This window comes from Paracoccus sp. KR1-242 (assembly GCF_049446195.1).
Taxonomy (GTDB): domain Bacteria; phylum Pseudomonadota; class Alphaproteobacteria; order Rhodobacterales; family Rhodobacteraceae; genus Paracoccus; species Paracoccus broussonetiae.
The window spans coordinates 1-49,275 of record NZ_JBMSED010000019.1; the positions used below are offsets into that span (position 1 = coordinate 1).

Annotated in this window: 60 protein-coding genes and 1 tRNA gene; 41 read left to right on the forward strand and 20 right to left on the reverse strand. The window is 64.1% G+C overall.

Features of this window, described 5'->3' with window-relative positions:
* Positions 1-199 precede the first annotated feature (199 nt).
* From cobU to ACO2Q4_RS22410, 5 genes are all read left to right on the forward strand, one after another.
* Positions 200-733: a bifunctional adenosylcobinamide kinase/adenosylcobinamide-phosphate guanylyltransferase gene (cobU, locus tag ACO2Q4_RS22390; protein ID WP_395133503.1), complete on the forward strand. Its 534-nt coding sequence runs from the start codon at positions 200-202 to the stop codon at positions 731-733.
* Complete coding sequence (gene cobT / locus ACO2Q4_RS22395; RefSeq protein ID WP_423322003.1) at positions 730-1,686, forward strand: nicotinate-nucleotide--dimethylbenzimidazole phosphoribosyltransferase; 957 nt, start codon at positions 730-732, stop codon at positions 1,684-1,686. The genes cobU and cobT overlap by 4 nt, the downstream gene beginning before the upstream one ends.
* Positions 1,679-2,449: an adenosylcobinamide-GDP ribazoletransferase gene (gene cobS / locus ACO2Q4_RS22400; RefSeq protein WP_423322004.1), complete on the forward strand. Its 771-nt coding sequence runs from the start codon at positions 1,679-1,681 to the stop codon at positions 2,447-2,449. Before cobT ends, cobS begins: the two co-directional genes overlap by 8 nt.
* 118 nt (positions 2,450-2,567) lie before the next feature.
* On the forward strand, positions 2,568-3,197 hold the full coding sequence (locus ACO2Q4_RS22405; RefSeq protein WP_311760484.1) for a TRAP transporter small permease subunit: 630 nt from the start codon (positions 2,568-2,570) through the stop codon (positions 3,195-3,197).
* Entirely contained in the window at positions 3,194-5,062 is a 1,869-nt protein-coding gene (locus ACO2Q4_RS22410) for a TRAP transporter large permease (protein WP_311760483.1), read from the forward strand. The genes ACO2Q4_RS22405 and ACO2Q4_RS22410 overlap by 4 nt, the downstream gene beginning before the upstream one ends.
* 96 nt (positions 5,063-5,158) lie before the next feature.
* Here ACO2Q4_RS22410 and ACO2Q4_RS22415 read toward each other — a convergent pair whose 3' ends face one another.
* Complete coding sequence (locus ACO2Q4_RS22415; RefSeq protein WP_311760482.1) at positions 5,159-6,283, reverse strand: TRAP transporter substrate-binding protein; 1,125 nt, start codon at positions 6,281-6,283, stop codon at positions 5,159-5,161.
* A 240-nt stretch (positions 6,284-6,523) separates the two neighbouring features.
* On the opposite strand from ACO2Q4_RS22415, the gene nrdR reads away from it, so the two are divergent.
* Together nrdR and ribD are read left to right on the forward strand one after the other, a co-directional pair.
* Complete coding sequence (gene nrdR / locus ACO2Q4_RS22420; protein WP_311760481.1) at positions 6,524-6,988, forward strand: transcriptional regulator NrdR; 465 nt, start codon at positions 6,524-6,526, stop codon at positions 6,986-6,988.
* 14 nt (positions 6,989-7,002) lie between these two features.
* A complete protein-coding gene (gene ribD / locus ACO2Q4_RS22425; protein ID WP_423322046.1) occupies positions 7,003-7,980 on the forward strand; it encodes a bifunctional diaminohydroxyphosphoribosylaminopyrimidine deaminase/5-amino-6-(5-phosphoribosylamino)uracil reductase RibD in 978 nt (325 codons plus the stop codon).
* Here ribD and ACO2Q4_RS22430 read toward each other — a convergent pair.
* From ACO2Q4_RS22430 to ACO2Q4_RS22440, 3 genes are all read right to left on the reverse strand, one after another.
* A complete protein-coding gene (locus tag ACO2Q4_RS22430; RefSeq protein ID WP_423322005.1) occupies positions 7,977-9,971 on the reverse strand; it encodes a capsular polysaccharide biosynthesis protein in 1,995 nt (664 codons plus the stop codon). The two genes, ribD and ACO2Q4_RS22430, sit on opposite strands and share 4 nt — an antisense overlap.
* 4 nt (positions 9,972-9,975) lie before the next feature.
* Positions 9,976-11,043, reverse strand: coding sequence for a polysaccharide biosynthesis/export family protein (locus ACO2Q4_RS22435; protein ID WP_311760479.1), 1,068 nt, complete (start codon positions 11,041-11,043; stop codon positions 9,976-9,978).
* A gap of 209 nt (positions 11,044-11,252) precedes the next feature.
* Positions 11,253-12,512, reverse strand: coding sequence for a capsule biosynthesis protein (locus tag ACO2Q4_RS22440; protein ID WP_311760519.1), 1,260 nt, complete (start codon positions 12,510-12,512; stop codon positions 11,253-11,255).
* Positions 12,513-12,816: 304 nt separating this feature from the next.
* On the opposite strand from ACO2Q4_RS22440, the gene ACO2Q4_RS22445 reads away from it, so the two are divergent.
* From ACO2Q4_RS22445 to ACO2Q4_RS22475, 7 genes are all read left to right on the forward strand, one after another.
* A complete protein-coding gene (locus ACO2Q4_RS22445; protein ID WP_311760518.1) occupies positions 12,817-13,410 on the forward strand; it encodes a riboflavin synthase in 594 nt (197 codons plus the stop codon).
* Entirely contained in the window at positions 13,410-13,976 is a 567-nt protein-coding gene (locus tag ACO2Q4_RS22450; protein WP_311760478.1) for a hypothetical protein, read from the forward strand. The genes ACO2Q4_RS22445 and ACO2Q4_RS22450 overlap by 1 nt, the downstream gene beginning before the upstream one ends.
* A complete protein-coding gene (ribB, locus tag ACO2Q4_RS22455) occupies positions 13,966-15,084 on the forward strand; it encodes a 3,4-dihydroxy-2-butanone-4-phosphate synthase (RefSeq protein ID WP_311760477.1) in 1,119 nt (372 codons plus the stop codon). Before ACO2Q4_RS22450 ends, ribB begins: the two co-directional genes overlap by 11 nt.
* Positions 15,085-15,087: 3 nt before the next feature.
* On the forward strand, positions 15,088-15,645 hold the full coding sequence (locus ACO2Q4_RS22460; RefSeq protein ID WP_395133491.1) for a 6,7-dimethyl-8-ribityllumazine synthase: 558 nt from the start codon (positions 15,088-15,090) through the stop codon (positions 15,643-15,645).
* Positions 15,642-16,142, forward strand: coding sequence for a transcription antitermination factor NusB (nusB, locus tag ACO2Q4_RS22465; protein WP_311760475.1), 501 nt, complete (start codon positions 15,642-15,644; stop codon positions 16,140-16,142). The genes ACO2Q4_RS22460 and nusB overlap by 4 nt, the downstream gene beginning before the upstream one ends.
* Before the next feature lie 548 nt (positions 16,143-16,690).
* Entirely contained in the window at positions 16,691-17,611 is a 921-nt protein-coding gene (locus ACO2Q4_RS22470) for a DUF481 domain-containing protein (protein ID WP_311760473.1), read from the forward strand.
* 348 nt (positions 17,612-17,959) lie between these two features.
* Positions 17,960-18,439 (forward strand): MmcB family DNA repair protein, encoded by a 480-nt coding sequence (locus ACO2Q4_RS22475; RefSeq protein ID WP_311760472.1) that lies wholly within the window; start codon positions 17,960-17,962, stop codon positions 18,437-18,439.
* Here the strand turns inward: ACO2Q4_RS22475 and ACO2Q4_RS22480 are convergent.
* Entirely contained in the window at positions 18,420-18,650 is a 231-nt protein-coding gene (locus ACO2Q4_RS22480; protein ID WP_311760471.1) for a DUF6324 family protein, read from the reverse strand. The two genes, ACO2Q4_RS22475 and ACO2Q4_RS22480, sit on opposite strands and share 20 nt — an antisense overlap.
* A gap of 113 nt (positions 18,651-18,763) precedes the next feature.
* On the opposite strand from ACO2Q4_RS22480, the gene ACO2Q4_RS22485 reads away from it, so the two are divergent.
* Positions 18,764-18,840 (forward strand) — tRNA-His (locus ACO2Q4_RS22485).
* A gap of 65 nt (positions 18,841-18,905) precedes the next feature.
* Here ACO2Q4_RS22485 and ACO2Q4_RS22490 read toward each other — a convergent pair.
* From ACO2Q4_RS22490 to ACO2Q4_RS22545, 12 genes are all read right to left on the reverse strand, one after another.
* Positions 18,906-20,189, reverse strand: coding sequence for a recombinase (locus tag ACO2Q4_RS22490; RefSeq protein ID WP_423322006.1), 1,284 nt, complete (start codon positions 20,187-20,189; stop codon positions 18,906-18,908).
* Between the two features lie 213 nt (positions 20,190-20,402).
* Complete coding sequence (locus ACO2Q4_RS22495) at positions 20,403-21,098, reverse strand: hypothetical protein (RefSeq protein ID WP_423322007.1); 696 nt, start codon at positions 21,096-21,098, stop codon at positions 20,403-20,405.
* Positions 21,095-21,376, reverse strand: coding sequence for a hypothetical protein (locus tag ACO2Q4_RS22500; protein ID WP_423322008.1), 282 nt, complete (start codon positions 21,374-21,376; stop codon positions 21,095-21,097). The genes ACO2Q4_RS22495 and ACO2Q4_RS22500 overlap by 4 nt, the downstream gene beginning before the upstream one ends.
* A complete protein-coding gene (locus ACO2Q4_RS22505; RefSeq protein ID WP_423322009.1) occupies positions 21,373-21,927 on the reverse strand; it encodes a dATP/dGTP pyrophosphohydrolase domain-containing protein in 555 nt (184 codons plus the stop codon). Before ACO2Q4_RS22505 ends, ACO2Q4_RS22500 begins: the two co-directional genes overlap by 4 nt.
* 65 nt (positions 21,928-21,992) lie before the next feature.
* Entirely contained in the window at positions 21,993-22,847 is an 855-nt protein-coding gene (locus ACO2Q4_RS22510) for a DUF2303 family protein (RefSeq protein ID WP_423322010.1), read from the reverse strand.
* 27 nt (positions 22,848-22,874) lie between these two features.
* Positions 22,875-23,201, reverse strand: coding sequence for a hypothetical protein (locus ACO2Q4_RS22515; RefSeq protein ID WP_423322011.1), 327 nt, complete (start codon positions 23,199-23,201; stop codon positions 22,875-22,877).
* 3 nt (positions 23,202-23,204) lie between these two features.
* Positions 23,205-23,405, reverse strand: coding sequence for a hypothetical protein (locus ACO2Q4_RS22520; RefSeq protein WP_423322012.1), 201 nt, complete (start codon positions 23,403-23,405; stop codon positions 23,205-23,207).
* 165 nt (positions 23,406-23,570) lie between these two features.
* A complete protein-coding gene (locus ACO2Q4_RS22525) occupies positions 23,571-23,765 on the reverse strand; it encodes a hypothetical protein (protein WP_423322013.1) in 195 nt (64 codons plus the stop codon).
* Positions 23,765-24,046 carry a hypothetical protein gene (locus tag ACO2Q4_RS22530; protein ID WP_423322014.1) on the reverse strand — a complete coding sequence of 94 codons (282 nt, stop codon included), beginning with the start codon at positions 24,044-24,046 and terminating at the stop codon, positions 23,765-23,767. Before ACO2Q4_RS22530 ends, ACO2Q4_RS22525 begins: the two co-directional genes overlap by 1 nt.
* A gap of 180 nt (positions 24,047-24,226) precedes the next feature.
* Positions 24,227-24,442: a hypothetical protein gene (locus ACO2Q4_RS22535; protein WP_423322015.1), complete on the reverse strand. Its 216-nt coding sequence runs from the start codon at positions 24,440-24,442 to the stop codon at positions 24,227-24,229.
* Complete coding sequence (locus tag ACO2Q4_RS22540) at positions 24,442-24,756, reverse strand: hypothetical protein (protein ID WP_423322016.1); 315 nt, start codon at positions 24,754-24,756, stop codon at positions 24,442-24,444. Before ACO2Q4_RS22540 ends, ACO2Q4_RS22535 begins: the two co-directional genes overlap by 1 nt.
* 197 nt (positions 24,757-24,953) lie before the next feature.
* Entirely contained in the window at positions 24,954-25,709 is a 756-nt protein-coding gene (locus ACO2Q4_RS22545) for a hypothetical protein (RefSeq protein WP_423322017.1), read from the reverse strand.
* A 44-nt stretch (positions 25,710-25,753) separates the two neighbouring features.
* Between ACO2Q4_RS22545 and ACO2Q4_RS22550 the strand changes: the two genes are divergently transcribed.
* Both ACO2Q4_RS22550 and ACO2Q4_RS22555 read left to right on the forward strand, forming a co-directional pair.
* Positions 25,754-25,984, forward strand: coding sequence for a hypothetical protein (locus ACO2Q4_RS22550; RefSeq protein WP_311758977.1), 231 nt, complete (start codon positions 25,754-25,756; stop codon positions 25,982-25,984).
* Complete coding sequence (locus tag ACO2Q4_RS22555) at positions 25,984-26,136, forward strand: hypothetical protein (protein ID WP_423322018.1); 153 nt, start codon at positions 25,984-25,986, stop codon at positions 26,134-26,136. Before ACO2Q4_RS22550 ends, ACO2Q4_RS22555 begins: the two co-directional genes overlap by 1 nt.
* 48 nt (positions 26,137-26,184) lie before the next feature.
* Here ACO2Q4_RS22555 and ACO2Q4_RS22560 read toward each other — a convergent pair whose 3' ends face one another.
* On the reverse strand, positions 26,185-26,514 hold the full coding sequence (locus ACO2Q4_RS22560; RefSeq protein ID WP_423322019.1) for a hypothetical protein: 330 nt from the start codon (positions 26,512-26,514) through the stop codon (positions 26,185-26,187).
* Positions 26,515-26,682: 168 nt separating this feature from the next.
* Here ACO2Q4_RS22560 and ACO2Q4_RS22565 point away from each other — a divergent pair, with 168 nt between their 5' ends.
* The 18 genes from ACO2Q4_RS22565 (at position 26,683) to ACO2Q4_RS22650 (ending at position 41,268) form a co-directional block, all read left to right on the forward strand.
* A complete protein-coding gene (locus ACO2Q4_RS22565; RefSeq protein ID WP_423322020.1) occupies positions 26,683-27,183 on the forward strand; it encodes a hypothetical protein in 501 nt (166 codons plus the stop codon).
* The gene (locus ACO2Q4_RS22570; protein ID WP_423322021.1) at positions 27,180-27,845 is read left to right on the forward strand and encodes a hypothetical protein; all 666 of its coding nucleotides are present in this window, start codon (positions 27,180-27,182) and stop codon (positions 27,843-27,845) included. The genes ACO2Q4_RS22565 and ACO2Q4_RS22570 overlap by 4 nt, the downstream gene beginning before the upstream one ends.
* On the forward strand, positions 27,842-28,501 hold the full coding sequence (locus ACO2Q4_RS22575; protein WP_423322022.1) for a DUF1376 domain-containing protein: 660 nt from the start codon (positions 27,842-27,844) through the stop codon (positions 28,499-28,501). Before ACO2Q4_RS22570 ends, ACO2Q4_RS22575 begins: the two co-directional genes overlap by 4 nt.
* 235 nt (positions 28,502-28,736) lie before the next feature.
* Positions 28,737-29,300, forward strand: a complete 564-nt coding sequence (locus tag ACO2Q4_RS22580; protein ID WP_423322023.1) for a hypothetical protein — start codon at positions 28,737-28,739, stop codon at positions 29,298-29,300.
* Positions 29,297-29,935 (forward strand): hypothetical protein, encoded by a 639-nt coding sequence (locus ACO2Q4_RS22585; protein WP_423322024.1) that lies wholly within the window; start codon positions 29,297-29,299, stop codon positions 29,933-29,935. The genes ACO2Q4_RS22580 and ACO2Q4_RS22585 overlap by 4 nt, the downstream gene beginning before the upstream one ends.
* Before the next feature lie 187 nt (positions 29,936-30,122).
* A complete protein-coding gene (locus tag ACO2Q4_RS22590) occupies positions 30,123-31,292 on the forward strand; it encodes a calcium-binding protein (RefSeq protein WP_423322025.1) in 1,170 nt (389 codons plus the stop codon).
* A gap of 139 nt (positions 31,293-31,431) precedes the next feature.
* Complete coding sequence (locus ACO2Q4_RS22595; RefSeq protein WP_423322026.1) at positions 31,432-32,154, forward strand: hypothetical protein; 723 nt, start codon at positions 31,432-31,434, stop codon at positions 32,152-32,154.
* Between the two features lie 132 nt (positions 32,155-32,286).
* On the forward strand, positions 32,287-32,952 hold the full coding sequence (locus ACO2Q4_RS22600; protein ID WP_423322027.1) for a hypothetical protein: 666 nt from the start codon (positions 32,287-32,289) through the stop codon (positions 32,950-32,952).
* 2 nt (positions 32,953-32,954) lie between these two features.
* On the forward strand, positions 32,955-35,123 hold the full coding sequence (locus ACO2Q4_RS22605) for a terminase gpA endonuclease subunit (RefSeq protein WP_423322028.1): 2,169 nt from the start codon (positions 32,955-32,957) through the stop codon (positions 35,121-35,123).
* 3 nt (positions 35,124-35,126) lie between these two features.
* On the forward strand, positions 35,127-35,330 hold the full coding sequence (locus ACO2Q4_RS22610) for a phage head-tail joining protein (RefSeq protein ID WP_423322029.1): 204 nt from the start codon (positions 35,127-35,129) through the stop codon (positions 35,328-35,330).
* The gene (locus ACO2Q4_RS22615) at positions 35,330-36,796 is read left to right on the forward strand and encodes a phage portal protein (protein WP_423322030.1); all 1,467 of its coding nucleotides are present in this window, start codon (positions 35,330-35,332) and stop codon (positions 36,794-36,796) included. Before ACO2Q4_RS22610 ends, ACO2Q4_RS22615 begins: the two co-directional genes overlap by 1 nt.
* A complete protein-coding gene (locus tag ACO2Q4_RS22620; RefSeq protein ID WP_423322031.1) occupies positions 36,780-38,924 on the forward strand; it encodes a head maturation protease, ClpP-related in 2,145 nt (714 codons plus the stop codon). The genes ACO2Q4_RS22615 and ACO2Q4_RS22620 overlap by 17 nt, the downstream gene beginning before the upstream one ends.
* Before the next feature lie 74 nt (positions 38,925-38,998).
* Complete coding sequence (locus tag ACO2Q4_RS22625) at positions 38,999-39,331, forward strand: DUF2190 family protein (RefSeq protein WP_423322032.1); 333 nt, start codon at positions 38,999-39,001, stop codon at positions 39,329-39,331.
* A complete protein-coding gene (locus ACO2Q4_RS22630) occupies positions 39,331-39,654 on the forward strand; it encodes a head-tail joining protein (RefSeq protein WP_423322033.1) in 324 nt (107 codons plus the stop codon). Before ACO2Q4_RS22625 ends, ACO2Q4_RS22630 begins: the two co-directional genes overlap by 1 nt.
* Positions 39,655-39,664: 10 nt before the next feature.
* Entirely contained in the window at positions 39,665-40,102 is a 438-nt protein-coding gene (locus tag ACO2Q4_RS22635; protein WP_423322034.1) for a hypothetical protein, read from the forward strand.
* 33 nt (positions 40,103-40,135) lie between these two features.
* The gene (locus ACO2Q4_RS22640) at positions 40,136-40,564 is read left to right on the forward strand and encodes a phage tail tube protein (RefSeq protein ID WP_423322035.1); all 429 of its coding nucleotides are present in this window, start codon (positions 40,136-40,138) and stop codon (positions 40,562-40,564) included.
* 9 nt (positions 40,565-40,573) lie between these two features.
* A complete protein-coding gene (locus ACO2Q4_RS22645; protein WP_423322036.1) occupies positions 40,574-40,975 on the forward strand; it encodes a hypothetical protein in 402 nt (133 codons plus the stop codon).
* A 98-nt stretch (positions 40,976-41,073) separates the two neighbouring features.
* Positions 41,074-41,268 (forward strand): hypothetical protein, encoded by a 195-nt coding sequence (locus ACO2Q4_RS22650; protein ID WP_423322037.1) that lies wholly within the window; start codon positions 41,074-41,076, stop codon positions 41,266-41,268.
* Positions 41,269-41,280: 12 nt separating this feature from the next.
* Here ACO2Q4_RS22650 and ACO2Q4_RS22655 read toward each other — a convergent pair whose 3' ends face one another.
* Both ACO2Q4_RS22655 and ACO2Q4_RS22660 read right to left on the reverse strand, forming a co-directional pair.
* Complete coding sequence (locus tag ACO2Q4_RS22655; protein ID WP_423322038.1) at positions 41,281-41,571, reverse strand: HigA family addiction module antitoxin; 291 nt, start codon at positions 41,569-41,571, stop codon at positions 41,281-41,283.
* Positions 41,572-41,582: 11 nt separating this feature from the next.
* Positions 41,583-41,864: a type II toxin-antitoxin system RelE/ParE family toxin gene (locus ACO2Q4_RS22660; protein WP_423322039.1), complete on the reverse strand. Its 282-nt coding sequence runs from the start codon at positions 41,862-41,864 to the stop codon at positions 41,583-41,585.
* A 59-nt stretch (positions 41,865-41,923) separates the two neighbouring features.
* Here ACO2Q4_RS22660 and ACO2Q4_RS22665 point away from each other — a divergent pair, with 59 nt between their 5' ends.
* The 6 genes from ACO2Q4_RS22665 to ACO2Q4_RS22690 all read left to right on the forward strand — a co-directional run.
* On the forward strand, positions 41,924-44,290 hold the full coding sequence (locus ACO2Q4_RS22665) for a phage tail length tape measure family protein (protein WP_423322040.1): 2,367 nt from the start codon (positions 41,924-41,926) through the stop codon (positions 44,288-44,290).
* 6 nt (positions 44,291-44,296) lie between these two features.
* The gene (locus ACO2Q4_RS22670; RefSeq protein ID WP_423322041.1) at positions 44,297-45,085 is read left to right on the forward strand and encodes a hypothetical protein; all 789 of its coding nucleotides are present in this window, start codon (positions 44,297-44,299) and stop codon (positions 45,083-45,085) included.
* On the forward strand, positions 45,076-45,672 hold the full coding sequence (locus ACO2Q4_RS22675; RefSeq protein ID WP_423322042.1) for a hypothetical protein: 597 nt from the start codon (positions 45,076-45,078) through the stop codon (positions 45,670-45,672). The genes ACO2Q4_RS22670 and ACO2Q4_RS22675 overlap by 10 nt, the downstream gene beginning before the upstream one ends.
* Positions 45,669-46,052: a DUF6950 family protein gene (locus tag ACO2Q4_RS22680; protein WP_423322043.1), complete on the forward strand. Its 384-nt coding sequence runs from the start codon at positions 45,669-45,671 to the stop codon at positions 46,050-46,052. Before ACO2Q4_RS22675 ends, ACO2Q4_RS22680 begins: the two co-directional genes overlap by 4 nt.
* Complete coding sequence (locus tag ACO2Q4_RS22685; protein ID WP_423322044.1) at positions 46,045-48,285, forward strand: phage tail protein; 2,241 nt, start codon at positions 46,045-46,047, stop codon at positions 48,283-48,285. Before ACO2Q4_RS22680 ends, ACO2Q4_RS22685 begins: the two co-directional genes overlap by 8 nt.
* Positions 48,286-48,299: 14 nt before the next feature.
* Positions 48,300-49,275 (forward strand): hypothetical protein (locus tag ACO2Q4_RS22690; protein WP_423322045.1); only part of this gene is annotated, 976 nt, incomplete at its 3' end.

A 49,275-nucleotide genomic window follows, 5' to 3' on the forward strand; every position in this document is an offset into this window, starting at 1 on the left:
TGAACGGCAAAGGCGGGCGCGGTCAGACCGAGGGTCAGGGCCGTGGTCAGGAACAGGCGTTTCATTGAAACCTCTCTGAAGATGTTATTGTCGCCGCGGTCCTCCACCGCGGGCGAAAGTCAACGTTGGCGTGGAACCTGTCAGGCAGCAAGCGCGATTGCGGCTTTCCCGATGCTGCCGCATGTGAAACAACTCGGTCATGACAAGCATCCCACGCATCACGATGGTGACCGGCGGCGCGCGTTCCGGCAAGTCTCAACTCGCGGAATCAATGACATCGCGGGCTCCGGGTCCACGCGTCTATATCGCCACGGCCGAGGCATGGGATGACGAAATGACGCAGCGTATCGAAGCCCATCGCGCAAGGCGGGACGCGGGCTGGACCACGCTGGAAGCGCCGCTTGACCTTGTCGGCGCATTGCAGCGCAGCGATGACGGCCGGACGCCAAGACTGGTGGACTGCCTGACATTGTGGCTGTCGAACGTGATGGCGGCGGGCGATCCCGGCCCTCGCGTCGCGGCCCTTTGCGACGGCCTGCGCCGCCAACAGGGGCCGGTCGTTCTGGTCACGAACGAGCTTGGTTTGGGAATCGTGCCCGATAATGCGCTGGCGCGGCGATTTCGCGACGAACATGGCTGGATGAACCAATCCATAGCCGCTATCGCTGATGAGGTCTGGATGGCTGTCAGCGGCCTTCCCCTGCGCCTGAAACCGGAACGAGGAACGCCTTGAAGCAATTCGACGAATCGGCCGCAGCGGCCGCCCGCGCGCGTCAGGCCGAACTGACCAAACCCCCGGGATCGCTGGGCCGGCTTGAGGAACTGGCGATCTTCATGGCCGGTTGGCAAGGTCGGGAAAGACCCCGGATCGACCGGGCGCAAGCGCTGGTCTTTGCCGGGAACCACGGCGTGACGGCACAGGGGGTCAATCCCTATCCTGTTGAAGTCACCGCGCAGATGGTCCAGAATTTCCGCAAGGGCGGAGCCGCGATCAACCAGCTTTGCCGCGTCGCCGGGGCGGATCTGCAGGTCATCCCGCTGGATCTGGACCGCCCGACCGCGGATTTCACCCAAGGCATGGCGATGGATGTCGCAGAACTTGTCGGCGCAATCCAGACCGGCAAGGACGCCGTCGATCCCGATGCGGACGTGATCCTGCTGGGCGAGATGGGGATCGGGAACTCGACCGTCGCGGCGGCGCTAGCCGCAGCGACTTTCGGGGGAACGGCCACCGATTGGGTCGGTCCCGGCACCGGCGCGGATGGCGACACCTTTCGCCGCAAGATCGAGGCTGTCGATGCCGGGCTGAAACGGCACAAGGGCGCCGCAACCGCGGCCTCGATCCTTGGATCGTTCGGGGGCAGGGAGCAGGCGGCGATCTGCGGCGCAGTCATCCGCGCGCGCGAGCTTGGCATTCCCGTCATTCTTGACGGCTTCATCTGTTCGGCGGCGGCGGGCGTGCTGTTGGTCAACGACCGCGAAGCATTGGACCATTGCCTGATCGGCCATGAAAGCGCCGAGCCGGGCCATCGCCGTCTGGTGGCCGTGATGAAGAAGAAGCCGGTCGTCATGCTGGACATGTGCCTTGGCGAGGGCTCGGGCGCGGCAGTCGCGCTGATGATCCTGCGGGCTGCGCTGGAATGCCATGACGGCATGGCGACCTTTGCAGAAGCCGGCATTGGCTGACCGCCGGACCGAGGCGCTGACCGCACTGGTCTGGCTGACGCGGCTGCCCGTGATGCGGCTGCTGCCCGATCCGCTGCCTTCGCTGTCGGCCTGCGCCTGGGCCTTTCCGTTGGCCGGACTGGCCGTGGCGCTGCCCGCGGCCCTGCTTCTTCATGCCGCGCTGGGGCTGGGCATGTCACCCTTGATCGCTGCGATTCTTGCTGTCGCCCTGCTGATCCGGCTGACCGGCGCGCTGCACGAGGACGGGCTGGCGGACTATGCCGACGGATGCGGAGGCCCGACCAAAGAGCGGCGGCTTGAGATCATGCGTGATTCCCGCATCGGCAGTTATGGCGTCCTGGCGCTGGTGCTGATGTTGGGCCTGCGCGTCGCGGCGCTGGCGCAGCTGGGGCAGGCGGCTCCGCTGCTTGCGGCGGGTGCGCTGGTCGCAGCTGCGGTATTGTCGCGGGCCGGAATGGCGGTGGCGCTGGCCGCAATGGTGCCGGCACGTCCCGACGGCCTTGGCCGCAGCGCAGGCAGAGTGACTGCCCGTGGCGCGACGTGTGCCGTGGCGCTTGCGCTTGCCTTGCTGATCTGCTGCGCGTGGCTCGCAGGAATGACACCGACCGCGATCCTTCTGGCCCCGCTGGTCTGCGCCGCGGCACAGGCCCTGTTGGCGCGCCACGCGCGGCGCCTGCTTGGCGGGCAGACTGGCGATGTTCTGGGCGCAATCCAGCAGATGGGCGAAGGCGCAACGCTTCTCGCGCTGGTTGTGGCTGCCTGACGGCGCGGTTCTTGACCGGCTTTTGCCCTTCATTCAAAACATTCTCACAGGGAAGACCGGCACGACCGGCAAGCCGCTTCTGGAGGGAGGCGGCCCATAATAACGGGGAGGTTTCTGCATGGGTGCCCTTCTGGGCCTTTCGCGCGGCATTGACCGCGTCAACACCATGATCGGCCGGGCGGTGACCTGGTTCATCCTGGTTGCGGTGCTGGTCAGTGCCGGCAACGCCATTATCCGCAAGGTATTCAATACCTCGTCCAACGCCTGGCTTGAGCTGCAATGGTACCTGTATGGCGTCGCCTTTCTGGGGGCAGCCGCCTATACGCTGAAGGAAAACGAACATATCCGCATCGACATCATCTATGGCATGTGGGCGCGGCGCAGGCAGCACTGGATCGACCTGATCGGGCATGTGCTGTTCCTGATGCCCTTCGTCACGCTGATGATCTATTTCCTGTGGCCATGGGTCATGCGCAGCTATCGCAGCGGCGAGGTCTCGACCAATTCGGGCGGGCTGATCCTGTGGCCGGCCAAGGCGTTGCTTCTGGCAGGATTCATCCTGCTGTTCTTTCAGGGCATTTCCGAGATCATCAAGAAAGTCGCGGTGATGCGTGGCGTCATTCCCGACCCGACGCCCTTCGTGTCCCAGCATGCCGCCGCCGCCCTTGAGGGCGAGGCGATGGCGCGAGACATGGAAACGGCGCTGAATGACGACGCGGCCCCCGCGCGCGAGGAGACCCGCAAATGATGGAATTCATCGCGCTGAACATGGCACCGATCATGTTCGCGGCGCTCGTCCTGTTCCTGCTTTTCGGCTATCCGGTCGCCTTCGCACTGGCAGCGAACGGGCTGTTCTTCTTCGTCATCGGAGTCGAGCTTGCGCCGCTGTCCGGCGGGACCATCAACCTCAGCTGGCCGCTTTTGAACGCGATGCCAGAGCGGTTATGGGGGGTGATGTCGAACGAGACGTTACTTGCCGTGCCCTTCTTCACCTTCATGGGCATCGTGCTTGAAAAATCGGGCATGGCCGAGGATCTGCTGGACACCGTCGGCCAGCTTTTCGGCCCGATCCGTGGTGGGCTTGCCTATGCCGTCATCATCGTCGGTGCACTTCTGGCGGCGACGACCGGTGTGGTCGCGGCCTCGGTCATCGCGATGGGCCTGATCTCGTTGCCGATCATGCTGCGCTATGGTTACGACCGGCGCGTAGCATCGGGAACCATCGCGGCATCCGGGACATTGGCGCAGATCATCCCGCCCTCGCTGGTGCTGATCGTGCTGGCCGACCAGCTGGGCCGTTCGGTCGGCGACATCTACAAGGGCGCTCTTTTCCCCGGTCTGGTGCTGACCGGGCTTTACATGATCTATATCTTCGTGATGTCGATCATCCGCCCGAACAGCGTCCCGGCCCTGCCGAAGGAAGCGCGGACGCTGGGATCTGGCGTCACGTCGCTGTTCGTCGCGCTGGCCGCGACGGTGGCCCTGGCCTATCTTGCATTCAAGTGGATGCATCCGACCCACGGCAAGGACGCAGATATTCTGGCCCCCGCCTTGGCGATCATCGTGATCTATGTCATCGCGCTGCTCGACAAAGGGCTGAAGATCAACGTCATGTCGCGGCTGGCGCAGCAGGTCATCATCGTGCTGATTCCGCCGCTGGCACTGATCTTCCTGGTGCTGGGGACAATCTTCCTGGGCATCGCCACCCCGACCGAGGGTGGGGCGATGGGTGCCGTGGGCGCGCTTCTGCTGGCGGCCATCAAGGGACGGCTGAACTATGACGTGGTCCGCCAGGCGCTTTTGGCCACCACGCGGCTGTCGGCCTTCGTGATGTTCATCCTGATCGGGGCGCGGGTCTTTTCGCTGACCTTCTACGGGGTGAACGGCCATGTCTGGGTCGAACACCTGCTGACCTCGCTGCCGGGGGGCGAATACGGCTTCCTGATCGCGGTGTCGCTGCTGGTCTTCGTGCTGGCCTTCTTTCTCGACTTCTTCGAGCTGGCCTTCATCATCGTCCCGCTTCTGGCCCCCGCGGCCGAGGCTATGGGCATCGACCTGATCTGGTTCGGCGTGTTGCTGGGCGTGAACATGCAGACCAGCTTCATGCACCCGCCTTTTGGCTTCTCGCTGTTCTTCCTGCGCTCGGTCGCCCCGAAAGAGGCGTATATCGACAAGGTCACCGGCAAGCGGATGGAGCCGGTGACGACCGCCCAGATCTACTGGGGCGCGGTTCCCTATGTCTTCATCCAGCTTCTGATGGTTGGCATCGTGATGACCTTCCCGGGGTTGGTGATGCACTACAAGGGGCCTCCGATCGACACCAGCAACGTCAAGATCGAGATCCCCAGCGGTGGTGGACTGGGTGGCCTTGGCGGGCTGGGCGATCCCTTTGCCGCGCCGGGCGCGCCCGCCGGTGGGACTGGCGGCCTTGGCGGGTTGGGTGGCGTGCCGGACTTCGGCGCACCTGCGCCCGCACCGGCCCCTGCGACCCCCGTTACGCCGGATGCAACGGCACCGGCGGCACCACCAGCACCCGCCGCGGGCGGGTTGGACCCGCTGGCCGGACCGCCGCCCGGCCTGACGGCCCCGGCGACGCCGCCGGCTGGAAACTGAACAGGAAAGGCGGCCCAAGGGCCGCCTCTTCTCGCTGGGTAACGCGAAACGCCGCCGGAAGCGATTCCGGCGGCGTCGTGTAATCCTGACGATGGCTTACAGCATCTGGTTGCGCTGCTGGATCATCATGAAGGTGTCATAGGTGTATTCGGCGGTCTGGTTATACAGGTACCAGTTTGCGCGCGATTCCTTGATCGAATCCCAGATCTTCTTGAAGCCCGGATTCGAGGCGTCAAGCTCGGTATAGACCTCGTTCGCGGCCTTGAAGCAGGCGTCCAAGATCTCCTGACTGAAGGGGCGAAGCTGCGCGCCGGAAGCGACCAGTTCCTTCAGTGCGATCGGGTTCAGGTGATCGTATTTCTGCAGCATGTTGGCGTCGGCGGCCTGGCAGGCTGTGTGCAGAAGCGACTTGTAATTGTCGGGCAGCGCTTCGTATTTCGCCTTGTTCATGAAGAAGTGGACGGTCGGACCGCCTTCCCACCAGCCCGGATAATAGTAATAGGGCGCCACCTTGAAGAAGCCCAGTTTCTGGTCGTCATAGGGACCGACCCATTCCGAGGCGTCGATCGTGCCCTTTTCCAGCGCCGGATAGATGTCGCCGCCTGCGATCTGCTGGGGCACCGCGCCAAGCCGTTCAAGCACTTTGCCTGCGAACCCGCCAACCCGGATCTTCAGGCCCTTCAGGTCCTCGACCGTCTTGATCTCGTTGCGGAACCAGCCGCCCATCTGGGCACCGGTATTTCCGCCCGGCAGGCCGAAGATGTTATAGCCAGCCAGGAATTCGTTATACAGGTCGATGCCGCCGCCGTGGTACTGCCAGGCGTTGTGCGCGCGGGCCGACATGGCGAAGGGAACGGCCGAGCCAAGCGCGAAGGTCGGATCCTTGCCCCAGCTGTAATAGCCAACGGTGTGGCAGGCCTCGACCGTGCCATCGGTCACCGCGTCCTGCGCCTGCAGGCCGGGCACGATCTCGCCCGCAGCGAAGACCTGCAACTGGAACTTGCCGCCGGTCGCCTCGGACAAGTACTTCGACAGAACTTCGGCACCGCCGTAGATGGTATCCAGCGATTTCGGAAAGGCGGATGTCAGGCGCCACTTCACCTCGGGCATTTCCTGCGCGATGGCGGGGGCGGCAAGCGCCGCGCCGGCGGCTGCGGTCGCGCCCCCGACGGCAGCGCGAGTCAGAAAGCCGCGCCGGTCAAACGTGCTGTTATTGTTCATAAGTTTCCTCCGCGTTGGTCGGCTCCTCCTGGTTGCCGACGCGGGAATGTTGCACGGGGCGAAGCGCCCTGTCGAGATGGCAGGTCGCCTAAAATCATGCGCTTTCGCGTGTCGTGCCACCCGGGCCCATCTTGCCGCAAGGATCGGATATGGCTTATCTTGTGGTGCGAACTGCGGGCTACCCAAGACATTTGGGCTTGCCTATACTCGCTGAGGTTCAGGTCACTCGGGGGACAAGGGATGCGCTGTCCGTTCTGCGGAAATGTGGACACCCAGGTAAAGGATTCACGTCCTGCAGAGGACAATGTCGCCATTCGCCGACGCCGGTTCTGCCCGGCCTGCGGCGGGCGGTTTACAACCTATGAGCGTGTGCAGCTGCGCGACTTGGTGGTCGTGAAGTCCAGCGGCCGGCGTGAGGATTTCGATCGCACCAAGCTGGAGCGTTCGATTCGCATCGCCATGCAGAAACGCCCGATCGACCCCGAGCGGATCGACCAGATGATTTCCGGCATCGTCCGGCGGCTGGAAAGCATGGGCGATACCGACGTGCCCTCGAAGGTCATCGGCGAGATCGTGATGGAAACGCTGGCGCGGATCGACACCGTTTCCTATGTCCGTTTCGCCAGTGTCTACAAAAACTTCCAGGCGGCTGACGACTTTGACAAGTTCGTCTCAGAATTGCGGCCGGGCCTCGGGGAAGAGTGAACGACCTTCGGCACATGGATCACGCGCTTGGCCTTGCCCGGCGCGGTCTGGGCAATACCTGGCCCAATCCAGCGGTCGGCTGCGTGATCGTGAAAGACGGTCGCGTGATCGGTCGTGGCTGGACCCAGCCGGGTGGCAGGCCTCATGCCGAGGTTCATGCGCTGATCCAGGCGGGCGCGGCCGCATATGGGGCGACCGCCTATGTCACGCTGGAGCCCTGCGCGCATCACGGCCGCACGCCACCTTGTGCGGCCGCGCTGGTCCGCGCCGGGATCAGCCGCGTCGTGACCGCGATCACCGATCCCGATCCCCGCGTCTCGGGTCGGGGCATAGACTTGCTGCGTGAAGCCGGGATCGAGGTGGTCGAGGGCGTTCGCGCGCATGAGGCGCGCGAGCTGCAGCGCGGCTTCCTGACGCGCATGACCGCCGGGCGCCCGATGCTGACCCTGAAGCTTGCCAGCAGCTTCGACGGCCGGATCGCCACCGCCTCGGGCGACAGCCAATGGATCACGGGCGAGGCCGCGCGCCGCCATGTCCATGCCCTGAGAATGAGCCATGACGCCGTGATGGTGGGCGGCGGCACCGCCCGCGCCGACCGCCCGGCCCTGAACGTTCGGGGCATGGGTTGCCTGCGCCAGCCGGTGCGGATCGTCGTCTCTGCCGGGGAACTGCCCGAGCTGCCACCCGAGGACCCGGATCACGGCCCACTGTGGCAGATCACGGGCGAGCCGGGCGTCATCATGGCGCAGCTTGGTTCTCGCGGGATAACCCGCGTCTTTTGTGAAGGCGGCGGCATTCTTGCCGCCAGTCTTCTGCGCGCCGGTCTGGTCGATCAGCTTGTCGGCTATACGGCGGGCGTCGTTCTGGGCGGTGATGCGCGGCCAGGCTTCGGTTCCTTGGAACTGGCGCGGCTGGCAGATGCCGCGCGGTTTCGCCTGGTCGAGACCCGGCGGATTGGTCCCGACGTCATGCATCGCTGGCTGCGCGACTAACGCCGCCAGATCCACGCCTGACTGGCAAGAAGCCCCTGCGCCTTGGCCATCAACCGCAATCCGGGACCCGCGCCGGACACCTGCGAAGGATCGGCCAGTCGCTGCATCGCGATTTCGGGCGGGCAGGGCAAGTTGCTGACCGGGTCGTGATAGCGGGGATAGGCGATCAGCGCCGCGTGGACCAGCTGTGCAAGATCCGCCCCGGTCTGGCGACGGTCGGGGACCGGACCGAGATCGCGCGTCAGCCCCCAACCCGCATAGAAGGGCGCGCCCAGTGTCGTGACCGGCAGGCCCCGCATCAGCGCCTCGAACCCCAGGGTCGAGGTGATGGTCCAGACCTCGTCCACCACAGCCATCAGATCCGCCGCGCTGCTGTCGCGCGCCACGACATCGGCCAGCCGCGCAAGGTCGTCCTCGGCGATCAGGCCGGGACGAAGGCCGGCCTCGACATCGGGATGGGGTTTGTAGATCACAACCGCATCCGGGTTCTCGGCCCGGACACGAGCAAGCAGATCAAGGTTGCGCCGCTCGCTCCCCGCTCCAAGCCGGATCGAGGCGTCATCCTCGACCTGGCCCGGCACAAGGATGCGGTGCCCCGGGGGCAAGGGCGGAAGCTGCCCGGACAGGTTGTATTTCGTTACTCCCGCCACGACCACACTGCGCGCCAGATCCATCGCCCGATCCTCACCCCCGGGTGGCAAGGGTTGGGCCATGATCCGCTCGATCCGGCTTTCACGCGTCGGGTCGTAATAGATGCCAAGATCGTCGGCGACCAAGGACAGCGGCGGCACCAGCGCCGCGCCCAGCCCGCGTGACCGGATGAAGCCATCCTCGACCCGGATGGCCTGCGGGACGGCATCGGCCCGCCCGGCCCAGGCAAGCGTGACCTCGGCTTTGGGCTGCGAGGTATATCGGACGCCCTTGCCGCTGCCGAAGAAGCGGCTGATGGAGGGACGCTTCCACAGCCTCATGCCATAGGCGAGGTGGCCAGCGTGATCCTGACGCCAGGCGCGGGCCTCGGCCTCGATCTGGCGCAGGGCACCTTCGAAATCGGTCAGCCGGTCGGTGCACGGGTCATACCAGACAGGGGCAAGCAGGTGGCTGGCGGCAAACAGCCGCTCTCGCGACGCGGGGCCGCGGCGTGGAAAGCCGTGCTCATCCGCAGTCAGTCCCCATCCGGCATAGAAGGGTTGGCCGAAAATCCGGGGACGATGCCCGGCCAGCAGCGCCTCATATCCCAGTTGCGACGACATGGCATAGACCGCCGTTGCCCCGTCCAGCAATGTCCAGGGAGAGATTGGCGTGTCGCAAATCTCGTCCCCCGGCCTCAGGTCGGCGGCGTCGAAATGACCGGGTCTAAGCCCCGATGCGGTTTCCGGATGGCTGCGGATCACCACCCGCTGGCCCGGATGTTCGTCACGGGCCGCGGTCAGCATCTGCAGGAACTCTGCCCGCCCAACCCCAAGCAACGAGGCATCGCCGCGCGTCTGGTCGATCACCAGCACATAGCCGGGACCGGGGGGCGCGACGTCGCGCAAATGCGCGTTGTATTTCGAGATGTCGGCTGCAATCAGCCGTGAAATCACCTGCGCGGCCTTTTCGTCATGTTGCGAGGTCGCAGGGTCAAGGATCAGGCTTTCGATCAGCGAGGGTTGGTCCGGGCGGAAATGCAGGCCAAGCGGATCAAGGATCAACCCGATCGGGCCGCGCCGCGCGACGGCACCTTTTGCGCGTCCGGGCAGGACCGATCGCAGGAACGCATCTTCGACCCGCAGAAGGGGGGCGTCGCGGCGTCGTGCCATCGCCTCACCCCGCCAGGCGGTGGGGCTGGCGCCCCATACCCCCACGGCGTCCCCTGCGCCGGGCAGGCCCAGCGTCGGCGTCCATCCGGCCAGCGTCAGGATCCGGCGGATACGAGGGCGGGTGAAGAACCCGCCGCTGTAAACGAAAAGCCGCCGGAATTCTCCGGCGGCCTTGTTCGTTTCGGGCATGAACTCAGAACCCTTGTTCGGTCGTGCGGATCTGGTTGACCGGGGCAAGGATGACGTTGAGCGTTTTGGTCCACTGAACCATCGGCGCTTCGGTCACATAGACCGTATCGCTGTCGCGGATGACGAAGTCGCGGGCAAGGAACATGCCGTCGGGCTTGGTCAGGTCCAGGACATAGGCCATGCGCTGGGTGCCGTAGATGTCGTTGCGGCCCAGAACGGCGCGCGCCACCGATTGCGGCTCTTCACGCATGACGAAGACGCCCTTGGGATCGGCAAGCGAGGTCTGAAGGCCGCCGACCATGGCCACTGCTTCGATCGCGTTGACCTGCTCGTTGCCCAGCGGAACCTTGGTCTGGCCGCCAAGCGCACCCAATGCGGTGAAGCTGCGCTGATCCTCTTCGACAAGGATGATGTCGCCGGGGCGCAGGGCAATGTCATTGCGCGAATTGGAATACAGGTCGCGCAGCCAGACCTTGCCGCTGTTTCCGCCCCGCTTCACGGTGATCACCGCGATCTCGGGCTCGATCGACACCCCGCCCGCGCGGGACAGCATCGAGGACAGTTTGCGGGTCGGACGCTCGATCGGGTAGACACCCTGCGCGTGGACCTTGCCCAGGACCGAAACGGTCGCGCCATCGCCCGCGACCCGCGTCACCATGACCTGCGGGTCGGGTGTCTGGGTCGACAGCTTCTCGGTGATGAGGCGGCGCAGCTCGTCCGGGCTGTTGCCCGCGGCCATGATCTTGCCCGCATAGGGCACGAAGATATAGCCTTGGCTGTCCACCTGAAGCTGCTGCAACTGGGTCGAGCTGGCGCCCATCGAGGTCAGCAGACCGTCATCGACGTTTTCCCAGATCGACAGACCCAGAACGTCGCCGGGACGAACCTCATCGGCACCGACCTGACCCGCCGACTGGAAATCCGATCCGAAACCATAGGCGGGCGAATAGTTCGCAGCGCGGTTCACGCGGTCATCGACATTGACCACATGGGTGCTGCCGCCCTTTTCGACCGAGCCGCTATAGATCTGACCACGCGTCGGACCCGAGCGCGGAAGGCCGCATGCGGTCACCAGGATAACGGCACCCAGAATGGCAAATTGACCCAGACGGCTGGTCCACCGCCGGCGTGCCGGCTGCGCCTTTTCAGCGCGCAAGCACGAAGAACTCAATGCGGTCAAACTGTTACTCCTGTCTCTCTCGTCCGATCACGGGCTTCGCCCTGTTGATTTTGCTGTAAACTAGAACACTGTTATGAACATTTCCACAATTTCGCGGCAGTTCATTCCGGATTATGTTCCATCTGTTGCCGATACTTGCCGCGCCCGGCAATCAGGGCCTCGTAGGGGTCTTCGAAGGCCAGCATCATGTCGACCACGATGCGCAGGGCATGGGCACGTGAACGCTCGGCGTAATAGCCCCCGGGAACCTGGCTGCTTTCCAGCAGGAAGTCGCGATAGCGGCGATAGGCCATTGCATTCGGCGGCGCGGGATCGTGCAGGAATTCGGACAGGCTCTGGTCGGAAACGATGCCGGGCTTGTCATAAACGGCGCGTCCCATCGCCTTGACCGGAAGCCCGCGCCACAACGCCTGTTGCGCCGAGGTCGAATTCACCGTCACCACCGCCCGCGCCTGGTTCAACAGTTGGGCCAGCTTGCCGCCACGGACGTAATGCACGCGGGTGGCGATCTTCAGTTCCTGCGCCTTGTCAAGGATCGCGCGCCGGATGCCGCCGCGCCCATCCTCAAGCGGATGGGCCTTGAACACGACATGATGGTGGCGCGGGGCCGAACGCGAGAATTCCTCAAGCACTTCATTGGTGAATTCCGCCATGGTGGCGTAATGGGAATGCGCAACGAAGTTTGAATCGTGCTCAAGCTGCATCGGCACAAGGACATAGGGAAAGCCACCCTGCCGGATCGCCGCGGCCTCGCGCCATTGCGCGAACATATCGACCGGCGTCAGCAGCAGTCGGCGCAGGTTCAGGCGGAATTCCTTGAACACGCCGATCTGGCGGTGCGTCCGGTATCCCTTGTACCTGGCGTTCGCGATCAGGACGAAGAAGTGATAGAGCGCGCCATAGAACTTGTGCTGGCGCATATCGCCCCAGCGCGCGGGCGGACGGCTGAGTTCACCGACTCGGCCGCGCAGCGCATTGCGCATCTCGCGCACCGGAATGCTCATCAGTGGCGAGTGGCCATTCGATCCGCCGCGTTCATAGGTGATCCAGAAGGGGCGAAGATAGCCTTCCTCGAACACATGCAGGACCAGGCCGAAGCGCTGGCTTGCTTCGCGCGCGGCGGCGTGGATCGGGCGCACATCGCCATAAAGGACGATATCCGTCACCCGCTTTTCGTGGATGATACGCTCCAGATGTGCAGGCCACTGCTCTGGCGTGCCGGTGTGACGGATGAAATGTTCGCCGTCGGTCCAGAAGAACTCGTCCCCTGCATTGAAGCCCGCGCGCCAAACGGTGGCTCCGGCCTGACGCAACTGGCGCGCAAGCCGATCGAAGAACGGGCCATGTGGCCCCTGCAGCATCAGGAAGACGCGATGTCCCGGCGGCCGGACGGCAAGTGCGGCCGGCAGCGCGGGTTCAGGGGCTCGGGTCAACAAGGTCACATCATCTTCCCGGCTCGGGGCAAATGAGTCGCAGTATAAATCATTCGGCGTCGCAGTTGGTGAACTGGGCCCGTAGAATACCGGCCTTTTCGAAGTGAATGCACGAATATTGCAGGGCTGTCACTGTCTTTCAGGCACTTGCCGGACACATGAGCATAGCTTCGCTTGAAGATTGCGCGGCAAGGCTCTAGGTCTCGGCGGAGTACCGCGAATGGGGGCAGATATGTTCACCGGGATCATTACCGACATCGGAACCGTCAGCAATGTCGAGATGCGCGGGGACATGCGCGCGCGGATTGCCTGCAGCTATGACATGGCCGGCGTGGACCTGGGCGCCTCGATCGCCTGCGACGGGGTCTGCCTGACGGTCGTGGACAAGGGTGCGGACTGGTTCGACGTCGACATTTCCGCGGAGACCATCTCGAAGACCAATATCGGCGCGAATGGCTGGGCCAGCGGCAAGCGACTGAACCTCGAACGCGCGCTGCGCGTGGGCGACGAACTGGGCGGTCATATCGTTTCGGGGCATGTCGACGGAGTGGCCCTGATCGAAGGGATGCATGACGAAGGCGACAGCACCCGCATCACCTTTCGCGCGCCCGACGCGCTGGCGCGCTTCATCGCGCCCAAAGGATCGGTCGCGCTGAATGGCACCTCGCTGACCGTGAACGAGGTTGAGGGCAATACCTTCGGGATCAATGTCATTCCCCATACCCAGGCCGTCACCACATGGGGCACGGTCAGGACGGGCGACGCGGTCAACCTGGAAATCGACACGCTGGCCCGCTATGTCGCGCGTCTGGCCGAGGCGGGCTGATGGCGGGGATCGGGCATAACGGTGGACCGGGCGCGGGCAGCAGCTATCGCGCCCATTGCTGGAACGTCGCGCGGCGTGACCTTCTGGGCGCGCGCCTGCCGGTCGAGATCGTCCGCTTGCAGGTTCGCCGCGCAAAGGAACTTGGTCTTGACTACAAGACCTATGCCGGGGTCCGCGCGACTACGGGCCGCGATCTTGTCGCCTTCCTTTATTCGTCAAACGCGCTTGGCGTCTTTCGCCGCGGGCAGCCGATCCCGTCGACTGAGGCCACGCGCATTGCGCGCATCGCCGCGTCACCACATCTGGGATGCGCGCCAGGCCTTGCGCCCGACGTGCTGGCGCGCCAGATCGGGGCGGTGTCGGGTCGCCCGCTTGCCCCCTTTGGCAGCAGTTGGTCAGAGATGCGGGACGAGATGAAAGCCTGGCTCAGGTCGCAGGGCCTGCCGGGCGATGCTGTGCTGATGATCGGTGAAACCGCGCATGAGCGAGAGATGATGACGGCGGGCGGGCTTGCGGGATTCGTAACCGGCCAGGCCTTCTTTGCAGGAGTTGCGGATGCAGTATGAGAAACCCGGACCCGTTGAGCGCGACTGGTCCGATGCAATCTCCCGGACCGAGGAGATCATCAACGAGGCCCGCAACGGCCGCATGTTCATTCTGGTCGACCACGAAGACCGCGAGAATGAAGGCGATCTGGTCATTCCCGCCCAGATGGCGACGCCCGAGGCGATCAACTTCATGGCGACCCACGGCCGCGGGCTGATCTGCCTGTCGATGCCCGGCGCGCGGATCGACGCCTTGGGCCTGCCGCTGATGAGCCCCAAGAACTCCAGCCGGCACGAGACCGCCTTCACCATGTCGATCGAGGCGCGCGAAGGTGTGACCACCGGCATCTCGGCCCATGACCGGGCGCATACGATCGCCGTGGCCATCGATCCGACCAAGGGCGCGCCCGACATCGCGACCCCCGGCCACATTTTCCCGCTGCGCGCACGCGACGGAGGCGTTCTGGTCCGCGCCGGCCATACCGAGGCTGCGGTCGACGTGGCCCGCTTGGCCGGGCTGAATCCTGCGGGCGTGATCTGCGAGATCATGAACGAAGACGGCACCATGGCCCGCCTGCCGGACCTGGTGGCCTTTGCCCAGCATCACGGGTTGAAGATCGGCACCATCAGCGACCTGATCGCCTATCGCCGTCGCCACGACAACCTGATCGCCGAACGGGCACAGCGCCCGGTGCACTCGATCCACGGCGGCGACTGGATGATGCGCATCTTTGCCGACGAGACCTCGGGAGCCGAACATGTCGTGCTGACCAAGGGTGATCTGACCACCTCGGAACCCGTGCTGGTGCGAATGCACGCGCTGGACGCGCTGCACGACGTGCTGGGGGTCGGGCGCGAGGATGCGGGCGAGCTTTCCAGCGCGATGCGCCTGATCGGGCAAGAGGGCAGGGGCGTCGTCGTCCTGTTCCGCGATCTTGAACGCAAGTTGCCTGTACAGGGCGAGGTTTCGCCCCATGTGCTGAGGCAATACGGGCTTGGCGCGCAGATCCTGTCCTCGCTGGGCCTGTCCGAACTGGTTCTTTTGACCAATTCGGCCCCGGTCAAGGTTGTCGGGCTTGACGCCTACGGTCTTTCGATCCATTCCACGCGTCCGATTCCAAAAGAGTAAGCCATGGCCGCCAGCATCGAACATTACCAGCTGCCGCTGCCCAGGATCGAGGGCAGCGTCCGGCTGCTGATCGTGGTCGCGCCCTATTACCGCCAGATCGCCGACGGTCTGATCGCAGGAGCAAAGGCCATCGCGGCCCAGGCCGGCGCCACCGTCGACCTGGTCGAGGTGCCCGGCGCGCTGGAAGTTCCGACTGCTATCGGCCTGGCCGCCTCGCGTGGGCTTTACGACGGTTATGTCGCCTTGGGTTGCGTCATCCGGGGCGAGACCACGCATTACGACACCGTCTGCAATGACAGCTCGCGCGGCATCACGCTGCTTGGGCTTGACGGTCATTGCATCGGGAACGGCATCCTGACTGTCGAGAATTACGACCAAGCCGCCGTCCGCGCAGATCCCGAAGGGCAGAACAAGGGTGGTGGCGCTGCCGCCGCCGCGCTGCACCTGATCGCGCTGAAGCGCAATTGGGAAGCGCGCAGCCCCGCCGACACGGCTGCGGCGGACAAGCAGCGTGACATCATCCGCCTTGCGGGCGAACTGGAAGGACCTCGGGGCGCATGAGCGGACAAGGTGGAAACCGGCGCAGCCCGGAAGAGCGCGCCGCGCGTCAGGCTAAGACCTCGGCCGCGCGTGTCTATGCGGTTCAGGCGCTGTTCCAGATGGAGGCCTCGGGCCAATCCGTCGACCGCGTGATCGCGGAATTCGGCCAGTGGCGCATCGGCCGGATGGACGAAGATGACGATGTCGTCTCGGCCGAAGCGGATGAGAACTTGTTCCGCCGCATCCTGGACGACGCCGTCAATTGGCAGTCGCGGATCGACCAGATGACCGATCGTGCGTTGGTCGCGAAATGGCCCATCGATCGCATCGATCCGGTCCTGCGCGCATTGTTCCGCGCCTCGGGCGCCGAACTGGTGCAGTCGGGCACCCCGCCTAAAGTGGTCATCACCGAATATGTCCGCATCGCGCAAGCCTTCTTCCCCGACGGGCGCGAGGCGAAATTCGTGAATGCGGTTCTGGACCACATGGCGCGCGAGGCCCGCCCCGAAGCCTTCTGAGACTGGATCAGGCGCCGGGGACGGCGCCGATCCCAGCGGCTTTGCCATAGCGGAGAATCTGACACACCTCTGTGGCGCGTGGGCATCAATGCCACGTCCCACACGGCCAGATGGCAGTCTGCGTCATCACGACAGGTACTTTCCTGACGGTTTTTCCGGCCAAACCTGTGGATATCTTGCAACAACGCCCGCTATGTGATTGGGCGTTCTTGTTTGCCTTCATTTTAGGCAATCAAAAAATCGCGCGCAGGTTGCCGAAGGCGGATCACGTTCTTCCGCGAGGCCATATTCCTTTTGAGAACTGAAATAGAACGAAAAACGAACCTGCATTTCCCAATGCCGATTTGGTTTCATCACGAATTTGAATGATCCATTTCCCGCCGACGCAAAATTGGCGCAGAGACTTCACGTTTATGCGAGGCGACGTGAATTTCGGCCATGTCTTTATGGGTGGGAATAGGGCGTCTAATTCTCGTTCAGCAGAGATGCTTGCGATTGCCCTGACCGGCATCGCGGACACGGAAACGGTTCAGAAAAGGACTGAGAACATGAAAGCTCTTGCCTGCCTCGCCGGTGCAACCGCAATGGCCGCCGCACTTGCGTCGCCCGCCCTTGCCCAGCAGGAAATCGCGGCCGGCGCGAATGCGACCGGGATCTCCAACGTCAACGAGCAAATGAAGGATGTCGAAGACGCAGTTCAGGACGATTTCGACCGTTCCTCGGATCCGTCTCGTTTCGGCAATCCTGATCGCGTACAGGGCCTTTTTGGCTCGGTCGCGCTCAGCTATATCGGTCGCACCGGAAATAGTGAAAACCAGGATTTCACCCTGTCCGGTCGCCTTTCCTATAACCAGGCGCCTTTCTCGCAATCGATCGGTATTCTGCTGGAATATGGCGAAGATAATAACGGCGATACCGATACCGAAAAGACCTATGTGATTTATGAGGGTCTTTACGATATCAATGATCGTTTCTATGGCTTTGCGCTGGGTCGGCTTTCGACCGACGCGCTGGCCGACGATCCGATCAGCCTTGACGATGGCGATACCTTTGCTGATCTGGATGGCCGTCTGGAACGTGACGCCTATTTCGGTATCGGACCCGGCTATCGCATCATCATGACTGACACGATGGCATGGCGCGTCCAGGCCGCGGTCGGTATCCGCTATACCAAGACAGTGAACGTGATCGACCCGGTCGCCGAAGTGCTTGAGACGGACTCGGAAACCGGCGTCGGCTACCTGCTGTCCTCTCGCTTCTACTATCGGGTCAACGAGAACTTCTTCCTGACCAACGACACCGATTATCTGACATCCGACAGCAACGATACCGCGACCAACGAACTTGGGCTGAACTTCAAGATGACGGACTCGTTCGCGACGCGCATCTCGTACAAGACAGAGTACGTTTCGGACCGGGCGATCCGCACGGACAACACTCTGGGTGTGTCGCTGGTCTACGGCTTCTAGGAAATCCCAACCTCTCTCTCGTCGAAACAGGGGGCGGCCCGCAAGGGCCGTCCCTTTTCCGTTCAGATCGGACGAAAAGGGAAGGGTGGCGGGAACCGCAGCGACCGTGGCAGCACAGGTTTCCCCGAAAGCCTGGATGTCCAGGTGGGAGCCGGGTAACGGGACCAGGGCCCCGCCAGAGCCAGCCCCCTCGGTGAAATTATAGGCCAGTGGAAAAAAAGGCCGCACACGAGAAGAGCAGAAGCCCGCCAGTCACGATAGATAGTCCTGCCCGTGTGCCGCTGCAAGGGCAGGCAGAGATACCGCCGAAGCTTGCCAGATGTTCTCTTTTGGTTCATGGTCACGCGCATGACCGAGATATCACCTGCAGATGATCCGACGCTGCTGCCAGCCATGCCCGGCCAGCGTCTTGCCCGCGGTGTCACGCGGATGCTGAGCGCGCTTGGCCATGCCGCACTGCCGGAATTCGTGCCAGTGGGGGGCTTGCGCGTCGATGTCATCTCGATCTCGCCCAAGGGGGAAATCTGGGTCGTCGAGTGCAAAAGCTGCCGGGCCGATTTCATCGCCGACCGCAAGTGGCAAGGTTATCTGGAATTCTGCGACCGGTTCTTCTGGGCAATCGACGCGGATTTCCCGCAGGACCTGCTGCCAGAGGGTTGCGGTCTGATCATGGCGGACAGTTGGGGTGCAGAACTGATCCGCATGGGCCCCGAAACCCGGTTGGCGGGCGCTAGGCGCACCCGCCTGCTGCGAGAGATTGCCCGCGTTTCAACCGGGCGCCTGATGGCCGTGACCGATCCGATGGGGGTCAGCGGCGCGGTTTCTTAGGGGACTTTCCACCCTTGCCCGAATCCGTCCGCATCTCACGCGCGGCCTCGGCCGCGGCGAGAAGTTCCTCGGCAATTTCCTCGGCTTCTTCGGGATCGAAGTCCAGGGGCAGGTCGACGCCCTCACCCTCGACATAGATGCGCACCATGCCGCGGTCGGTCGGTCCGATCTGCAGATTCGCCGCAATTTCGCTTTCGCTGTTGATGCTCATGTCCGGCCCTTCCGGTTTGTCATTCCCATTTCGAACATTGATTACATTGGGTGTCGAAATCCGACAAGATAGGGTTGCATCCCCCATGATCTGGCGTTAGATACCGCGCCAGTGCCGCCTTAGCTCAGTTGGTTAGAGCACCAGATTGTGGATCTGGGGGTCTCCCGTTCGAACCGGGAAGGCGGTACCATCTTTTCAATGAGTTAGACGAGTGTTCGGCAACCGGTTGCGTCAGGTTGCATCACAGTTGTTGCGTCAGCCTTTTCTGCGCAGGTCGATGACCTGGGCGATGCTGTCGTTCTGCTCTCGGATGTAGCGGTTCGTGGTCTCAAGAGAGGCGTGATTTGCCGCGTGCTGCAGCAGGATCGGTGTCGCACCTGCGCGCTTTGCGTCGTTGATCGCACCTGCGCGAGTATCCATCATCCAAACATCGGACGGGACCTCCGCTGCCGTACGATATGCACGGAACTTGTCGCTCCATGCAAACCGATCGAACGGGATCCCGTTTCGATCAACGATGATCGGACCAACGCGCTTTTCCACGGGCGTGGCGAGAAGCCGGGATCGGATTTCGGGTACCTGACAAAGATCAAAAACTAGCGTGTCCGGTGCCGAATCCTCCGTCTTTGACGGCGTCTTCGTAAGGGTTTTCACTTCTCGATCCACCATGGACCAGGTCAGGCCATCGGCCCATCTGAACCATCCTCGGACAATTCCGCCTTCTTCCTTCGCCTTTGCGGCTTCGTCGGCGGTCATCCGAAGGAACTGTCCCCGAACGTCCACCGCGCGCAGGGTGAGCCACCATTGCATAAGCAATCCGAGGGCGAAGGCATTGTCGCCTGCCTCGTCCGCCTTGAGGATGATGGCAGCAATCTGGTCCGTTGTGGGCGATATCTTTCGAGCCTTGGGGCTCTTCAGCCTGAGTTCGCCAAGGATGTCTTTGACGTCCTTCGCCCCGGGCGCCTTCAGCGCCACCCCATACCCGGCCACGATCCGAAGTATGGTGAACATGCGCTTGATGTAGGCGACGGAACGGCCGTTCTTCTGCATCGACCGTTGCCAAGTTTTCAGTTCGACCAGATTGGTCTCTATGATCTCGACATCGCTGATCGTTTCTTCCCACCTCTTGAGGGTGAAGAGATAGTCGTCCCGTGTGTTGGCCTTTAGATCCCGGAAAGGCGAGACATCATCCGAGCGGTATCGGGCCATGAGCCAGCCCCAAGTGCCGGGTGAGATCGGCGACACATCGCCTGCCTGTGACCAGCGGATCATCTCGATCGTATAGGTGCGCGCGAGCTGGGCACGCTCGGCGTCATTACCATCGCCGATACGGCCTGGCAGCCGCATGTTGCCGACCTTGTAGCCAGCCGTGCGGTATTTCCTAGGGGGTTGCCAGTAGACCAAGCCCTTTGCCTGACGTGTGCATGGGGCATACAGCGGGTCACTGCCGTCCCATAAGGCGGGACTAAAATGCATGGATTCTCGCTCCAGATTGAGTGCGGTTACGGGTTGACCGATCGATCGACCCAGACGCAGCATCCGGCACGCGCCGCCTTTGCTCAACCCAAGCAACGACGTCGGCTTTGATTCTCATTCCCGTGATCGGATCGGCAGGCGGGAAGCCGGCTACATCCAACTCGGCCCTATGCTTCCGCAGCCATTCAATCGAGCGCCCCAAACTTAACGCGACCCAGCGTTCGCTGGCGTAAAGGCTCACCGATTCAAACGTCGGATCGCTGCTGGTATTCGGCGTCACGCTGCCCTCCTGATCTCTTCCATGGCGTGTCCGCCCCATTGGTCGGCGCCAGCGTCCGCGATCTCGTCGAAAGTGCGGCTGCGTATCTTCCAGCGGTCAGGGCCAGGGCTGGCCCGGTGGACGGCGTTCCATGCCTTCCATTCGTCGCTGCCCCACTCTGGCTCCTCCAGCATGTCCGTCGGCAGCAGTTGGGGCAGGCCGCGCAGATAGAAGCCAGTGTTCTTATAGGCCGGTTCGCCGAACCAGAAGGGCTGGACCATCTGAGGCGCAGGCAGGTCGGCCGGCATGCGATCCCGCGCCAGGTCGTTCATTTCCGGATTCTCGATTGCCACGCGCTCGATCGGCGCGCGCCAGCAGGCAGTGAACAGCGCAACCCCGTCCTCGAACTCAGCCTTCATGCTGTCCCAGCTGCGGCCCTTGGGCAGCTGCTTCGGCGGTGTCCACTTGCCCGGTCCGGACATCCAGCGTCGGCCGGACCGGCAAAGCCGGGTGCAAGGCGGGTGCATGACCGCAAGCAGATCCCATCCGTCCTGCAGCAGGCCGCGCACGTCGCCGCGGATATGCCGGTTGCTGCCGTCCTCGGCCGCCAGCAAGTCGCAGGACCAGACATCATGGCCACGGGCGGCAAAGGCCCGACGCATCACGCCCGAGGTCTCGCAGGCGATCAGGATGCGGAGGGGGCGGTCAGTCATGCCTGTCCCTCCGTGCTGTGGTTCTGCTGGCTCTGATCAAACAGCGGCATTCCTGCGGCGATGGTCGCCAGCGCCTTCTTCGTCTTCGGGACGTAGCCGAATTTCACCAGGTAATTGCGCCGCGCGGCCTGCCATGCTTTCCGGGGCCAACTGGTTCCGTCCCAATCAGGAGGGCGGGCAGCGTCAACGATGCGCTTGCGCTTGGCCAACGGCAGGTCAGGCGGCAGATCGCGCGTGGCGATATGGATGATGCGGGCGGCCTCTTCGCGCCAGGTCATCGACCCTGCCCTCCCAGCGCAATGAGGGCGGCTTCTGAGCAGGCGATACGCTCGCTCTGCCATTCCTTGAAGTGTTCCTCGTCTTGGAACTCGTGGCCGTGTGGGTCCGGCTCGCCGCGCTGAGCGCTGTCTTCGCGGTCGTAGGCTTGCGCAAGCATCAACACCGCTGACCTGTCGGTCAGCAGTATTCCCGCCGCGTCTGCGACCGTCACTTCGCCGGCGGGCAGTTCACCGCGCTGATGCTCGCGGGCTTCCCCTTCCTTCGGTGCTGGCCACGCCCGGGCTTTGTTGACCGCCAGTTTCTCGCGGATGGCTTGGGTCAGCTGCTCGTCGCTGATACCGGCCCGACGCTGCATGTCCCACAGCAGCATCCAGCAATCGGCATGCTCGATGGGGTCGCACGGGGCCGCGACAACCTCCAGCGCTTCTTTCGAAAGGTGCTTGGCGGGACCGACTGCGGAGACGTCGCCGAATTGGGCCTGCGACCATGCGGCGTGCTCAGCGCGCAGCTGGGCGAGATCGGCAGCGGGTGGGGTGCTAACGGGGTTCATGGCTCTGGCTTTCGCGTGGTGACCTCTCTGGATGCCGGCGCGCGCGGCGCCGGACACCGGAAGGGTCAGGCGAAGCGGCCCATGTAGACCGGCAGGCGGGTCTCTTCGCTTGCCGAGGTCGCGATCTGGGCGAAATGGGCGCGGCGCTGATATTCGACGCGGTGCCACTGGAAGCCTAAGCCTACGGCGCCGCCGCCTTGGGCGCGCCAGCGGAACAGGCAAGTCAGTTCCTCGGCGTCTTCGCCGTTGTAGATCGGGATCGCCAGCGTGAACTTCTCGGGGATGATCACCCCATTCTGCACCTTGGTGTCGGTCTCGAAGACCAGCTTCCGGTCGCCGTTGTCCAAGCGGACGGACGATTTGTAGACCTGACCCACGGTCGCCTCGAAGTCGCGGCTGATCTCGATCATCGTCGCCGCTTCGGGAAAGCCGATGTCGACACTGTTCTCTTCCAGGAAGCGCGCGAACTCTTCCTGCGGAAGGAGCTTTCCCTCCACTGCGTCCCAGCGCGCGAACTCCTCGGAAGGCCGCAGCTTCAAGGTCACGGCATGGGCGTTGTGCCCGGCCTCGGGAACGGAATCGTCCTGATTGTGCGCGTGCCAGTCGATCCTGGCCGAGACGGTGAGCGCGTCGAAATCGGCGATGATGATCGAGCGGTCCGTGCTGTAGCGGTTTGCATAGGCGCAGAGCGAGGCCCGGTCGTCGACGGTCACCAGCTGCTTGACGCGCGAGGGTAGGCGGTTCGGATCGCTGATGTCGTACAACTGCATGCGCTCTGGCAGCAGGACATGCTCGCGGCCGTCGTTGCCCTTGATGACCGCTTCGGCAATGCGCGCCGCCTCGATGGCGGTGTCGAGCGCGCTGCGCGGTTCCGGGGCGATGACAAGCTCGCCAGCCTGGGGCGTGGGGGATTGTGCCATGGTATCTCCTTTGGGGTGAAGGGCGGATCAGAATTCGGACGAACGACGCGGCGCGAGCTGGTCCCCGAATTCCATCTGGTTGGGATCGCTCCGGGTCAGGCGACCGTCATCGGTGGCGAAATAGATGCCTGAGCCCATACTGCGGGTCGGCTTCTTGATCTGAATGTCCGGCTCGACCTCGATCTGGCCGGCCTTGTTCATCTTGAAGCTGGCCTTGAACGTCAGGCTGCCGCTGCCGCCGGTCTCCCGGATTGCCTCGATCAGTTCGGTCATCTTCTGGTCGCCGGTTTCCAGAAGCTCGCCGCGCCGGAAGCTCTGGATGAATTCGAGGAAGTTGAGTTCGTGTCGGGCCATGCCTCAGACCTCCTCATCCTGCTCGATCCGCGCGCGAACGAAGCAGTCCTTGGCCTCGATCAGCTTGCGCATGCCGGCGGTCTTTTCCGGGCCGCCAGCCAAATCAGCATCCAATTGCTGTGCGAGCTGGTCGATTGGCTGCACCACCGCTTGCAGATGCGGCGGCAAATGGTCGTGGCGGAGCCACTTCAATAGGCGGTTCATGATCTCTCCATTTTGGATAAGTTCCCGCCCGCAACCGCAGGCGTTGGAATGGAAAAAGGCTGGCCGCTGTCGGTGGTGGAGGGAGAAGCGGCAGCGGCCAGCCAGTCGGGGCGCAGGCTTACGGCACCCATCTCGGTGGCAGGACTTGTGTCCTGCGGAAATCAGTCAGCCCCGGTCTGGCACCACGTTCACCAGGTGCGCGGGACCGAACTCGCGGTGCAGGGCGTCGATGACAAGGTTCGTGACCCGCAGAGCAGTGGCGGTATCCAGCTCGGCAATCGCGACAGTTGCCACGGTCGAACCGGTGAATTTGTCTACGATCACGCCGCCCTTGGTTTCCTGGAAACGCGTGCCCGCCATCACAGGCCTCCGCCTTCCGCCTGCACCATGCAGGCTTCAACGGAACCGCAAGCGGGCGCGGCCATGGCCTGCGGGGCAAAGACCAGCCAGCCGATGAACAGGCCAATGGCGAGGAACGTGCCGGCGATGACACAAATCACCGATGCCACGCCGCTCATCCTGTCCTCGGGCCGCTTCACCTGGGACTGGAACGTCCTGATGTGGGGATAGTGGTCATCCATCCGTGCGAACTCCCATTCGGCGGGGTGCCGATGGGTTGAACGTAATTTGGCAATTGCCAACGGTCAAGCCGATTATTGGCAATTGCCAAATTTAACTTTGGCAAAACGATTCGCCCTTGCTAACCTGCCGACGGGTGGGCGGCACAGCACGCCTGCGTGCGCCGCGCCGTGACACATGAGCGCCCCATGAGCGTCGTGTTTTAGAGATGAAGATGTGTATTGAGAGGTAGGCGCTTATACCTAGGGCCAATCCCCCAGGAAATCTGCCCAGTCGATCAGCATTCTGGCCGCGCCGAAGTCGCCGTGCTTTTCCCGTTCGGCGGCGGCCATTCTGAGGTAATGGGAAAGCTCCGTGAGGGGGATCACCCCCTTCTGCACCGTTTGAAGCCGCAGCAAGCCGAGCACCACACGCGCGGCGATTTCGATCTGTTCTGGATCCTCGCCATCGTCGCTCATCACTCCGGCTTCTTGGCTTTTTCCAGGGCTTCGCTCGTGCGGGCGCGTAGTTCGGCCTTCTTGCATCTCAGCCAAAGCGTCACGAAATCGTTGCCATCTTCGACTTCGAACCAGGACGCCCCAATCCGCGCGATGGTGGCCAGCACATGGCGCGCGGCCCATACGGCAATGGCCGTCCCAAGAATGAACCAGAACAGAGAGGTGAAGGCCTTCGCCGGGCCGTCTCCGGAAAACGGATCATCGATGCGATGGAAGCTGGCAAATGCACCAAGCGTCATGCCGAACCCGGTGATGAATAAGATCGTCCTCAGCATGTCAGGCTTTCCGAGTAATTTTATGGAGCATTTTCAGCATGATGGAGGCTTCTATTGTCGACATCACACGGCGTAGTTGCTGCTTTGGTTGTAGGCGCGATGTTCTTCTTCGGGTTGATGGGTCGGCAAAAGCTTGCCTAGTGTTCTATTAACGTTCTTTTGAGTCGGAGGGGTGATGGGCCAGAGAAATGAATTCATTAGAGATCTGGATCAGCTTTCGCCTGAGACCCTTTCCTCTTTTGCTCGGTGCCTTGGCTATCCATCGTCTCTTGCGCGAGAAAGCGTGCGAACCCTTCCAGCTGAGCCTGCTTTTCCGGAGGGAGACTGTCATACACAGAAACTATCCAGCTCCGTTCGTCATGGATTGGGGCGACCTCGCCGGTAATCAGATAGGTGGCTTGAGTGGTGAGCGCGGTCGCGACGAGTTCGGTGTCTTCCGCATTTGGTTTCGCGTTGTCGCGAATGAACCACGGGTTCAGCCGATGATATGGAATCCCGGTGGCGTGATGTAGATCCGCCTTCGTCATGCCTCGCTCATCCATCAAGGCTTTAATACGTTGGGATATCGGGTGCATTGCCATGGCCGCAGGGTATATCTTGGCAGGTGTCAATCTCAATTTTGCATTTGCCAATTGACTTGCCTTGGCAAATGCCAAATATGCTGAGGCATGGACCCGAACATCATCATTTCCGAGATCGAGGCTTATGCAGAGGCGTCTGGACTGAAGGTGTCCACGATCTGCCAACGCGCTTTTAACAATGCGAAGTTCGCTGAGCGGCTTAGCGCCCGGCTGTCGAGAGGAGTTGATGACCTCGACCGGTTTCGCCGCTTCGTCGCTCAGAATCCTGCCCAGAAGAGACCGGAGGACGCGGCATGACCCTTCATCATCCCGCGTCCTCTCTCCGTTCTGGTGATCGTCCTTCTGCACGAGGGAACAACAGCACAGGGCCATCTGAAATGTCTTTCCGAAAATGCGGTGGCGAGGAGGCGGAGCGGATGTGGTTCGCCGGTCTGCTCTGGCGGGCCTTTCCCGAGGCGCGGTCCGAAAACGAATTGGCGGAACTGGCAGCCGATGTGCTGACCTCGGACAGCCGCCCGGTGACGCCGCGCACGGTGCGCAACTGGCTGCGGCGCGAGAACGCCCCGCATTTCCGCTATGTGCTGAAGGTGATCGCCCTCGTCGGTGCCGAGGCTGTGTTCCAGGTCATCGATCCGGAGGTCCAGTAATGCGGGTCTGGTGGCGCATCGCGCAACGCTTTTACGCGGCCCGTCATCGGCGGGCGCTGCGGCTGGCAGAGCAGTCAGCCGCCGAGGCCGATTGGTTCAAATCGCAGTCGGAAAAGTTTTTCAACAAGATCAAGGGGGCGCGGAAGCAGTGATCGAGAAGCCAGCCGCGCGTTCGTTCACGAGGATTGGGCATGACGCCCTTAATGCCTCACTCCAGCATATACCCAGTCCTGTGATTGGGCGCCGTCAGGTGCTTCCTCGTCCCAATTGGTGGGCTTCAGGTGCCACAGTGTCTGGCGAAGCATGCCCTCGGCAAGGGCATGGCGCGCAAAGATGGCTGGAATGGTGCCCGCATCGGTGTGGGCGCTTGGGGGAAGTTCCAGTTTCAAGAATTCGTCAAGGATTTGCGAAATGGCATCACTGACGTCTTCTTCCGGCCACCCTTTCAGCATCGTCCGCATGACTGCCGCAAGCAGGAGTTCGTGGGATTGCAGACGAGTAAGTAGCTGGGTCTCAAGTTCGGGTGGCATGTTTGCGGCCTTTCAGGGGTCTCTTCTGGAACGCTGCCCACATCATTTTTCTCCCGCAATCATTTTTCTAACGCGCGTCCGGGCCGACGCGTCGGTGAGCAAGACTTCGCTACATCGGTTGGTTGCATCGGCGGTCTTGGGCTTCGGCCAGGTCATCGGGGGCGGGGCATGAGCGCCGACATCCCGCATGGAACCGCCAACGGCTACCAGCGGTACAGATGCCGCTGCGATGGTTGCCGGGCGGCAGAGGTCGCGCGGCAACGGGAATGGCGCAAGCGGCACCGGGCTGGCAAAGTCCAGCACCGTCCCGACGCGACGGTCTGCGTTCCTGTCACCGTCCGCGGTAAGCTCTATCCTTCCATCTCGATGGCAGCGGCGGATCTTGGGATCGCGCCTGCCACGATCAGTCACCAGCTGCGCACCTTCGGCACCGGCGACCGCGCCGGGTTGGGCCACGCCGCGCCCAAGCGGATCGTGCTGAATAATGTCCGGCCCTGCGTGATCCATGGTCGCCAGTTCGTTTCGATCGAGGCGGCTATCCGATATCTGGGCGTGGGGCGGACGCATCTTTATCGCTCGCTGCGCAAGGGCGTCACCCCGAAATATTCCGAATACCTGCTGGCAAAGCTGATGGAAGCGGATGCGCGCGCCGGGAAAGTCTCGGCATGAGCCAGAACCGTAGCGCCGCCGTCATGCAACAGCGCTCCGAACCGCATGACAGTCTTGACGATTTCCCGACACCGCCTTGGGCGACGCGGGCGCTCTGCGAATGGCTGGCAGCGCAGACGGTCCTGACGCCCCTCAGCTCTATGATCGTGCGAGAGCCATGCGCCAATCGCGGCCACATGGTCGCGCCGCTGCGAGAGTTCTTCGGTGGAGTCGATGCGGCCGATATCCACGACTATGGCGCCGGTTTCCCAGTGCGCGATTACCTGTTCGGGCCGCTGCCTTCGGCGGTGCATTGGACGTTCATGAACCCGCCCTTCCGCCTTGCGGAACAGTTCATCCAACGCGCCCTGGCAACATCGCGGGACGGTGTCGCCGCCATTGTCCGATCGGCTTTCCTCGAAGGTGCCGGACGTTACCGCGACCTATTTAGCGCCTTCCCACCCAGCGACATCCTGCAGTTCACCGAGCGCGTGGTTATGCATCGGGGCAGGTTGTCCGAAAAGGGCAGCACGGCCACCGCCTATAGCTGGCTCGTCTGGCGCCGCGGAGCGCAGGGTGATCACACCCGCTTTCACTGGATTCCGCCCTGCCGCAAGCGGCTGGAGCGCAAGAGCGATTACCCGGCAGATGTCATTCCTGCCGCGACCGGAGGCTTGCTTTGAGCGTTTACGATACCGCGCCCGCCCGAGATGCCGTCCTTGGCGATTTCTGGGCCTATCCATTACGTTACGGGGACCGGCTGCAGAGCTTCGACTGGATGCCGCTTTATGTCGAGCGGCTGCTGTCCTCGCGCTTCGTAGCCTCGGCCATCTACCAGGGCAGACGCCAGGATATTGGCACCGCGCTGCTGCTCTGGTCCGCAAGCCTGAAGCAGAACCCGGCTGGCACCTTGCCGGATGATGATATCGAGCTGGCCCAGCTGGCCCGCTTCGGGGCCGACGTCGACGGCTGGCGCGAGGCCCGGGATGGTGCGCTTTACGGCTGGCGCGCGGTGCATATCGACGACGCGCCGCCGGGCGAGGGTCCGCGCCTGGCGCATCCCCTGATCGCGGAAATCGCGGAGGAGCAGTTTAGGCGCAAACGCGGGCGGGAACGTGGGCGCGAAGTCGCGGCCTGGGCCACGATGAAATCCCGCGTTCGCTCCAAGCTCCGAGAAGCCAAGCACGGCCGCATCGCGGGCAACGATTATGCGGTCGAGCAGATCGCGAGCTGGATCAGGGACAGCGATCTCTATGTCACCTCGGAGAATGTGAGAGTGGCGATGGAAACGGTTCTCGGGACGCCGAAAGTCGTTGCGATGAACGGGGAAGGTATCTGAGGCGGCGGTCGGCGTGATGAACTGTAAGTAACTGTAATACGCTGAAATGTGACTGTTACTGACTGTAATGATTACAGTTAATTTCAGTCGGTTTCAGCATGATTTCAGGCCCTGAACTGTAATTGCCCTACAGGACAGAACATCACACCGACAACGACAAGGACATGAAATTCCTTACGGGCGGCAGGATCGCGCCTGTGGATAAGTCGGCAAGCTGAGAAACGGGGATATGGCGATGACAGGGACAAAGGCGGAAGCGGAAGCTCGGGTTGATGCCTTGCTGCTGGAACCTCTGGCGGGTCTTGCAAGGCCGCGCGGGGTGAGCGCGGAAAGTCATGACAAGGCGGTGTCGCGGCTGCGGTCGTGGCTGTCCTATCTGTCGGATGAGAATCTGAGGGGCATGCATGACCTGATCGCGCGACAAGCGGTAAAGGGGGTCTGGCCGACCGAGGCCCTGATCAAGCATTGGGCCACGACGCTGCAGCTGCCGCCGCCGCGCGATTGCGATTATGCCCGGAGCCTGATCCGATCGGCGCTGGGTCGTCAGGCGCGGGCAGAGGGCTGGGCCTCTGAGCTTTACGACATCGCCAAGAAACTCGGTCCTCCGCCGACCAAGTATTTCATCTCGGGACTGAAGGACGAGGCCGAGCGCAATCGCCGCCGCCGCAGGATCGTTGCCGAGAACATTGAGGCCGGCACCGCGGGCGCAGATGATCGCGCCTGGCTGGATGCCTGGCACAAGGACATGGCCGAGATCGACGCGATCCAGTCGGCGCAGGCAGAGGGACAAGTTCAATGACCGCGATCTGGCCCGTACCCGCAAGGCTGCGCGAGATGACCATCCAACAGGCCTTGGAATGGGCTTTTGCCGTCGAACATGCCCGGATCGATTTCGATGAAACTGGCGCGCATGAGTTCGATCGGGGTGGGGTCGATGCGATCTGGATCTTGCAACGTCAGCATGAGCTTGGCTGTCGGATCGATGGCGGCGGCTCCAGCGAGCCACATGATGACGCCCAGATTGTTGCGGCATTGGTCTCGCGGCTTCCCGTCGAATATGGCGGCCGGCAAATGGCGTCGAAGATCGCCGAATGGGCGAGGTCGCGCAGCGCGCCGGACTGGCGGGTGGATGAGCGGCGTCGCATCGTGCCTTGCGGATGGGAGATGACCGACGCGGGGGAGTGGTTGTGGGCGACACGAAAATTGCCACAACAGGAGTATCGCGACCGGAAGGGATTCAGAAAGACCTATCATCCGAAGATCTGCCCGGTGAGCTTCAGCGGTTCGGCGACGGTGCTCGGCCAGCGCAGGCGTGAATACCTCGCTTGGCACGGGGCGCTGACCTACCTTCTTTATGATCTGTCCTGGGTCAGGTTCGCATCGATCCGGGTCGTGGATGGGCTTCCTGACATAGCCCCGTGGAAATCTTCTTGACTTCCTCCTGGCTTCCTTGACATTCTGCCGTCACCACACTTGCGCCCGGAGGGGAAACCCTCGCGGGCGCTTTTAATTTCCAAATGACATCAAGAGCCAAATTTCTAACCATAAGCATAGCTTGTGGTTGTTTCCCTGACTGATATCGCTTCTCGCATTGCATTGCGGAAATGGGCGGTATCTCGGAATGGCGCGTATCACGATTCATCCATCAGTAGTTCTGGATGTCACCGATGTCGATTTTTCGACTCTGCTATACGGTGAGGACTATTCGACGTCCTCCAGCCGATTCACGGCATACTTCGGAAACGGCTTTCGTGACACGTTCACGGGATCTGGGTTTCGCTATAACTCCTATGACGTTCCCTATGCTGGAACGGTCACCTCCTTTGGCTGGTATCATGGGTCCCAGCGGTTGGTGCTCATAGAAGGCTTCAGCATTCCGGCAACCGACTTCGTCAACGCTGCTTACACCTATCGAGGCGATGACGATCGCGCCATTCTCGCACGCATGCTTGGAGGCAACGATATCGTCAGTCTCGGTGAGTTCTCGGATTATGTCCGGGGCTTTTCAGGCAATGACAGCATCATCGGCAATGGGGGCTGGGACACCCTGATGGGAGATTGGGGTCGCGATACACTCCAAGGGGGCGCTGGCAACGATCTTCTGATGGGGGGGGCGGACGCGGATCTGCTTCTCGGAGGCGAAGGGGTCGATACGCTCTCGGGCGACATCGGCGCCGATCGCCTGTTTGGCGGAGGCGGCTCGGACCATCTGGTCGGCGCGGGAGGGGTCGACTTTCTTAACGGTGATGCGGGAAATGATCGCCTTGCCGGGGGTGAGGCGAACGATACCATGATCGGTGGACAAGGAAACGACACCCTCAGTGGAGACGCGGGCAATGACCTACTGCGCGGTGGCACCGAAGCCGACAGTCTACTTGGCGGAGTCGGTGCAGACACGCTCTACGGCGATGCAGGTGCGGACATTCTGGTGGGTTCGGCCGGGGGAGATCGTCTTTGGGGAGGCGTGGGGGCGGATCGGTTCGTGTTCCTGAACGTCAACGACAGTGCGCCCGTGCCGGGAATGCAGGATGTCATCCTTGATTTCAGTAGATCTCAGGGCGACAAGTTGGTGCTTTCAGCGATCGATGCGAAAACGGACCGGTTTGGCAACGACGCCTTCCATTTTATTGGCGATGGCAGGTTTACCGGCGAGGCCGGGGAACTTCGTGTCATTCGACAGCCGAATGGTGTTTCGGTTGTTCAGGCCGACACCAATGGCGATGGACACCCAGATCTGGCCTTCAACGTGATTGGGGCAACAAACCTTGTCGCGAGTGATTTCGTGCTTTGATCATCCGCACCCAGTCGGTTGAAGGGTAGAATTCGGTATACGAGGCGCCCGGCAGAAAGATCTGCGCGGGCGCTTTGCAATAGCTGATGGCATCGCTTCAGTGCGGCCAGCCGGTGGAAAGCCTGCATTCGGAGGCATCATGTTCACCCTCGCGCTGGATGACCGCGACCTGCAGGACAGCCTGTCCCAGCTTTCGGCCCAGAAGGTCAAATGGGCTGCCAAGGATGCGCTCGACCTGACTGCTGCCGATGTGCTGGCCCATATCCGGGGGCGGGTCGACACGGTCTTTGACCGCCCGACCAGCTTTACCCGGAACGCCTTCGGGATGCGGAAGGCCCATACCGAACGGCTCGAGGCCTCGGTCTTCGAGATGCCGCGCCAGGCCAGGCGTGACTATCTGAAGGTGCAGGAAAGCGGCGGCCTGCGCCCGCGTACCGGGCTGGAACAGCTGCTCGATGCCCGGCTGGCCTATGACGGCATCATTGCCGGGGTCGCGCCTGCGCCCTTCGCCAAGCTCGATGCCTATGGCAACTGGGCAAGAGGGGAACGGACGCAAGCCTTATCGGCGGTGCAGGCGCAGCGCGACAGCACGGCCAACACGACCAAGGCGTCACGCAAGCGCAACCGGAAGCGGGCAGGGTTCTTCGTCCCGAGCCGGGACAGCCGCCTGCCTGCCGGGATATGGAAGCGGGACCCGGACGGGATCATTTACCAGGTGCTGCGCTTCACCCGGACCGCGCCGCATTACGAACAGCGGCTCGGCTTCTATGACGGTGCCGACGAGGTGTTCCGGCTGAGATTGCCCGATCATCTTCGCCGCCAGATCGAGGCGCGCGCGGCCCGGGCAGCTGGACGCGGGTAACCGACCGGGACCGGGTTTGGGTCCTTCCGGCAAGGTTCGTGCACGGGGGTAATTCGGGCCCCGTTAGATTCATGGCAGCAATGTCAACGGCTTACTGCTGTTGTGGTTGCTGTTGTTCATGTTGGGATTGTCATGTCTGAACTTCTCACGCTCTCGGACGGGAGCGTGCTCGATCTTGCACGCTATCCGCTCCCCGATGGCGTCGAGGATGACGGCACGCCTTTGAACCGGGTCCAGCTTGCCGCCGCGTTCCGCGTGTCGGTGAACGCAGTCACCGATTGGGTGAACAAGGGCATGCCGGTCATGTCCAGTGGCCAGAACGGCGTCGCCTATGAGTTCCGGCTGTTGCATTGCTGGGCCTGGCGACAGGATCGCGACGACCGGACCAGGGCGACGAAGCTGCGCGCCGACGAGCTGGCCTCGCAGGCGGCCCTCGCGTTTCGCAACCTCGACGAGGATCAGGCGGAAGAGGAGGGGCACCTTTCGGCGGACGAGCTGCGCAAGCTCTCCGAGGCGGAATACCACCGCAACCGGGTTGCCGAGCAGCGCGGCGATCTACTACGCGCCGATCGGGTCCGCGCCTTGACCGAGGACATGTTGGTCGCCTTCGGCACCGCGATGGATAACCTGCCGGACTTCGCGGAAATGAACTTCGGCCTGACTGCGACGCAGGTCGCCCAGCTCGAGGAATATTGCGACCAGGTGCGCGGCGAGGCCAAGCGGCTGATCGAGGAGCGGGTTTCGCGGGCCGGTTCGGTCGTCGCGATCTCAGGCCGGCAATCGGAAATGGATCTCTGATCATGGTGATGATGCTCGATCGCGGGATGGGGCAGGTCAGTCGCATTCCACCGCTGCCTCCGTTCCTGACGCCCGAAGAACTGGTCGCGGACGCCCTGCCGCTCCTCGATCCGCCCAGCCGCGTTTCGGTGACCGATGCAGCAGAACGATCCTTGCGCGTTCCCATTGCCGGGCGCTGGGGCGGCTACGATCGGAACGTCGCGCCCTATACCGTCGAGCCGCAGGACATCTCGCAATCCCGCCGCTTCAAGGGCGTGATTTTCGTCGGCCCATCGCAGTCGGGCAAATCGCAGATGCTGCTGTCGGTGGCGGCGCATGCGATTACCTGTGCCCCGGGACCGGTACAGCTGATCCATATGACCAAGACCGATGCGGACGCCTGGGTCGAGGAGAAGCTGGATCCGGCCATCCTGAACAGCCCGCTGCTGGCGGAACGTCTCGGCAAGGCCCGCGAGGACAGCACCTTCAGCCGCAAACGGTTCAAGGGCATGCGCCTCGGCATCGGCTATCCGGTCCCGAACCAGCTATCATCCAGGTCGCAGCGCATGGTGCTGCTGACCGATTACGATCACATGCCGCAGCGATTGGGCCCAAAGGATGCCCCGGAGGCTTCGCCCTGGGGCATGGCGCTGCAGCGGATCCGGACCTTCCTGAGCAGGGGTTGCGTCTTTGCCGAAAGCACCCCGGCATTCCCGGTGGACGAGATGATGGTGCGGCCAGCGAGCGCGCTGGAACCGCACCTTCTCCCCGCGACCACCGGCGGCATCGTCAACCTCTACAATGAGGGGACGCGAGGGCGCTGGTACTGGCAGTGCATGGATTGCGACGGGCTTTACGAGCCGAGCTTCGCGCGGCTTGATTACGACCGGGATCTCGATCCGGGCGAAGCGGGCGACATGGCGGTGATGGTCTGCCCCCATTGCGGATCGGTCCTGTCGCACCGGCACAAGCCCGAGATGAACCGGCGCGCCATGTCCCATCACGGCGGCTGGCTTCACGAGGGCCGCGAGGTGGACGAAGAGACAGGTCAGCGCCGCCTTGTCCGGATCGACGATCCGCTGGTGCGGAACACACCTTTTGCGAGTTACGCCTTCAATGGCGCCGCCGCTGCATTCGCATCGTGGTCCGGGCTGGTCGAGCGCTACGAGACCGCGCGGCGCACTTTCGAGATTTCCGGCGACGATCTGGACTTCGCCGGGGTGCATTACACCGAAATCGGCGTGCCGTATCAGCGTCCGAAGGATGACGATGAAGACGCGCTGACGCTGGAAATGCTGCAGCAGCATGCGCTGTCGCTGCCCAAACGCATCGCGCCCAGCTGGACGCGGTTCATCACTGTCCAGGTGGACGTGCAGGGCAATCGCTTCGAAGTCATGGCCATGGCCTGGGGCGAGGAAGGCCGGCGGGTGGCGATCGACCGATATGCCATCCATCAGCCGCCGGAGCACGCACCCAACGCCAAGGGCGACGACGGCAAATACCGCGCTGTCGATCCCGGGCGCTATGCCCAGGACGCGGACGTGCTCGCGGAACTGGCCGATCTGGTCTTTCCGGTGGATGGCGCGGACTGGGGGCTGAGGCCGTTGGCGGTGGCCATCGACTTCAACGGCCCGAAGGGTTGGTCGGACAATGCCGAGAAATTCTGGCGCAAGCAGAACCGCGAAGGGCAGGGCGGCAGGTACTTCCTCTCGATCGGGCGCGGAGGCTTCAACCAGCGGGATCGGGTCTGGCACGAAGCGCCGGAACGGTCATCGGGCGGCGGCAAGGGCCGGGGCATCAAGCTTCTGAACATGGCGGTGGATCGGCTGAAGGATTCGGTGATCGCGGCGCTCGGGCGAACCGATACCCCGGTCGGCGCCCAGCATATTCCGCAATGGATGGGCGCGGAGCATCTGGCCGAACACCTCGCGGAGATCCGCGGGGAAAAGGGCTGGGAACTGAAGAAGGGCGTGCTGCGCAACGAGAGCCTCGACCATTCGGTGCAGGGCCTGGCGGTGGCAGAACACAAGGGGCTGAACCGGGTGAACTGGGAGGCCCCGCCCGCCTGGTGCGTAGCAGGTTTGACCAACCTGAACGCGGTGCCGCTGGCGCGGCCCAACGATCCGGAAAGCGCACGCGATGTTCCTGTCGCGGAAATCCCGCGCAAGATCAATTTCCTCAGGAGGCGCTGAGCCATGTCCTATACACAGGCTGATGCCGATCGCCTGCGGGCCTCGATCGCCAAGGGCGCGTCCGAGGTCGAAGTCGCCGGCGAGCGGGTCAAGTTTCGATCGCTCGCCGATATGCGCGCCACGCTGGCAATGATCGAGGCGGAACTCGCCGGCGCGCGCGGCCCTGCCTTCGGTGTCAGCTATCCCCGGACCACGCGAGGCCTCTGATGAACATTCTCGATCGGGCTGTCGGGTTCTTCAGCCCGGCGGCCGGACTGCGACGGGCCACGGCACGCGCGCAGACCGCCATTGTCATGAACTACGACGCGGCCTCGCGCGGTCGGCGGACCTATGGCTGGAAGGCGCCGGCCACCGCGGCCGATGCTGCAGCCTTCGGCTCGCGCGCCCGGCTCAGACAGCTCAGCCGCGACATGTTGCGCAACCGCGCCTACGCGGCGCGGGCGCGGGACGTCGTCGTCGCGAACGTCGTGGGCGAGGGCATCGCCCCCTCGATCCGGTCGACCAGCGCGAATGCGAAGGCGACGGTCGAAGAGCTTCTGAAGCGGCATTTGCTGTCGAACGACATCGATACCCTGGGTGAATACGATCTCTTCGAGATGCAGCAGATTTGCATGTCGACCGTCTTTACCGATGGCGAGGTGCTGCTGCGCCGACGCATGCGATCGCCACGGTTTCAGGGCAATCTGGCGCTGCCCTACCAGGTCGAGCTGCTGGAGGCGGATTGCCTCGACATGGCGATCCAGAGCCACGGCGATAACCTCGTCTTTGAAGGGGTGGAATATGGTCCGACCGGGGCGGTAGAGGCCTATCATTTCCTGCCGGAACACCCGGGCGCGATCCGCCATCGCAAGCCGCAGGAATCGACGCGGGTGCATTGGTCGGATGTGATCCATATTCGTCGTTTCAAACGACCCGGCCAGTTGCGCGGGGTGCCGTGGCTCGCGCCTGTCATGATGACGCTGGGCGAGCTCTCCGACTACCAGGAGGCGCAGATCCTCAAACAGAGGATGTCGGCGCTGCTGGCGATCATGCTGAAATGGGCAGTCGGTTCGGCCCGGAGCACGAAGGCCGGGGCTGGGCTCGAGGCGCTGGAACCCGGTGCCATCGTGGAACTGCCCGAGGGCGCGGAGCCGGTATCGACCAATCCACCCACGGTCGAGGGCTACGGCGAGTTCATGGAAACCGGGCTCCGGACCATCGCCGCGGGACTGGGGATCACCTATGAGGCTTTGACCGGGGATCTTCGTCACACGAACTTTTCGTCTGGCCGGCTTGGCCGCAACGAAATGGATCGGTTGGTCCGCATGTGGCAGCGCGGGTTGATGATCGCGCAGTTCGGCGCCGGGATGGAGCGCTGGTTCCGCGAGGGGCTGGCGCTGGCCGGGCATCGCGGCATCGACTTCACCATCGACTGGACGCCGCCGCGCCGTATCCTCGTCGATCCGACGAAGGAAATCCCCGCCATGATCGAAGAGGTCGATGCTGGGCTGAACAGCCGGCAGGGCGTGCAGCGCGAGCTGGGCCGCGATCCGGACCGGATTCGTGAAGAACGTCTGGCGGATCAGCAGGCCGATGCCGCTGCCGGTCTGAAGCCGCCCGCCGCAAGATCGACTGCGGCAAAAGACAGCGAACCCCAAGCAGAAGAGGATGAAAGCGATGAAAACCGGGGCTGATCTGATCTCGAATGGCGAGCTGATCCTCAGCGGCAATGTCATCGACGATTCCTGGCTGGGCTGGATGTGGGACGAGGACGTTTTCTTCTGCCCGTCGATGGTCCGCACCGCGCTGGCATCCCTGGGCGAGGGCAGGTTGACGGTCCGGATCAACTCGGTTGGGGGGCATGTGAACGCGGGCGAGCAGATCCGCGCCATGTTGGCCGGTCATGCCGGCGGATGCCGCATCATCGTGGAGGGGCTGGCGGCGTCGGCCGCATCGCTGATCCTGATGGCGGGCGCCGAGCGATTGATGTCGGCCGGTTCGCACATCATGATCCATGATCCCTCGGGCGGGGTCTGGGGCAATGAGGAGGAAACCCGGCGCGCCGCCGATCAGCTGGCCGTCATCGCGTCGACCTATGCCGCGGTCTATGCCGCTGCCTCGGGCAAGACTCCAGAAGAAGCCCGCAAAATCATGAAGGCCGAAACATGGTTCGGTCCCGACGCCGCCATCTCGGAAGGCTTTGCCGACGGAATTGTGGCCGAGGGCGCTCCGCAGGCCGAGACGGCGACACTCGAAGCCGCGCGCGCCGCCGTCATGGGGGGCAACCGGACGCTGCGCGCCCGGATCGAGGCAGGTTCGATGCAGAGCAACGAGCGGGCCGGGCGGCCCGATCATTTTCCCGCCGCTGCGCGCGGCAACAATCAGAAGGAGGCTATGATGGCCAATGACGATCCGACCGCAGCGCCGCCGGCCAATCCGCCCGTGGTGACCGATCCCCCCGCAACCATGCAGGCGCCCGGGAATGCTCCGGCCGCCCCGCCGGCAAACATGCAGCAGCCGAGCACCGCCGACGTCCTGGCCGGAGAGCGCGCCCGGACCCGCGCCATCCGCGAGATGGCCGCGCCGTTCCTCGCCTCGGGTCGCCTGATGCAGGCCGATGTCGATGCGCTGATCGATGAGGGCGTGACCGCGGATGTTGCCGGTTCGCGCTTCATGGCCACCATGGCCGCTGCCGAACCTGCCGGTCGCACCGCCGGCCAACGCACCAGCGTCACCCGCGACGAGGGCGAAACCCGCCTGGAAGGCATGATCGGCGCGATGATGGGGCAGGCCGAGGGCCCGGCCCAGCAGTTCCGCGGCATGCGCATCCGCCATCTCGCCATGGAGCTTGCGGGACCCTCGCGCGGTTTCAATGACACCGAAGCCATTCGCCGCGGCATGCGGTCGACCACCATGATGGGCGGCGCATTCGGGACCAGCGACTTTGCCTATGTCACCACCGAGGTGATGAACCGCACCCTGCAGGCGGCCTATCAGCGTCGCGCCGCCACCTGGCAATTGGTGACCGGCGCGCCGCTGCGCGCGACCGACTTCCGCGAGCTGCATTCGGTCCGCTTTGGCGGTGATTTCTCGCTGAAGCCGGTGGCCGAAAATGGCGAATACCAGTCGGCGGTGCTGGCGGATGAGGCCGAGGGCCTGAAGGTCGAACGCCGCGGGCGCACGATCAAGCTGACCTTCGAGGCGGTCGTGAACGATGACATGGGTGCCTTCCAGCGCATTCCCATGGAATTCGCGATGGCGGCGCGCAGCATGGAAAATTCCATGGTCTGGGCGTTGATCCGCGCGAACGCCGCGCTGAAATCCGACAATACCGCACTGTTTCACGCCAGCCACAGCAACCTGGCTTCGGGCGGTGCGGCAGCGGCGATCTCGGCGGCCTCGGTCGCGGCGGCGCGCAAGGCGATGTGGGAACAGCGCGCTTTCGGCACCAAGGACAAGGACGATTTCATGCAGGTCGAGCCCGACCGGCTGATCGTTCCCCCGGCGCTTGAGCTGGTGGCGCTGCAATTCGCCACGGCGGTGACGCCCGCGGTGGATGGCAACGTCAATCCCTACAAGTCGACGCTCGCGCCCAGCGTGGTGCCGAACCTGGGGGCGGCTGCAGGCGGCTCGGATACCGCCTGGTACCTGATCTCCAGTGACCTGCCGCCGATCGCGCATGCTTATCTCGAAGGCTACAATGCACCGACCGTGCAGACGATCGAGGGCATGAACCCAGACGCGGTGACGATGAACGCCCGCCATATCTTCGGCGCGGCGGCCGTCGAATACAAAGGCTCCTACAAGAACAACGGCGCCTGAGCCCAGTTCAATTCCTCTGACGAAAGGGCGGCTTCGGCCGCCCTTCGTCGTTTCCCTTTCATGGAGAGAAGATCATGAAAAACTGGATCCAGCCGGGTGAGCACATCACCCTGGCCATGGCCGCCGCTGTCACCAGCGGTGCGGGTGTGCTGGTCGGCGACATCTTCGGGGTTGCCCAGAGCGACGCCGAGATCGGCGAAGCGGTCGTCCTGGTTCGCCGCGGCGTTTTCGAGTTGCCGAAAACCTCGGCCCAGGCCTGGACGGCCGGCGCCAAGGTCTACTGGGACGATACCGGCAAGGTCGTGACGACCACGGCCAGCGGCAACAAGCTGATCGGCGCCGCGGTGGAGGTGACGGCGAGCCCGTCGGCGACCGGGATCGTGCTGCTCGACGGCGTCATCCGCTGATGTCGATCTTCGACGGGATGTCGGGCATCCTGTCTGGCATCCTGGGCGGGACGGTGGGCTATGTCCCTGCGACTGGATTCTCGCGCCAGATCCAGTCGATCTTTCGCGAGGCCCCGATCGAGGTCGAGGGTGCGGACGGCCAGATCGTCCGCATCGACGCGCCGACCTGGCGGGTCGGGCGCGACCTTGCGCCGGAAGCCCGGCGCGGCGACCGCATTACCGTCCCGGACGGTCGGACCTTCCAGATCATGGTCGTGCATCCGACCGGCTCGCCGGCATCGGACGCGTTCCTGATCTGCGAATTGCAGATCGTCGGCAGTTGAGGGGGGAAGCATGGCACATTTCCGCACCGAATGCCGGATCGCGGTGCGCGACGCGTTGCAGGCGCACCCGCATTTCGCCGGCTTCACCGTCCTGCTGGTCTGGTCGGGCGCCATCGATCACGACACCCTGCCGGTCTTCGGGGTACTGACGCCGCAGGATCGCTGTGAACAGGACAGCATGACCAGCACGGCGCGCCGGACGCTGCTGCAGGTCGCGCTGCGCCGCGCCGGTCATGACGAGGTCGAGGATGTGCTCGACCAGGACAGCGAGGTGATCGAGGCGCTGGTGATCACCGCGCTACGGCGTCCGGACCGGGCCTGCTTCCTCGACGAGACCACCGTCGTCACCAATACCGACGGCATGCGCAATGTCGGCACCCTGGTGATGAGCTTTCGCGTGACCCAGTGGCTGCCGCCCGCAACCCTGCCGATCACCCCCGAGGGGTGACGGACCCATCGATCATCATCAGGAGGGCAGATCATGCCTGCGACCGCCGCCCAGATCGGCCTCGGTTCCAAGTTCGGGATCAAGAGTGGTTCGACCTATACCGACACCGCCGAGGTCACCAACATCACGCTGCCGGGCTGGACCCGGAACACGGTCGATGCCACGCATCTGCAAAGCCCCGAGGGCTGGGCCGAGTTCATCGCCGGGCTGAAGACCGCCTCGGACTGCACCTTCACCATCAACTGGATCCCGGCGATCTCCGACCCGCTGCTGACCGCATTTGATGCGGGCAAGGGCGATTTCCAGGTCATCTTCCCGTCCGGCACGCTGGCGATGCAGTTCACCGGCATCGTCACCAATTACACGCCCGGCGAGGTCTCGCCCGAAGGCAAGCTGACCGCGCAGGTCACCATCAAGCCGTCCGGCAAGCCGCTCCTTGTGGCCGTCATATTATCGCCGTAAGGAGGGGTCATGAACCTGAACGGAGAGGTGCGCCTGACCCACAAGGGGCAGGTCCATGCCATGACCGTCAACTTCGCCGCGATCTGCACCTATGAGGCAGAGACCGGCAAGAACGGTTTCACCCTGCTGCGGCTCTTGGCGCAGGGCGGCGTCAATGCCGGCCTGGTCAGCGCGCGCGACATCCGCGCGCTCTTCTATGGCGGGCTCAAGGCCCATGATGCCGGGATGACGATCGAACTCGCCGAAGAGATCATCGACGCCAACCCGGACATGCTCCTGCAGGCGCTTGGCGCGGCGATGCCGTTCGATGGCGATACGCCCGCGCGAGAGGCAAAACCGGGAAAGGTGAGGCGCCCGCGGAGGCGGCGGGCGAAGACGCAACCCTGGCGCAACTCTACCGGAACTTCCTGAAGGCGGGCTACGCCGGGGAGAGGTTCTGGGGGCTGACGCCGCGCCTCTATGCGATCGAGATCCATGCCGCGCTGGAGCGGTTGCGCCTGGAAATGACCATGCGCAACCGCACGGCCTGGAACACCGCCGCCCTGGTCGGGGCGGCCATGGCCGGCAAGCTGCCCCGCTATGACGAGTTCTTTCCGGTTGAAGCCGAGGCGGAGCGCACGACCCCGCAAACCGCCGAGCAGCTGGAGGTGGCCCTGCGCGCCCTGGCCGCGTCATGGGGCGCGCTGCCTCCGGCTGTCGGATAGGCAGCTTGGATTTCAGGCCGCAGCCAGCGGCTGGATTCCGGCCACTTCGGGATCTGGCTGGTTGGTGATGAGGTCGTAGTTCAGCTGAAGGTTCATCCAGAACTCGACTGAGGTGCCGAAGGCCTTGGCCAGGCGTTGGGCCGTATCCACGGTCATGGCGGTTTCTTCCTTGACCAGGCGCTCGATGCGGGTGCGCGGCACGTGGATATGCCGCGCCAGTTTGCCGGCGCTGATCCCCATCTCGTCCAGGAACTCGTATTTCAGGATTTCGCCGGGATGAACCGGCACTTGCAGCGTGGTCATGGCGGCTCCTTTCAGTGGTAGTCCACGATTTCGACGTCACTCGGACCGTTCTCGGTCCAGGTGAAACAGATGCGCCATTGGTCGTTGATCCTGATCGAATGCTGACCGGCCCTGTCACCCTTCAGGGCTTCGAGGCGATTTGCGGGCGGCGCCCGAAGATCGTCCAGCAACCGCGCCGCCTGCAGCATCGCGACCTTTCGAACCGCGACCTTGAAGAGGTTGGCGGGAAATCCCTTGCCGGGTCGTCCGGCCAGGACCTGTTCGATCAGGGTGCCCTGGGTGCTCTGTATCATTACGTGATACGTATCGCCGCGTGAGACATTCGTCAAGAGGCGCGGAAGGGACCAAGACGATGACCGCGAATGTCGGAAATCTCAAGGCGACGCTCAGCCTCGACACCGGCGCCTTCGCGGCCGGGACCAATAAGGTCAAGACCGAGATCAAGGGTCTGAAGGACAGCGCGGCGACGGCGAGCCGGGACCTGCGCTCGGCCGCCGGGGCCAATGCCAACCTGGTGTCCCAGTTCAACGATATCGGGGTCATGCTCGCGGCCGGGCAAAGCCCGCTGCAATTGGCACTCCAGCAGGGCACCCAGATCAGCCAGGTGCTGACGCAAATGGGAGGCGGGGTCGGGGCGCTGCGCGCACTTGGTTCGGCTTTCGTCGGCATGCTGAACCCGGTCTCGCTCGCCACCATTGGTGTCATCGGCTTCGGCGCGGCGGCGATCCAATGGCTGATGCCGGCGCAGGAAGAGGCGGGCAAGACCAGGGATGCCTTCGAGGCGCTGAAGGACAGCATGTCGACCTATAACGATGCGCTGAGCCTGTCGCTGCTCTATACCGGCGATGCCGAGAAGAAATACGGCGACGAGGCCCGGAAGGGCGCCGAGATCGCGCGCCGGATCATGGTGATCGAGGCGGAGAAGACCAGGTCCTCGATCTCCGGAATCCTGTCGAAGGCCTATAGCGACATGGGCTTCGATGCCTTCGGCGAGCGCGGCATCAGCGGTGCCGGCCGGATCGAGTCCGCAAACCTCGCCGAGGCGGCCGGCAACCTCGGCTTCAAGTCGAGCTGGAGCGACACGCTGTTCGGCTATGGCGGGATCAGCCAGGAGAACCTCGCTTTGGCCGAGAAGCTCGGCAATGCCATGCGCGAGATCTACGGCTATGTCGCGCAGCCGATCCCGGAAGGCGGGCTCGACGACTATCTGGTCGGGCTGCGCCAGCGCCTCGATGATTACACCGCCCAGCTCAATGCGCTGAAGAAGGCGGGGGCAGATGAGGGCGCGCTGAACGCCATCAACGAGAAGATGGTGCCGCTGCAGCAGGCCTTGCTGGAGGGCGAGGCCAAGCGGGCGGCCATTCGCGCCGCCGACGCGGCCAAGGCCGAGGAACTGCTGGCGACGCTGGAAAGCCAGCTCGTGATGAACCAGCTGATCGCCGAGCATGGCAAGGACTCGCTGCAGGTGCGCCAGGCCGAACTGGACGCCGAATTCGAGAAGCAGGCCGCCGCGATCGAGGGGCTGAACATCACCGATGCGCAGAAGGACGCGCTTTACGACGCCCTGGCCGCGCTCCATGACAATGAAAGCCAGACGCTGGCCTGGGCCGATGCCATGGCGCAGGTCAATGCCGAGCTGCAGGGCGCCTATTCGCTGATCTCGGCCATTGGCGGCGGCATGATCATGAATGCCAGGATCAATGCCGCGAAGGCGGTGCGCGATGCCGGTGGCAATGCGCTCGATGCCCGCCGCGCCGGCGAGATCGCCGGCCGCAAGCAGGAGATCCTGAACGGTCGCGACACCTTTGGCTCGGAGTATTTCGGGATGTCGGATGCCGAGTTGCAGGGCCATCTCGACCAGGTCGACATCGATGCCGGGCAGCAGGACGCCTGGCGCGACCTGACCACGGAAACCCGCCGCAACGCGCGCCGGTCCGGTGGCAGGCGGGGTCGGCGCGGCGGCGGACGGGGCGGGCGGGAACGGCAGAACGAATACCAGCGCAGCGTCGCCGATATCCAGGGCGAGACCGACGCCTATCAGCGCCAGGCCGAGGCCATTGCCGAGGTGACGGCGGCGGGCGGCGATTGGGAACATGCGCTCGCGGTGATCGAGGAGGAGCAGAAGCTCCTGACCGCGGCGCAGAAGGCGGGTGTCGAGATCACGCCCGAGGTCCGCAAGGGCATTACCGACATGGCCGAGGCCTATGTCGATGCCGAGGAAAAACTGGAAAGCCTGCGCGACGCGACCGATCGCGGCCAGGATGCCTTCCGCGGTCTCTTCGGCTCGGTCCTCGAAGGGGCCGACGCCGCCAGGGATGCTATCGCGAACCTGCTGGCCGAGATTGCCAAGGTGCAATTCGCCAAGGGCGCGCTCGGGGTTCTCGGCGCCACGAGCTGGGGCGCGTCGCTGATCTCGACCGTGGGCGGGCTCCTGTCCTTCGACGGCGGCGGCGACACCCCAGATGGTCCCCGCTCGGGCGGCCTCGATGGCAAGGGCGGCTTCCTCGCCATGATGCACCCCCGCGAACGGGTCCAGGACCTGACAAGGGGGCAGGGCGGCGCGCTCGGCATCGCCATGGGGGCCTCCGAGCTGACGCTGAGCGATGACGGCAAGATCATGGCGAAGGTGCAGGCCCGGATCGTCCAGGCGCAGGCCGGAAGCGTCCAGCGCTCGGTCCAGGTCGTCAGCGCCATGAATAAGAAAACCAAGAACTGGTAGGGGCTCATGCCGATCAAGGTCTATCCCTGGCCGCCCGTCGCCGCGATCGGGGGCGAGTGGACATCGGTGATGCCCACCGCCCGGCTGCGCTCGCTCCTGACCGGGCGCGACCAGATGCAGGCATCGCAACGGCGTCGCCGCATGGCGGTGCTGCAGGTCTCGGCGCTGGCCAATGGCCGCATGGGCGCGGGCTATTGCGAGATGCTGAAGGATCTTCTGGAAGGCGGCATCCATGCCGTCCGCCTGCAATCGACGCCGATCAACTGGTGGCTCGATGAGCTTGCCCGCAGCGCCAGCATCGGCAGCAGCGACGAATTGCGCTGGCGCACGGCGGCAGGCGAGCCGCTGGCATGGCGGACGGCGGCGGGCGATCCGCTCTACTGGTTCACCGGCCGCCCGCTGATCGGGCAGCTCGACACCAGCGGCGGTCGGCCGCTTCTGACGGTCGGGGCGGCCGGTGGCAGCCTGCCCCCGAACACGCTGGTCGGGCGGCCTGGGGATTTTATCCGCGTCTACAACCGCTCGGACGCGTCCATCTATGCGGTCTGCCGGTTGCTGCGCCCGGCCCGGACCAATGCGGACGGTGTCGTCACCCTGAAGCTCGACATCAGCCCCGGCATCCAGGGCGGTCGAGTGGCGCTGGCCGGGCAGGACGAGGCGGTCTTCCGGGTCGAGGGCGGCATGCCGCGGGCGATGCAGCCGGTCAGCGGCGACTGGTCCTATACCTGGACCTTCCGCGAGGTCTTTGCCGACGAGGTCGGCGGTTTCCAGGAGTATCCCGGCATATGGACCTGATCCGCAACACGCCGGCCGCGCTGCTTTCGGCGATCAGCGGGCCGTATTTCTTCCCGGTTGTCCTCTTCTATCTCGCCTGGCCCGGCGCGCCGCTGCGTGCGCATAGCAACCTGGGCGACATCACCTGGGGGGTGCAGACCTGGACCGGGGTCGGCAAGTTCGGACGCCTGGAAATGCCCGAGGAGACCTTCGGGGGCGTGCCGACCGAGTTCACGGCGACGCTGGTCTCGGATTTCGACGAGCTGGAGACCTATTCGAATACCGCGATCAAGGGCGCGGTCTGCCGGGCCTATCTTGGCGCGGTGACCGAGCGCGGCGGCAATGTGCTGCTCGGTGCGGTTGAGATTGCCGCGGGCATCGCCGACGCCATGGGCATGACCCCGGAAGAGGTCGAGATGGAGGATGGCGCGACGACGCTCATGTACGGGCTGCGCGTCACCATGACCACCGGCCCGTCCTATCGGACCATGGCCGCGATCGCGCATAGCCATGAGGACCAGCTGCGCAATTATCCCGGCGACACCGCCGGTCGCCACCTGATCCTGGCGCAGGCCGAGGCGCAGAAGACGCTTTGGCCCGAGCCGTGAGCCCGGATCAGGTCATGGCCGAGGTCGAGCGGGTGATGTCGCGGCCCTTCGACTGGGGGCCCTGCGATTGCTGCAGCGCCGCCTGCACGGTCTTCGCCGGGCTCTGGGGCTTCGATCCGATGGCGCCGGTCCGGGGCTATCGAGGGGCATTTGGCGCTAAGCGGATGCTGGCCCGGTATGGCGGGCTTGGCGCCTTGGCCGACGATCTGGCCGCACGCGCGGGACTGGTTCCCGGACATGCCGTGGGCGGGCTGGCCCTCGGCGACATCGGGCCCGGGTCGGGCTCGCTTCTGATCTGCGTCGCGCCCGGCATCTGGGCCGGAAAATCCATGGACGGTTTCGCGATCCTGCGATCCGCCGAGAAGGGCTGGCATGCGTAAACTGCTGTTGATCACCACCGCGCTGCTGGGCTTCGTCCTGCCCGATCCCGCCGGCGCGGCTCCTGTCGGCGCCTGGGTGGCGAGCGCGATCTTTGGCGCGGCGGCAGCCGGGTCCTTCGCCTATGGCGTGGTCGCGGGCATCGTCTCGATGGCGGCCTCGGCCGGGCTCAGCATGGTCGTGGCCAGGCTCAGCCAACGGAAACCCCGGCAGGAAGCCGTGCGCGGGGAACTGGCGCGCCCGACCTCGCTGCCAGCCTATCGCTATGTCTATGGCAAGACCTGGGCGCCGGGCACGCCGGTCGGCTGGAAGGTGCGCGGCAAGCTTCTCTATATCTGCTACCTGCTGAACAGCCGCGCGAGCGCAGGCCCGTTCACGGTCTATCTCGACAAGCGCGCCGTCCAGAAATCCGGCAATGAACATGACTTCACCGCCGGCGGTGGCGCCTGGGGCACGAACGACGTCTTCTTCTCGGACGAGGTCGAGATCGCCGGCCGCGAGACCTATGTGCGCTACTGGATCGGGACCGGCAGCCAGACCGCGCCGCCGGCCGATATCGTGTCGGGCAGCGGCGGGCATTTCAGCGCCAATGATGCCTGGCGCGGGCGCACCGTGCTTTGGGCGATCATGCATTGCGGCGGCGACGAGGCGCGCGCGCAGCGCTGGCCGGCCACACCGCCGGAGCTGAATGTCGATGGCAACTGGTCGCTGGTCTATGATCCGCGCGACGGCGAGACCAGGTTCAGCCGCAACCAGGGCCTGATCATTCTCGACGCGCTGCGCCGCAACCCGGTGCGGTCCTATGCCGATGCCTTCCTGAGGATCGACACCTTCTCCTGGGGCGCCGACGTCGCCGAGGAGCTGGTCGGGGTCAAGGCCGGCGGCACGATCCAGCGCTATCGCTGCGACGGCATCCTGACCTTTACCGATGGCACCGAGATCGAGGACCAGCTGCAGCCGCTTCTCGATGCCGGGGCCTCGCGCCTCGTGCGCGTCGGTGGCCGGCTGGCGCTGATCCCGACGGTGTTCCGCCTGAGCGCGAAGACGATCACCGATGTCACCACCGGCCAGCCGCTGAACCTGACCCGCTGGAAAAGCTCGGATGATCTCTACACCGAGGCGGTCGCGCGCTTCCCGGCCCCGGACCGTGCCTATGAAAGCGCCGAGACCCCGGTCTATGTCATCCCCGGCGCACAGGCAGCGGATGGCGGCGTGGCCAAGCGGCTGACCTTCGATCTCGACTTCGTCACCGATCACCGCCAGGCGCAGCGGATCTGCAAGATCATGGGCTGGCGCTCGCGCATGCAGCGCCAGGTGAGCGCGGAGCTGTTTCCGGATTGCTTCGACCTGGTCGCCGGCTCGGTCTGCCGCGTGAATCTCGGCAGTCCCTTCGGGGCCTGGGAGGGCAAGTACGAGGTCGAGAGCATCGCCCCGGCCGCCGGCATCAACGACGACGAGTCGATCACCATCCGCCTGCCGGCGGTGCTGACCGAGACTTCGGACGAGATCACCAGCTGGGATCCGACGACCGAGGAACGGGACATGCTTCAGGGCGATTTCGTCGCCTCGACCGGCCGGGTGCAGCCGCCGCCGAAGCCCTCGATCGTCACCGGCACGGCGGCGGCGCGGGCGTCGGGCAATACCACGGTGCCGGGGGTGCTGAGCGCCTGGACGGAATCCGCCTCGGCCTCCGCCCGCGGCTACGAATGGGAATGGCGCGGGCCGTCGGTGGAAGCGCTCGGGCTGACGGTGAACGCCTGGCAATCCGGGGGCACACTGAGCCGCAGTGCCGGGGACGAGGACGGCGTCTTCGTCGCGCTGGTGCCCTGGCCGGAGACCGGCCAGACCTATCGCATCCGGGTGCGCACGGTCGGCTCCTTCGGGACCTCCGACTGGATCTATTCGGACACCATCACCGCGACCGGCCCCGCCGTGGTCGTCCAGCGCCCACCGGCGCCCGAGGCCAATGCTGTCAGCTCCAGCCGGATCAACATCGTCGCGACGCAGGCCGACGACCAGCGTGCGCGGGCCATCCTGATCTATGGCAGCGATGTCGACAACCCGCTGGTGGCGACGCTTCTGGCCACGCGCCAGGCCGGGGCCTCGGTCTCGGTCAGCCATGCCGATACCGGCCTCGCGGCGGCGACCACCCGCTACTACTACGCCCGCGCGCGCGATGAATGGGGCAACCTCTCGGACTTCTCCCCGGGCGGCAGCGCGACCACCAACCCCTAGACCAGAGGGCTCAGATGCCTGCACCCACCTTCAACCTCCCCATCGCCGGGGCGGCGCCGAACCAGTATGCGAACGAGGATTCGTTCGAGGTCGCGCTCAACGCAGTGCTGCAGGCGCTGCTGACCATGATCGAGAACAGCAGCAACCGGGGCGATACCCTCGTTCCGGTTCAGGTCGCGGGCGGCACGGCCCAGGCGGCGAGCTTCACGATCGATCCGACGCAATCGCATGTCACGACCTCGGTGGGAACATTGGTGCGCTTGCAATGGCCGGTCACCAATACCGGCCCGGATCCGATTGCCACCATCGGCACTGAAGGATTCACCCTGAAGCGGGCCAGTGGCAGCAGCTTCGCAGCGGGGGAGGTTGTCGGCGGCAACCGCTATCTCGGCCTGATCCAGAACACGACGCCGCGCGAGATCCGGATCATCGGCGCCCTCGGTCTCGATGATATCTTCGGCCTGCGCGACCTGATCCTGCTGGTCGCGCAGAACATGGCCGATTCCGTCCTGTCCTCGACCGAGCAATCCTGGCCGGGCGATGGTGTCGTGCTGGCCGAGGGCAGCAACGGCAAGGCGCTGGTGACCAGGTCGAACGGCCAGACCCGCGGCATTTTCACTGCGGACGATGTCTTCGCCGGGATCTATTCCGAGCTGCTGCGCGCGGGCGAGGGCGACCAGATCCGCGACCGGGTGCTGAATGACGGTTGGCCGGGCGATGAGGGCGAGGTTCTGGCCCTCGGCCTCAATGGCGTGGCGCTGGCCTATGACAGGCTCGGTCGCCTGCTGGGCGGCATCGTCACCCCGCGCAGCAGTGGCTGGCCGGGGGACTGGATCAGCGAGGAAGTGGTGGATGCGCGCGGGGTGGTGGTCTTCGGCCATGATGTCCGCGACGGCTCGGATTACAGCCTGGCGCTCGACGTCTCGGGCTGGCCGGGCGACTGGATCATCGGGTTGGAATTCGATCGCTCGGGCCGGATCCTGCGCGGCA

Excerpts from the sequence above, each read along its gene's own strand:
- ribD (WP_423322046.1), top strand. The coding sequence starts at position 7,003 with ATGGATCACGCGCTTGGCCTTGCCCGGCGCGGTCTGGGCAATACCTGG.
- ACO2Q4_RS22520 (WP_423322012.1), bottom strand. The coding sequence starts at position 23,405 with ATGAACCGCCTATTGAAGTGGCTCCGCCACGACCATTTGCCGCCGCAT.
- ACO2Q4_RS22525 (WP_423322013.1), bottom strand. The coding sequence starts at position 23,765 with ATGGCGGGCACGCGTTTCCAGGAAACCAAGGGCGGCGTGATCGTAGAC.
- ACO2Q4_RS22555 (WP_423322018.1), top strand. The coding sequence starts at position 25,984 with ATGCGGGTCTGGTGGCGCATCGCGCAACGCTTTTACGCGGCCCGTCAT.
- ACO2Q4_RS22535 (WP_423322015.1), bottom strand. The coding sequence starts at position 24,442 with ATGAGCGACGATGGCGAGGATCCAGAACAGATCGAAATCGCCGCGCGT.
- ACO2Q4_RS22470 (WP_311760473.1), top strand. The coding sequence starts at position 16,691 with ATGAAAGCTCTTGCCTGCCTCGCCGGTGCAACCGCAATGGCCGCCGCA.
- ACO2Q4_RS22500 (WP_423322008.1), bottom strand. The coding sequence starts at position 21,376 with ATGACCTGGCGCGAAGAGGCCGCCCGCATCATCCATATCGCCACGCGC.
- nrdR (WP_311760481.1), top strand. The coding sequence starts at position 6,524 with ATGCGCTGTCCGTTCTGCGGAAATGTGGACACCCAGGTAAAGGATTCA.
- ACO2Q4_RS22605 (WP_423322028.1), top strand. The coding sequence starts at position 32,955 with ATGGTGATGATGCTCGATCGCGGGATGGGGCAGGTCAGTCGCATTCCA.
- cobU (WP_395133503.1), top strand. The coding sequence starts at position 200 with ATGACAAGCATCCCACGCATCACGATGGTGACCGGCGGCGCGCGTTCC.
- ACO2Q4_RS22410 (WP_311760483.1), top strand. The coding sequence starts at position 3,194 with ATGATGGAATTCATCGCGCTGAACATGGCACCGATCATGTTCGCGGCG.
- ACO2Q4_RS22590 (WP_423322025.1), top strand. The coding sequence starts at position 30,123 with ATGGCGCGTATCACGATTCATCCATCAGTAGTTCTGGATGTCACCGAT.
- ACO2Q4_RS22430 (WP_423322005.1), bottom strand. The coding sequence starts at position 9,971 with ATGCCCGAAACGAACAAGGCCGCCGGAGAATTCCGGCGGCTTTTCGTT.
- ACO2Q4_RS22450 (WP_311760478.1), top strand. The coding sequence starts at position 13,410 with ATGGCGGGGATCGGGCATAACGGTGGACCGGGCGCGGGCAGCAGCTAT.
- ACO2Q4_RS22495 (WP_423322007.1), bottom strand. The coding sequence starts at position 21,098 with ATGACTGACCGCCCCCTCCGCATCCTGATCGCCTGCGAGACCTCGGGC.
- ACO2Q4_RS22445 (WP_311760518.1), top strand. The coding sequence starts at position 12,817 with ATGTTCACCGGGATCATTACCGACATCGGAACCGTCAGCAATGTCGAG.
- ACO2Q4_RS22440 (WP_311760519.1), bottom strand. The coding sequence starts at position 12,512 with ATGCTGCAGGGGCCACATGGCCCGTTCTTCGATCGGCTTGCGCGCCAG.
- ACO2Q4_RS22670 (WP_423322041.1), top strand. The coding sequence starts at position 44,297 with ATGCCGATCAAGGTCTATCCCTGGCCGCCCGTCGCCGCGATCGGGGGC.
- ACO2Q4_RS22645 (WP_423322036.1), top strand. The coding sequence starts at position 40,574 with ATGAACCTGAACGGAGAGGTGCGCCTGACCCACAAGGGGCAGGTCCAT.
- ACO2Q4_RS22540 (WP_423322016.1), bottom strand. The coding sequence starts at position 24,756 with ATGCTGAGGACGATCTTATTCATCACCGGGTTCGGCATGACGCTTGGT.
- ACO2Q4_RS22630 (WP_423322033.1), top strand. The coding sequence starts at position 39,331 with ATGTCGATCTTCGACGGGATGTCGGGCATCCTGTCTGGCATCCTGGGC.
- ACO2Q4_RS22405 (WP_311760484.1), top strand. The coding sequence starts at position 2,568 with ATGGGTGCCCTTCTGGGCCTTTCGCGCGGCATTGACCGCGTCAACACC.
- ribB (WP_311760477.1), top strand. The coding sequence starts at position 13,966 with ATGCAGTATGAGAAACCCGGACCCGTTGAGCGCGACTGGTCCGATGCA.
- ACO2Q4_RS22515 (WP_423322011.1), bottom strand. The coding sequence starts at position 23,201 with ATGGCCCGACACGAACTCAACTTCCTCGAATTCATCCAGAGCTTCCGG.
- ACO2Q4_RS22685 (WP_423322044.1), top strand. The coding sequence starts at position 46,045 with ATGCGTAAACTGCTGTTGATCACCACCGCGCTGCTGGGCTTCGTCCTG.
- ACO2Q4_RS22665 (WP_423322040.1), top strand. The coding sequence starts at position 41,924 with ATGACCGCGAATGTCGGAAATCTCAAGGCGACGCTCAGCCTCGACACC.
- ACO2Q4_RS22640 (WP_423322035.1), top strand. The coding sequence starts at position 40,136 with ATGCCTGCGACCGCCGCCCAGATCGGCCTCGGTTCCAAGTTCGGGATC.
- ACO2Q4_RS22480 (WP_311760471.1), bottom strand. The coding sequence starts at position 18,650 with ATGAGCATCAACAGCGAAAGCGAAATTGCGGCGAATCTGCAGATCGGA.
- ACO2Q4_RS22615 (WP_423322030.1), top strand. The coding sequence starts at position 35,330 with ATGAACATTCTCGATCGGGCTGTCGGGTTCTTCAGCCCGGCGGCCGGA.
- ACO2Q4_RS22610 (WP_423322029.1), top strand. The coding sequence starts at position 35,127 with ATGTCCTATACACAGGCTGATGCCGATCGCCTGCGGGCCTCGATCGCC.
- ACO2Q4_RS22635 (WP_423322034.1), top strand. The coding sequence starts at position 39,665 with ATGGCACATTTCCGCACCGAATGCCGGATCGCGGTGCGCGACGCGTTG.
- ACO2Q4_RS22490 (WP_423322006.1), bottom strand. The coding sequence starts at position 20,189 with ATGCTGCGTCTGGGTCGATCGATCGGTCAACCCGTAACCGCACTCAAT.
- ACO2Q4_RS22550 (WP_311758977.1), top strand. The coding sequence starts at position 25,754 with ATGTGGTTCGCCGGTCTGCTCTGGCGGGCCTTTCCCGAGGCGCGGTCC.
- ACO2Q4_RS22660 (WP_423322039.1), bottom strand. The coding sequence starts at position 41,864 with ATGATACAGAGCACCCAGGGCACCCTGATCGAACAGGTCCTGGCCGGA.
- ACO2Q4_RS22580 (WP_423322023.1), top strand. The coding sequence starts at position 28,737 with ATGACAGGGACAAAGGCGGAAGCGGAAGCTCGGGTTGATGCCTTGCTG.
- nusB (WP_311760475.1), top strand. The coding sequence starts at position 15,642 with ATGAGCGGACAAGGTGGAAACCGGCGCAGCCCGGAAGAGCGCGCCGCG.
- ACO2Q4_RS22600 (WP_423322027.1), top strand. The coding sequence starts at position 32,287 with ATGTCTGAACTTCTCACGCTCTCGGACGGGAGCGTGCTCGATCTTGCA.
- ACO2Q4_RS22415 (WP_311760482.1), bottom strand. The coding sequence starts at position 6,283 with ATGAACAATAACAGCACGTTTGACCGGCGCGGCTTTCTGACTCGCGCT.
- ACO2Q4_RS22595 (WP_423322026.1), top strand. The coding sequence starts at position 31,432 with ATGTTCACCCTCGCGCTGGATGACCGCGACCTGCAGGACAGCCTGTCC.
- ACO2Q4_RS22505 (WP_423322009.1), bottom strand. The coding sequence starts at position 21,927 with ATGAACCCCGTTAGCACCCCACCCGCTGCCGATCTCGCCCAGCTGCGC.
- ACO2Q4_RS22625 (WP_423322032.1), top strand. The coding sequence starts at position 38,999 with ATGAAAAACTGGATCCAGCCGGGTGAGCACATCACCCTGGCCATGGCC.
- ACO2Q4_RS22545 (WP_423322017.1), bottom strand. The coding sequence starts at position 25,709 with ATGGCCCTGTGCTGTTGTTCCCTCGTGCAGAAGGACGATCACCAGAAC.
- ACO2Q4_RS22675 (WP_423322042.1), top strand. The coding sequence starts at position 45,076 with ATGGACCTGATCCGCAACACGCCGGCCGCGCTGCTTTCGGCGATCAGC.
- ACO2Q4_RS22650 (WP_423322037.1), top strand. The coding sequence starts at position 41,074 with ATGCGCAACCGCACGGCCTGGAACACCGCCGCCCTGGTCGGGGCGGCC.
- ACO2Q4_RS22620 (WP_423322031.1), top strand. The coding sequence starts at position 36,780 with ATGAAAACCGGGGCTGATCTGATCTCGAATGGCGAGCTGATCCTCAGC.
- ACO2Q4_RS22655 (WP_423322038.1), bottom strand. The coding sequence starts at position 41,571 with ATGACCACGCTGCAAGTGCCGGTTCATCCCGGCGAAATCCTGAAATAC.
- ACO2Q4_RS22560 (WP_423322019.1), bottom strand. The coding sequence starts at position 26,514 with ATGCCACCCGAACTTGAGACCCAGCTACTTACTCGTCTGCAATCCCAC.
- ACO2Q4_RS22510 (WP_423322010.1), bottom strand. The coding sequence starts at position 22,847 with ATGGCACAATCCCCCACGCCCCAGGCTGGCGAGCTTGTCATCGCCCCG.
- ACO2Q4_RS22565 (WP_423322020.1), top strand. The coding sequence starts at position 26,683 with ATGAGCGCCGACATCCCGCATGGAACCGCCAACGGCTACCAGCGGTAC.
- ACO2Q4_RS22570 (WP_423322021.1), top strand. The coding sequence starts at position 27,180 with ATGAGCCAGAACCGTAGCGCCGCCGTCATGCAACAGCGCTCCGAACCG.
- ACO2Q4_RS22585 (WP_423322024.1), top strand. The coding sequence starts at position 29,297 with ATGACCGCGATCTGGCCCGTACCCGCAAGGCTGCGCGAGATGACCATC.
- ACO2Q4_RS22475 (WP_311760472.1), top strand. The coding sequence starts at position 17,960 with ATGACCGAGATATCACCTGCAGATGATCCGACGCTGCTGCCAGCCATG.
- ACO2Q4_RS22460 (WP_395133491.1), top strand. The coding sequence starts at position 15,088 with ATGGCCGCCAGCATCGAACATTACCAGCTGCCGCTGCCCAGGATCGAG.